We start from the raw sequence: 57,671 nt of genomic DNA, 5'->3' as shown, positions 1-57,671 counted from the left end.
CGGTCCGCAAGGAAGGCGAGAAGCGCTTCGTCTGGCTGGTGAACGAGGGGAAGGTCGTCCGCGCCGAGATCGAGGCGGAGGCCGTCTCCCCCGGCGTGGTCCGGGTCCTCGGCGGCCTCGACGGCGCCGCACAGGTGGTGGCCGACAACGGCGCCAACCTGAAGGACGGCATGGCCGTCCAGGTGCTCCAGTAACGGTACGAACGGATGGATCGCGGCGCCCTTCGGGTGCGCCGCAGGGCGCCGGCGGCGCAAGCGCGCGGCGAGTGTGAAGTTCGATGGATCCGATCAAAACCTTCATCACGCGGCCGGTCTTCACCACGATGCTCGTGGCGGCGTTCGTGGTGTTCGGCATGTTCGCCTATCCGCGCATCGGCGTGGACCAGTTCCCGGAGGTCGAATTCCCGGTGGTCACCGTGCTCACGGTGATGCCGGGCGCCGATCCGGCGACGATGGAGCAGGACGTCTCCGACCCCCTCGAGGAGTCGATCAACACCCTCTCCGGCCTCGAGACCCTGCGCTCGGTCAACGTGGAGTCGGTCTCGCAGGTCGTGGTGCAGTTCGACCTCGACAAGGATCCGGACATCGCCGCGCAGGAAGTGCGCGACAAGGTCCAGGCGACGCTCCGCGATCTCCCCCAGGAGATCGAGACGCCGGTGGTCGAGAAGTTCGACATCGGCGCGGCGCCGGTGATGACCTTCGCCCTCGCCGGCCCGGTGCCGGTGGAGGAGCTCACCCGCCTCGCCGACGACGTGGTGAAGCCCGCGCTGCAGCAGAAGGCCGGCGTCGGCGCGGTGGACATCGTCGGTGGCCGCGAGCGCCAGATCCAGATCGAGATCGATCCGGATCGCCTCCGGGGCTACGGCCTCGCCGCCAGCGACGTGGTCGCTGCGGTGCAGGCGCAGAGCATCGAGATCCCCGGCGGCCGCACCGCCGAGGCCGCACGCGAGCGGACCATCAAGCTCACCTCCGAGGCGAAGAGCGCCGACCAGATCCGCGAGCTGATCATCCCGGCGCCCACCCCTTCGCCGGTGCGCATCCGCGACGTGGCCAACGTGATCGACGGCCCCGAGGAGGCCCGCTCCGCCGCCCGCTTCATGGGGGAGTCCGCGGTGGCGCTGCAGGTGAAGAAGCAGTCCGGCGCCAACACCGTGGCGGTGGCTGACGAGCTCAAGTCGGCGCTGGCCAGCGTCCAGTCGCAGCTGCCCGAGGGTGCGGTGCTCTCCACCGTCTCCGACAACTCGCGCTTCATCCGCTCCTCGATCGAGGGCGTGCAGCACGACATGATCATCGGCGGCCTCCTCGCCGTCGTCATCGTGCTCCTCTTCCTGCGCAACGGCCGCTCCACCATCATCTCCGCGGTGGCGCTGCCGGTCTCGGTGATCGGCACCTTCGCGGTGATCGAGGCGCTCGGCTTCACCTTCAACATCATCACGATGCTGGCGCTCACCCTTTCGATCGGCCTCTTGATCGACGACGCCATCGTGGTGATCGAGAACGTCGTCCGTCACATGGAGGAGGGCAAGTCGCCCTTCCGCGCCGCCTGGGAAGGCACCAAGGAGATCGCCCTCGCGGTGCTCGCGGTGACGCTCTCCATCGTGGCGGTCTTCGTGCCCGTGGCCTTCATGGAAGGCATCATGGGCAAGTTCTTCTACCAGTTCGGCATCACCGTGGCGGTCTCGGTGATCATCTCCTTCTTCGTGTCGCTGACGCTGACGCCGATGCTCTCGGCCAAGCTCCTGCGCCACCACGGCGAGGGCGGGAAGATCAGCCAGGCGATCGAGCGGGTCCTGCGCTCGATCGAGTCCTTCTACAAGGTGACCCTGCGCTGGATGCTCACCCACCGCGCCGCGATGATGGGCCTCGCCTCGGTGGTCCTCGTGGGCACGGTGATGCTCGCCGGCATGCTCAAGGCGACCTTCATCCCCGAGCAGGATCGCGGCGAGTTCAAGGTCTCGGTGGAGCTGCCGGTGGGCTCGAATCTCGAGCTGACCCAGTCCCGGGTGCGCGACCTGGCGGCGCAGCTCGAGGCGGTGCCCGGCGTGGCGAACGTCTTCACCACCGTCGGCGCCGGCGCGCAGGAGGAGGTGCACAAGGGCGAGATCCTCGTGGCGCTCCAGCCCCTCGCCCAGCGCGGCTACAAGCAGCAGGAGCTGATGCGCTGGGCCCGCGAGAGCCTCGTGCGCAGCGCCGACACCACCATCGGCGTGCAGGAGATCGCCGCGGTGGGCGGCGGCCACACCCAGCAGGTGCAGCTCAACATCCGCAGCAACGACTACGAGGCCCTCGGCGCCGCGGCGGAGAAGCTGGGCGCCGTGATGAAGGCGAAGGAAGGCTTCGTCGACGTCGACTCCACCTACCGACCCGGCAAGCCGCAGATCGACGTGCAGCTCGACCGCGAGCGCGCCGCAGCGGTGGGCATCCCCGCGGCGAGCGTGGGCCAGACCCTGCGCGCCCTCCTCGGCGGCGACAAGGTCGGCGACATCCGGATGGGCAACGAGACCTACGACGTGGTGCTCAAGCTCCCCGAGGCGGTGCGCGCCGACGCCGGCAGCCTCGGCAGCCTCACCATGCGCTCGGCCACCGGCCAGCTGGTGGAGCTGCGCAGCATCGCCGACCTCGAGGAGAGCGCCGGCCCCTCGCAGATCGATCGCCAGGCCCGCATGCGCCAGGTCACCATGCTCGCCAACCTCGACGGCATGAGCCTCAGCGAGGCGATGACCTTCCTGCAGCACTACGCGGCCACGGAGCTTCCCCAGGGCGTGGTCGCCGACTTCGAGGGCAACGCCAAGCAGCTCGCCGACGCGGGCAAGGCCTTCGGCCTCGCGCTCCTCCTGGCCATCGTGCTGCTCTACATGATCCTCGCGGCGCAGTTCGAGAGCTTCATCGACCCCCTCACCATCATGATGTCGCTCCCCTTCGCGGTGATCGGCGCCATCGGCGGCCTGCTCATCGCCGGGCAGGAGATGTCGATGTTCGCCATGATCGGCATCATCATGCTGATGGGCCTGGTGGCGAAGAACGGCATTCTGCTCGTGGACTTCACCAACCAGCTCCGCCGCGAGGGCAAGTCGGTCTTCGACGCGCTGATGGAGGCAGGGCCTTTGCGGCTCCGCCCGATCCTGATGACCACCATCGCGATGATCGGCGGCATGGTCCCCGTGGCCATGGCCCGGGGCGACGGCGCCGAGACCCGCGTGCCGATGGCGATCGCGATCATCGGCGGCCTCGTAACCTCGACGGTGCTCACCCTCGGCATCGTGCCGGTGGTCTACTCGCTCTTCGAAGGGGCGAAGGCCCGGGTCGACCGCGTGCTCAAGCGCAAGCCCCGGCCCGTCGAGGCCCACGAGGACCTGGCCGCCTGAAGGCCAACGGGCAGCACCCGGGCCGGGGGGCCGGGTGCTGCCACTCGCATCTCATCCAGCCTGCATCCATGCGGTAGGCTGCGCCCCCGATGCGGTGGAGCGCAGTCCCCGGGGGGCCGCGCAAGGTTTCCACGAAAGAGCCCTGAGATGATTCCCGATCGGTCCAAGAACCACTCCCTGCGTCGGCCCCTTGCCCTCGCTACCGCTCTCGCTCTGCTCGCGCCTGGCTTCGCCGTGGCGCAGGAGGAGCAGCAGCCCGCACAGCAGCAGCCCGAGACGCGGCCGGTGCAGCCGGGCTCCAACGTGCAGGCGCCTGCAGAGGCGCCCGAGCTCATCATCGATCCCGACGAGGTGGTGCCACAGGCCGACGCGCCGGTGCTCACCCTCGAGGAGGCGGTGCGCCGCGCCGACCTGCCGGAGGGCGCCCTCGACCTCACGGTGCTCCGCGAGAACCTCGAGCGGGCGAACATCAACGTGCAGCGGGCCTGGGCCTCGCTCCTGCCGGTGGTGAACCTGGTGGGCAGCTACACCCGCAACTCGGTGGCGGCGGAGATCGCCTTCCCCAACTTCGCCGCGGGCCTCTCCGAGCAGCCGGCGGGCAGCGGGGTCTTCGTCCCCAACGAGTTCGTGCCGGTCGACATCCAGCCGGAGAACCAGTGGGGCGCGCAGCTCGAGGCGACGATGCCGCTGCTGGTGATGCCCGCCTACTACGGCATCGCCAACGCCCGGCAGGCCACCGAGCTGGTGGAGAACCAGATCACCTTCGCGCGCAACGAGCTCATCTTCGGGCTCACCCAGGCCTACTACGGCGCGGTGGCGGCGAAGCGGATCATCGAGGTCTCCGCCGCGCAGCTCGCCTCCGCCAGGGAGCAGGAGCGCGTGGCGCAGGCGCGCTTCGACGTCGGCGAGATCCCCAAGGTCGGCTACCTCCGCGCAGCGGTGCAGCGCTCGCGCTTCGAGCAGGACCTGGTCCGGGCACAGAACGCGTACGTCTCCGCGAAGCTCGCCATCGCCGCGCTCATCGGCGTGGAGGAGCCCTTCACCGTGGTGGCGCCGCCGGAGGTCGAGGTGCCCGCCGCGGGCTCCATCGACGAGTACGTGCGCGCCGGCCTGCAGCGCCGCAGGGACCTCGCCGCGCAGCGGGATGCGGTGGAGATCGCCGAGCGGGCGGTGAAGGCCGCCTACTGGCAGTTCGCCCCGGTGATCGCCGCCAACGGCGCCTACCGCTGGGCCAACGTCGGCGGCTTCACCGGCGAGACCGAGACCTGGGCGGTGACGGTGAGCGCCATCTTCACCATCTTCGACTGGAACCGCTACGCGGACGTCGACGAGGCGAAGAGCCAGCTCGCGCAGTCCCGGGCCGAGCGCGAGAACCTCTCGCGCACCGTGAGCCGGGAGGTGAAGACGGCGCTGCTGGAGCTCGAGAGCGCCCGCGCCAACCTCATCTCCGCCGAGGAGGCCTCGCGCCTCGCCAAGGAGAGCGCAACGCTCGTTCGTGCACAATACGAGGCGGGCGCCGCCACCTACCTCGACGTCATCGACGCCAACGCCACGGAATTCGCAGCGGACGTGAGCGTGGTCACCGAGCAGCTCAACGCCGCCGTCGCCGCCCTGCGGCTCTCCCGGTCGATGGGCACGTTCGGAGTGGAACGCTTCCCCTGATCTCCCGGGCAGGTGGCCGTTGCCGGGGTGGGCGCGGGGATCTATAGATCCCCGCGCTTTTCCAACCCGAGGACCGAAGGCCACCCATGGCGCAGATCAACCCGCACATCTTCCGCGAATACGACATCCGGGGTCTCGTCGACAAAGACCTCCACCCGGACAGCGTCTCCCTCATTGCCAGGGGCTTCGCCCGGATGATCAAGGACCGCGGCGGCAAGCGCGTGGTCCTGGGCCGGGATTGCCGGACCTCCTCCACGGTCTTCCGGGGCATCTTCTCGCGGGCCCTGAACGATTCCGGCATCGACGTGGTCGACATCGGCGTCGTCCCCACGCCGCTCACCTATTTCGCCGCCCACGTCCTCGAGGGGATCGACGGGCTGGTGATGATCACCGGCTCCCACAACCCGCCCGAGTACAACGGCTTCAAGATCGGCGTGGGCAAGACCACGCTCCACGGCAGCGAGATCCAGGCGCTGCGGCGGATCGTGGAGCAGGGCGACTTCCCCTCGGGCCACGGCATCACCGAGGAGCTCGACGTCGTCCCCCGCTACATCGAGCACGTCACGAGCACCCTGAAGATGGGGCCGCGCAAGCTCCGGGCGATCGTCGACGCCGGCAACGGCGTGGGCGGCGACGTGGCGCAGCGGCTCTACACCGCGCTCGGCGTCGACTTCACCGGCATGTACCTCGAGCCGGACGGCACCTTCCCCAACCACCACCCGGATCCGACGGTGGAGGAGAACGTCGCCGAGCTGAAGGCCAAGACCACCGCCGAGCGGGCGGACCTCGGCATCGCCTTCGACGGCGACGCGGATCGCATCGGCGTGGTCGACGACCAGGGGAGCATCCTCTGGGGCGATCAGCTGATGATCCTCTACAGCCGCGCGGTGCTGAAGGAGGAGCCGGGCACGGCCATCGTCGGCGAGGTGAAGTGCTCGCAGACGATGTACGACGACATCGAGAAGCACGGCGGCAAGCCCGTGATGTGGAAGGCGGGCCACTCGCTGATCAAGGCGAAGATGAAGGAGACGAAGGCCTCCCTCGCCGGCGAGATGAGCGGCCACATCTTCTTCCAGAACCGCTGGTTCGGCTTCGACGACGGCATCTACGCCGGCGCGCGCCTCCTCGAGATCCTCTCCCACGAGAAGCGGCCCCTCTCCGAGATGCTCGCCGATGTGCCGAAGACCTGGGCCTCGCCCGAGATCCGCCGGGACGCGGAGACCGAGGAGCGGAAGTTCGCGCTGGTGAAGATGGCCACCGAGCACTTCCGGTCGAAGGGCCACGAGGTGATCGACGTGGACGGCGTGCGCGTCGTCTTCCCCGACGGCTGGGGCCTGGTGCGTGCGTCCAACACGCAGCCGATCCTCGTGCTCCGCTACGAGGCGCAGACGCCCGAAAGGCTCGAGGAGATCCGCCAGCTCATCGAAGGAACGCTGACCGAGCTCGAGAAGAGGGTGGGCTGAAGATGAGCGCTGCCGCCATCGCCCTGGGTTGCGACCTGGGAGGCACCAACGTCCGCGTCGCCGTGGTCGAGGCGGACGGACACGTGCGCTCCTCGGTGAAGCGCAAGCTCACCGATCGTTCGCCGGAGGCGGTGGCGAAGGAGCTGGCCGAGGGGGCGCGCGACGTGCTCGCCAACGTGGGCGCGTCGCTCGAGCAGGTGGGCGGCATCGGCGTCGGCGTGGCGGGGCAATGCCTCGGCTCCACCGGCATGGTCCTGGTCGGCCCCAACCTCGGCTGGCGCAACGTCCCCTTCGGCGCGCTGGTGGAGCGCGAGCTGGGGCGGCGGGCGCGGATCGTCAACGACCTCTCCGCCGCGGCGTGGGGCGAGGCGGCGGTCGGCGGGGCGCGGGGCGCCCGCGACGTGATCCTCGTCTTCGTCGGCAGCGGCGTGGGCTCGGGGCTCATCCTGAACGGCGCGCTCTACGAGGGCGCCGGCGGCATCGCCGGCGAGTTCGGCCACGTGAAGGTGGTGGCCGGCGGCAGGCCCTGCGGCTGCGGCGAACTCGGCTGCCTCGAGGCCTACGTCGGCGGCCACAACATCACCCGGCGGATCAAGGAGCTCGAGGCCGGCGGCAAGGCGCAGGCGATCCTCAAGGCAGCGGGCGGCGATGCCACCCGCATCGGCGGCTCGGCGCTGGAGCTGGCGGCGGAGGAGGGCGACACGGAGGCGCAGCAGCTCCGCTCCGAGATCGCCCAGATGCTCGGCGTCCAGGTGGGCAACCTCGTCACCGTGCTCAACCCCTCGAGGCTGATCCTCGGCGGCGGCGTGCTCACCGGCATGCCCGGCATGAAGAGCGAGGCGATCGAGTGGATCCGCCGCAGCGCCCAGCCTGCCCACATGGCGCAGGCGACCATCCTCGACGCCGCGCTGGGCGACGACGCCGGCGTGATCGGCGCGGGGCTGCTGGGGCTGCTCGTCGCGAGCTGAAAAGGGTCTGAAGGCCGAACCGACAGCACCGCCCCGGCCTTTGACTACTTACAATATTCCTGTAATGTTCCTGCGAACCTTACAGGGGTGCTGTAATGAACCAGTTGCCGGGGAAGAACCCGTTCCGCCCAGGCGTCGGGACGCGGCCTCCCTACCTCGCCGGCAGGGACCTGCCGCTGCGCCGCTTCGACTCCATGCTGCGTGCAGCACCGGAGCAGCCGGCCAACATGCGTCTCACCGGCCTGCGCGGAGTCGGCAAGACCGTCCTTCTCCAGGAGTTCGCAGACCGGGCGACGCGCGCAGGTTGGGCCACCGGATCGCTGGAATTGGGGCCTGGCCACAATACCGATGACGGGATCACGCGCGCGGTCACCCAGGTCGCCGAGCAAGCACGCCACCGCATCTCGAAGATGGCCCGGCTTCGCGCCGTGGTCGGCGACGCGGTCCGAGCGGCGGGGACGTTTTCCGTGACGCTCAGCGACGTGACGCTCGCCATCGATCCCGCCTCCCGTGGAGCGGGGAGCGAGTCCATCGCGAAGATCCTGCTCGAACTGTGCGAGCTCGCGCTCGGCAAGGGGATGAGCGGAATCGTCCTCCTGCTCGACGAGGCGCAGGTCATCCGGGACGACCGGGATCGACATGGCGATCATCCGCTGTCGATTCTCATCGCATCGGTCGTGGCGTTGCAGCGGCAACTGCTGCCAATTGGGCTCGTTCTCTGCGGTCTGCCGACTCTCACCGGCAACCTGCTCAAAGCGCGGTCCTACACCGAGCGGATGTTTCGAGCGGAAGAGATCGGCTCGCTCGAGCGGATCGAGGCGTGCCGCGCACTCACCGAGCCTTTGAAGGACGGAGCGGTCGACATCACCCAGGAGGTGGTTGACCGCGTCGTCGACGAGGTCGAGGGCTACCCCTACTTCGTGCAGCTTTGGGGAGCTGAGCTGTGGGACGCGGCCCACCACGCATCGACCTCCCAGATCAACTCGGTGACGTTCGATGCCACGACCGATGAGGTCTACCGAAGGCTCGACCTCGAGTTCTACGAGCCCAGAATCTCGACGCTGACCCCAGCCGAGCAGGATCTTCTGCTGGCAACAGCTGCAGCGCCCACCTACCCGCCGCTCCTCGTCTCGGAGATCAACGAGGTCAGCGACAAGAGCGCCGGCAACATCAACGTCCTCCTGGGGCGGATGGTCGAGTCTGGCGTCATCTACCGGGTTCGGAAGGGGCAATACGACTATACGGCACCGAAGTTCCGCCAATACCTGCTGCGCCGCGCGAAGAAGGCGAACTGGCATCCCTCTCCCTGAGCGCAGCCTGGCACTGCGAAGGTCCGCGCGGATGGCAGGCGCGTCCGCGACATGCAGGGGCCGCCGGTCAGCCGCCGATCGTGTGCTCGACCACGACGGAGCCCTGGTCCGGGACGACGAAGGGCACGGTGTGGCAGGTCGTCTCCTGGGGGATATGCGGCCATTCGGTCGAGCGCGTCGCTCCCCAGCAGAAGGTCGCGCTGTAGGGCCCGGGCTCGATCCAGCGCTGCACGTCGCAGTAGGGGCCGTACCAGCAGCCGAGCTCCTCCCAACGGTGGCGCCACGTGGCCTGGCGCTCCTCACCCGGCTGGAGCTCGTAGGTATCGGGGACGACCTGGCCCTGGCTCATGCCGCTGCCGCACGCGGTGCATTGGTCGAGGTAGGCGTCGTCGAAGGCAGCCACGGGCTCTCCACCCTCGCCCGCTACACGTACCCAGCCGGTGAAGCGGTCGTTTGCCTCGTAGATGAAGACGGGAGTCCCTGCGCTCGAGGCGAGGCGCAGCTTGAAGACGACGTGCGCCGTGGGCGCCGGACGTTCTTCCATCACGACCGACGCCCGGTACGTGGGGCAGCCGGGGTGGAGCTCCGCTTGCTCGACATCGAGCGCACCGGTCGCAACGAACCGGCCGTCCCGCGAGGCGAGATCCAGATGCGCCGGTGGCGAGAGGTCGCCGCGGGGCGCGACGACGATCCGGCCCTCTTCGCAGCGGTAGGTCCCGGGGGAATCCGGAGCGACGTCCGGTCCTGCGAGGCAGAGGATGTCCAGTGCGCCATCCTGGAAGCGCAGCGTTCCAGCAAGGTCGGTTGGTACCGCGCCGCTCGGCGAAGCAAGGTCGATCGCCAGCTTCCCGCATGCGTCGGTCCCTGCGTTGCCTCCGGCGCCGCCATCTCCGCCGCCACCGCTGCCTCCCGCAGGTAGTGGAACGCGCCCGCCCGAACCGCCGGCTCCCCCAGCTCCGGCAGAACCTCCACCGGAGCCGGGACTGTCGAAGGGTGCCGGACGATCCGCGCCGCTACACGCCGCCAGGCAGGCGATCAGACCGAGCCGAAGGATTGCTGTCATGGCCACCCTTGTGTCAGCGACAGGCTGCGTCGATCACCTCGAGAACACGTGTCTCGCACAGCGATCGCGCAAACGCGCGGTTCACGTCGCCACGGCGAAGTCCTGTCAGTCGATCCGCACCTCGCGCTTCGCCCAGGCGATGCCGCCGCGGGCGTCGCGGACGACGCTGTAGAGAAAGACGCGGCGGTGGGCGGGGACGGGGTAGTCGGCGTCGTCGCCGGGGGCGGTCCACTCCTGCGCCTCGTCGAGGGCGCGGGTGCGGTCCTGCTCGAACTGGCCGCCGGTGGTGAACCAGGACCACAGCCACGCCTCGCGCTCCTCGCGGAGGAACTCCCCCTCGGCGTCGTAGCGGGTGTAGGGCTGGTAGACCGCCTCGTCGGTGAGGGGCTGGCCGTCGCCGCCCAGGGGCAGCGCCGGGAGCAGCTTCGCCTTCTTCGCCGGCGCGAAGCGCGCCTCGGCCTGCACGGGCTCCGCGAGCTCGGCGGGCAGCGGCGTGCCGTTGGCGGAGAAGCCCTCGATCACCGGGTTGACGTTCACCTCGTCGCCGTTGTCGGGGCCGCGGACCTGCACCCGCTTGATCGCGGTGATCCGCTCGCGGCTCTCCAGCAGCCGCCCGAGGTTGGCGCTGACGCGATCGGCGAAGGCGCAGGCGTCGGCAGGATCGGCGCCGTCGAGGAGCTCCGCGGGGGTGGCCACCACCGCGATGGCGATGGTGAGCACCTGCACGCCGTTGGTGCGCTGCGGGTGGCCAGCGGGCAGCGCCTCGAGATCGAAGTCCTCGGGGAGCACGTAGGTCGGCGCCGGGAAGGTGACGGGGGTGCCGCCGACGGTGGTCTCCACCGGCCTGCAGCCCAGCTCCTGATCACAACGCTCGAAGCCGGCGAAGCTGATCCCGCCGGTGATCCCCTGGCCGAATACGCCGGGGGGCGTGCCGCCGCCACCACCGCAGGCGCCGCCGCCCTGTTGGAGGAGCTCGGGCAGCTGCGTCGGATCGGCGTAGGTCTCCACCAGGCTGCAGATCCCCGCCTCGAGGCTGCCGGGCTCCGGGGTGCAGGCGAGGTAGACCACCACCGCCTCCCGGGCGGCGTCGTCGATCTGCAGGGGATCGGCGATAAGCGACGTGATCGTGGTGCGATCCGGCGCGCGCCCCTCGGGCTGCGGATCGAGGGGCGTGCCGTCCTCGCCGCGGGCAGGCGTCTCGATCTCCGGCGCGTCGGCGCGGATGGCGAGGAGCCGGAGCTTGTTCACGTAGGAGGGCGGATCGAATTGCTCGCCGCAGGCGGTAAGCAGCAGCGCTGCTGCGAGAAGGGTCGGAAGGCGCCGCATGTCAGTACTCCCACCGGATGCCGAAGGAGGGGAAGAGCGGGAGGCCCGGCTGGTTCTGGACCTCGGTGAAGTCGTAGTTGTAGTCCGTCCCCTCGCTGTTCTCGCGATTGAGGACGTTCTGCACGTCGAGGTAGGCGGTGAGCGTGGCGGTGTCGAAGGTCCACTTCTTGTCCACGCGCAGATCGAGCTGGAAGAAGTCGGGGAGCCGCTCGTCGGAGCTGCGGCCCCGCGGCAGGCTCCGGTAGTCGTCGGCGTCGACGTCGTAGAGGCCGCCGGCGGTCTGCCACTTCGGGCCGCCGGTGGTGTAGCGGGCGCGGAAGCCGAAGGAGAGGCCGTTCCAGATCTCCGGCAGCTCCAGCGAGCCGAGGGCCACCAGGTTGTGGGGCTGGTCGAATTGATCGGCGCCGTCGCTCCGGGAGTTGGCGCGGCCCTCCTCGTACTCCACGCGGGAAATCGAGTAGGCGATCCAACCGAAGAAGCGGCCGTCGGGATCGTAGCGGAGGAGCACCTCCGCGCCGTAGGAGCGGCCGGTGCCGTCGTTGGTGTAGCGCTCGGGGACGAGCTCGCCGCCGCGCTCGACCAGCCGGTCGGACTGCGCCACCGCGTCGAAGAGATCCTTGTAGTAGAGCTGCAGATCGGCGCTGACGGGACCTGCGATCCGGCGCTCGGCGCCGATCATGTACTGGATCGCGCCCTCCTCCTTCACGTCGGGATTGCCGAACTCCACCGTGGCGTACTGCGGCGTCGGCGCCTGGTGGTAGATGCCCACCGCGCCCTTGAGCACCGTCTGCTCGTCCAGGGTGAAGCGCGCGGCGAAGCGCGGATCGATCCACGCCGAGTCGATGAAGGAGTCGTAGTCGAAGCGGATGCCGGGGACGAGCTTCAGGGATTCGATCGGCTGCCAGATCGCCTCGGTCCAGAAGCCGGGGCCGACGTAGGTGATCTCCAGGTCGGCGGCGACGAGATCCTGCCGGAAGTCGGGCGGCGGGATCTGGCCGCGGGGCGTGGGGCGGGGCAGCTGGGTGCGGACCCGTTGCTCGCCGAAGGCGAGGTCGAGGCCGCCGCCGATGGAGAAGCTCTCCGAGACGTCGTGGAAGATCTCGGCGCGGGTGTTGGCGGTGGTCTGCTGGATCTGGAAGAAGAGCGGATCGAAGTTGAAGCCGAAGTCGTCGAAGCCCGGCGTGAACTGCAGCCGCGCCCTGGTGCTCTCGCTCATGCGGTGATCCCAGGTGAGACCGATCCGGACGAAGCGGGTCGAGGTGTCGAAGGCGCTGGAGTTCTCCACGCCGCCGCTGTCGACGCCGACCACGGCGAGGGCGTCGTCGGAGCCGTAGACGTCGAGGCGCAGGTTGTTGGCGTCGTCCGCCTCGTAGTTCAGCTTCGCCTGGTAGTCGTAGTAGCGGGGCGCAACCGCGAAGCCGATGTCGCCGAAGGCATCCGGCGAGGCGGCTGCCGCCGCGTTGATCACCGCGTCGACGTAGGAGCGGCGCGCCGCCACCGCGACGGTGAGGTTCTCGGCCACCGGCGTCTCCACCAGGGCGGTGGCGTCGAAGAGGTCGGCGTCGGCGACGAGGTGGAGTCGGTCGATCTGCGGCTTGCGGGTCTTGAGCTCGACGCGGCCGCCGATGGCGCGGCCGTAGCGGGCGCCGAAGTTGCCGGGCTCGAACTCCACCTCTTCGACGAGCTCGCTGGCGTAGACCGAGGTGAGGCCGCCGAAGTGGAAGATGAGCGGCACTTCGGTGCCGTCGATGTAGGTCTTGGTGTCGTTGGGGTTGCCGCCGCGGATGATGAGCAGGCCGCTGCCGTAGGGGGCGCGGGCGACACCGGGGAGGTTCTGCACCACCTTCACCGTGTCGCCGGAGGTGCCGGGAATGCGGGTGAGCTCGCCGGCGGAGATGGCGACGGTGGAGACCTCCTTCTTCTCCGCCTTGCCGATCACCACCTGCTCGAAGGGCGAGGTCGGCTTCGCCTGCACGTAGTAGACGACCTCGGTGACCTTGCCGTCCTCGATGGTCTCGGTGGTCTCGTACTTCTCGTGGCGCACGTCGACGACGACGACCTTCGCCTCGCCCAGCGGCACGCCCGCCGCCTCGAAGAAGCCGTCCTCGTCGGAGACCGCCACCACCGCGCCGTCGTTCACGTCGACGGTGGCGCCCACCAGCGGCGCCTTGCTGCCGCGCTGGAGGAGCCTGCCGCGGAGGTTGACCACCGCGGGCTCCTCGGCCTCGGCTTCGACCGTCTCCTCCTGCTTCGGGCGGAGCTGGAAGTCGTAGCGGTACTCGATGGTGACCGCCGCGGGCTTCTCGTCGATCTCGGCGGGCGAGAAGACGAATTGCTTCACCGCTGCCACCGCCGCCTCGTCGAAGCCGTTGCCGGCGGGCCCGATCACCCGGGCGTCGAGGACCTCGCCGGCCTCGCCGATGTCGATCTCGAGGAGCACCGAGCCGGTCATCCCGGCGGCCTCCGCGTCGGGCGGGTATTCGGCCTGCACGAATTGCTGCAGCTCGGGAGCGCGCGTCAGCACCTGCGCACCGGACCAGGCCGGGGCGAGGACGAGCGCGCAGAGCAGCGCCGTGCGCAGTTTGAGCATCTTCACGAAACACCCCTTAGAAAGCGCGCGATCCGCGCTCAATCCTGCAGGAAGAAGGTCAGCGTGTAGCTGATCTCGGTGGCTACGTTGCGGCCGTCCGCCATCGCCGGGCTGAAGCGCGCCTTCCTCATCGCGGCGACGGCGCGCTCGTCGAGGCCGTAGCCGAGGCCCTTCACCACGCGCACGCTGGTCACGCGACCCTCCTCGTCGATCTTCACGCGGAGGATCAGCTTGCCCTCGACCCGTTCCTTCCGGGCCTCCTCGGAGTAACCGGGATCGGGCACCCGCGGGTTGCCCGGCAGCTTGCTCACTCGTGACGACGGCACGAACGGCGCCTGCTTCGTCTCCTCCGCGCGATAGGGCCGCACCTCGTTCGGATCGGCAGCCTTGTCGTCCGCCTTGCCGTAGAGCGTGTTGCCCACGCCCACCGCGAAGTCGCCTCCCTGCGTCGTCGAGGAGAGCGAGATGCCGATCTTGATCGGCGCGGGCTTCGCGTCCGGCGGCGGCGGCTCCGCTGGCGGCGGCGTGTTGGGCGGCGGCGGAGGCGGCGGATCCACCTTCGCCACCTGCGGCGGCGGTTTCGGCGCGGGCTTCGGGGGCGGCTCCGGTTCGGGTTCCGGTTCCGGCTCGGGTTCGGGCTCCGGCGGCGGGGGAGGCGGCGGTGGTTCCTTCTCCACCAGCACGAACTCCACCGTCTCGTCCTTCTTCTCGGGCGGCGGCTCCTGTGCGAGCAGGGCGAAGAGCCCCAGGTGCACGCCGACCGAGACCGCCAGCGCGGCGGGGATCACCCAGCCGCTGCGGTTCTGCTCGGGCGCGTTCACGATCGGCTCCTCAGGGCGCCGCAGCAGCTGCCGCGTCCTTCTCGATGTTGATCGCGAACTTCACCAGCCCCTCGGTCTTCACCAGATCGATGAGCTCCACCACCTGGCCGTGCGAGAGGCTCTTGTCCGCGCTGATGATCGCCCGCGCGTCCTTGTCCTCCGCCACCGCGGTGCGGACCGCTGCCCGCGCCTTGTCGAAGCTCGACTCCTCGCCGTCGACGTAGAGCTTGCCCTGCTTGTCGAGGACGAAGGTGAGGGTGGTGCCCACCGCCTGGCCGCCGGAGGCTGCCTTGGGCAGGTCGACGTTGATGGTCTCCTTCACGATGTACGTGGCGGTGACCATGAAGATGATGAGCAGCACGAGGGTGATGTCGACGAGCGGGGTGACGTTGATCCCGCTGATCATCTCCTCGTCGTTGTCCTGCGCTCCGCCCGCCATGGCTCACGCCTCCTCGCGCTTCAGGTAGGCCACCACGGCGTGGCCGCAGGCGTTGGTGCGGGCGACGATCGTCTTGAGCCAGCGGTTGTAGCCGTTGAAGGCGACCACCGCCGGGATGGCGACGAAGATGCCCACCGCGGTGGCGACGAGCGCCTCCGAGATGCCCGCCATCACCACCGACGAGCCTGCGCCGGCGCCACCTTCCGCGGTGCCAACCGCCAGATCGGCGAAGGCCTTGATGATGCCGATCACCGTGCCGAAGAGGCCGACGAAGGGGGCGTTGTTGCCGAGGGTGCCGAGGAAGGCGAGGAAGCGCTCGTAGGGAGGCCGGTAGCGGACGATGGTGCCGGCGATGACCTCCTCCACCGACTCGGGGCCGTTGGGGGCCGCCTCGATCGCCGCCCGGATCACGTTGGCCTCGAGGCCGTGCTTGCCCTCGAGGAGCGACCGGGCCTGGTCGAATTTGCCCGCCGCCAGCATCGGCAGCAGCTCCGCTGCCTCGGGGGCGCTGTTCTTCCGGAAGAAGATCAGGCGCTCGACCACCACGGCGATGGAGATCACCGAAAGTGCAACCAGAAGCCACAGCACCCACTCGGCGCCGACATAGGTGAAGACGTTGAACAGCTCGTGGGTCAGCATGTGACCTCCTTTGCGACCGCGGACTCTGACATGAGGTTCCTCTCGCTTTCCAGCGGGGCCGTGCCGTTCGCGCTACGGGGAGACGACCCGATGCGCGAGCGCTTACAGCGTTCCGCGAGAGGAACACCGGGACTTTCCTCAAGTGTCACCTTGCTGCATCGAAACACGACGACCTAGATTGCCGCGTTTCGCTTCGGCGGGAGGAACGCAAGTGGGAAAGCTGGTGGAGAGGCTCGCGGCGCCGGAGAACCGGCGGGCGGTGGTGCAGGACGGGGTGCGGTTGGTCCAGGCGGAAGTCGAGAAGAAGGGCGGCCTCTCCGGGCTGGCTCTCAAGGGCGCCTTCGCCGTGATCCAGAAGGTGAAGAGCGACTTCGTCCCCCACGTGCTCGACAAGCTGATCCCGGCCTTCGCCGAGAAGCTCGAGCCCTTCTACGAAGAGCGGGAGCGCGAGGCCCCCGGGCAGCCGATGGAGAAGTTCCTCTCCACGCGGGCGCCGGCGGTGGCGAACGCGCTCCTCACCATCACGGACGGCCGGATCGCCAAAGCGGAGAAGGGGCCGGTCAAGGCCACCTACGAGAAGCTCCGCCCGGCGGCGCAGCGCAACGTCGAGGACGCGGTGCCGGGCATTGGCCGCCTCGTCGACAAGCATGTAGGCTGAGTTTCATCGCACGCGAAGTTGTGACCGTCGCATCGTCGGTCGTTTCAAATGTAGGACGAACGATGCATCGCAGGATGTGTCGGGAAGGCGGATCCCTTGGGATCAACTAGCGCTTTCCTTGACACGTCAGATTTCACCCAAATACATTGGCGCAGGTTTCTGGCCCCGAATACCCAGGAGGGACGTATGGCCACCCGCAAGCCCGCAGCGAAGAAGACTGCCGTGAAGAAGCCGGCCGCTGCCAAGAAGACGAAGAGCACCGCCGCTCGTGCAAAGACCGCAGCAGCGAAGAAGCCCGCAGCCCGCGCTGCCGGCAAGAAGGCCACCGCTGCGAAGCCCGCAGCGAAGACCACCGCTGCCCGGGGCCGGACCGCCACCCCGAAGGCCGCCGGCGCCAAGAAGGCTGCCAAGGCCGCCACCAGGACCGTGAAGGCCGCCGCCAAGAAGGTTGTCGCCAAGAAGCCGGCCACCACCAGGGCCGCCGCCGCGAAGAAGGCCACCGCCAGGAAGCCGGCCGCCGCCAAGAAGACCGTGGCGAAGAAGGCCGTCGCCCGGAAGCCGGCAGCCGCGAAGAAGCCTGTCGCGAAGAAGGCCGTCGCGAAGAAGACCGTCGCGAAGAAGACCGTGGCCAAGAAGCCGGTCGCCGCCAAGAAGACCGTCGCCAAGGCGCCCCGCGCCGCGGCGAAGAAGACGGTGAAGACCGCCGCCGCCCCCAGGACCGCCCGCAAGCCCCGCGCCAAGAAGGTCGAGGCTGCTCCGGTCGTCGAGACGGCCCCCGAGTCCAAGGCGGAGTAATTCCCTCCTTCGGTTCGCACCAGGGCGGCAGCTTCCCGAAAGGGCGGATGCCGCCCTTCGTGTTCCTGCGCAACGCCGGTCCCACGCATCGGGTAGGCTTGCTGCCATGTCGCTCTCCGCCGAAGAGATCGCCGATGTGGTCGCCGAGCTGCAGCCGCTGGTCGGCGGCACCATCCAGAAGATCTACGCGCCGACGCCGCGCACGGTGATCCTCGAGCTCCGGATCCCCGGGGCCACCCACCAGCTCCTCCTCGCGGCGGACCCCGACGAGACCCGGCTCCACCTCGCCACCTCCCGCCCTGCCTCGCCGCCTGCGCCACTGCCGATCCAGAACCTCCTCCGCGCCCACGTCCTCCCCTCGCGGATCGCTGCGCTCGAGCAGCTCGCAGGCGAACGCATCGTTCGGATCCGCCTCGACACGCAGCAGGGCCCGCGGGTCCTGGTGGCGGAGCTCACCGGACGGCACGGCAACCTCCTGCTCCTGAACGACGGAGGCCGCGTCCTCGGGCTGGCGGCGCCGAGCCCGTCGACGACCCGCGCCATCCTGCCCGGCCACCTCTACGCGCCGCCGCCACCGCCGCCAGCAGGCACCAGGCCGCAGCGCGAGCGGCGCCGCTTCGCCGCCGATCCTGCCCGCGGCCCCTTCTCGATCTCCGAGGGGATCGAGGCGGTCTACGCGCCGAAGTCGCGGGAGCGGCTCCTCGCCGACAGGCGGCGCGACGCAGCCCGCGGCATCGCGGCCGCCCGCAAGCGGATCGAGTCGGCGCTGGGCAAGCTCGAGGACGAAGCCTCCCGGGCCGCGAAGGCGGAGGATCTGCGCCGCTATGGCGATCTGCTCAAGACAATGGTGAACCGCGTCCCCCGCGGCGCCTCGTCGGTGCGGGTCACCGAATACAGCGAGGCCGGCGTCGAGGAGGTGCTGGTCCCGCTTCGCCCCGAGCTCTCGGCGAAGGCCAACCTCGATCGCTACTACAAGGACTACCGCCGCATGCGCACCGCGCAGGAGCGGATCGGCGAGCGCCGTGCGCAGCTCGGTGAGCAGCGCGAGCGCCTGCAGGATCTGGCGGTGCGGCTCAACGCGGCGGACACCGAGGCGCTGATCGACGAGATCGCCAGGCAGGCGGCGGCGCTCGGCGCCAGGCCGCGGAAGCAGGGGGCGAAGCTCCGCGACGAGGCCCGGCCGCCCTACCGCGCCTTCGTCTCCGCCACCGGCAGGCCGATCTGGGTGGGCCGCGGCTCGAAGGAGAACGACCAGCTCACCTTCAAGGTGGCGAAGGGGAACGACCTCTGGCTCCACGTGCGGGGATTGCCGGGCGCCCACGTGGTGGTGCCGCTGGCCCGCGGCGCCGAAGCAGACCCCGACACCCTCCTCGATGCCTGCGCCCTCGCGACCCACTACAGCGGCGCGAAGGGGGAGGCGGTGGCGGAGGTGGCCCACACCCAGGCGCGCCACGTCCGCAAGCCGAAGGGGAGCGGTCCCGGCGCGGTGCTCTACGTGCAGGAGAAGGTGACGCCCTACCGCCACGACGACGGGCGGATCGCGCGGCTTCTCTCCCAGCAGGCGGAGTAGCCGCCGCAAAATCGTCGATGCGCCAACGTAACCAAAGGGGCGCTCCGTCGTCCTCCCCGCGAATCCGCCGCATCCAGCTGCCGCGATGCCCGTGCATCGGTGGCATGGGTGCGTTCGGGGATGGGGGAGCCGCCGATGCCAGACCGCCGCTTGCTCGCACTCGTCGTGCTGGGCGCGACCGCTTGCGCCGACCGATACCAGCCGGCCGCTGCGGATCTCGAGCCGCCGCAGGTCCTCGCCACCGAGCCCGCCGCAGGGAGCGGCGACGCGGGGCGCCTGCCGGAGGTCCGGATCACCTTCTCCGAGCCGATCGACCCCGCGTCGATCACCGCCGCCTCCTTCCGCCTCCTCGGTCCCGACGGTCCCGTCGCCGGTGAGCGGCGGGTGGAGGGAGCCGAGGTCGTCTTCACCCCATCGACGGTGCTGCGCGAGGGCGCCAGCTACCGGGTGGTGATCGGCAGGCAGGTCCGCGACCTCGCCGGCGTCCCGCTCGCCGGCAGCGGCGGGGTGGAGAGCGATTTCTCCTATCTCTTCGGCACCGCGGCGGTGCCGCCCACCGTGGTCTCGATCGAGCCGGCGGACGGCGCCGACGGCGTGGCCTACGACCCGGCTGCTCCCGTGGTGGTCCGCTTCTCCGAGCCGATGGACCCCGCCACGGTCGACGTCCGCACCTTCACAGTGCGGGACGAGGCGCTGCTGGTCGAGGGGCGGATCGCCTGCGACGAGAGCTGCACCGCCCTGACCTTCACCCCGAAGGCGCCGTGGCGGGAGGGCCGGGTGCACCGGGTGGAGATCGCCGCTGCAGCAGCCGACGTCTCGGGGATCCCGATGGCGGCGTCGGTCGCCGCCAGCTTCACCACCGCCGCCGACGCGCCGCTCCTTTCGCCGGTGCAGCCGCTGCAGGATGCGACCGGCGTGGGGGTCGCCGGGCTCGACGTGGTGGTGCAGGCCGACGAGCGGCTCGAGCCGGGGAGCGTCGGTGCCTGGAACGTCGCAGTCGAGCCCCCCGCCGATTTCCGCGTCGACTGGAACGAGGCGACGCGGCAGATCGTGGTGGCCTTCGCCGAGGAGCTCGTCTCCAACGTCACCTACCGGATCACCTTCGGCACGGGGATCGCGGACGACGACGGGCACCGGATGGCGGCGCCCTTCGTCCTCGCCTTCACCACCGCAGGGACGCCGGACAACAACCCGCCCGGACCCATCGTCGATCTCGGCGCCACGAGCAGCAGGCGCGCGCGCCTCACGCTGCGGTTCACCGCACCGGGGGACGACACCGAGGGTGGGGTGGCCAAAGGCGTCGCTGCCGGCTACGAGCTGCGCCGTTCCCTCTCGCCCATCGCCGACTTCGGCGCCTTCGACCGCGCCGAGGCGATCGGCCCCGTCCTCGTGCCGCAGGCTGCAGGCGCCACGGAGAGCGTGGAGCTCGAGGTCGGTCTCGAGGAGCCCTTCCACTACGCGGTGGTCGCCGTCGACGACGGCGGCAACTCGATCCTCTCCGGCGATCGGCTCGCCTCCGCCTCGCTGCAGGCCACGGTCGCCAGGGGTACGCCCGCCGATCGCCTCGGCGCCGCGCTCGTCGTCGCAGATCTCGACGGCGACGGCGCGATGGAGCTGGTCGCAGGCGCCCCGGGTGCGGACGAGGTGCGGATCTACGCTGCTGCAGGTGACCTCGCGCAGCCGCTCGCCGTGCTCACGGGCCCCGCAGGTGCGGGCTTCGGCAGCAGCCTCGCTGCAGGGGATCTCGACGGCGACGGCGCCGCGGAGCTCCTCGTCGGCGGGCCCCTGCACGACGGCGAGCGCGGCGGCGCCTGGCTCTTCCGCGGCGGCCCGCTCGCGAACGGCGACGCCACCGCAGCAGCGGCGGCGATCGCGGGCACCGTGATCCGGGACCGGCTCGGCACCGCGGTGGCGATCGGCGATGCCACCGGCGACGGCGTCGCCGACGCGATCGTCGGCGCGCCCGGCGATGGCACGCTCAACGAGGGCGCGGTCTTCGTGATGCCCGCAGGTGTGGACGGCTTCGCCGATCCGCAGATCCGCCGCGGCGGCCTGCCCGGCGATCGCTACGGCGCGGCGCTGGCCGTCGGGGATCTCGATGGAGACGGCAGGGCCGACCTCGCGGTGGGCGCCCCGGGCGCGGATCCGGCGGGCTCCATCGACGCGGGGCAGGTGGTGATCCACGGGGCCGGCGGTGACGTCGTCCTCGCCGGCGCACAGGCCCGGAGCCTCTTCGGCGCTGCCCTCGCCGTCGGCGACGCGAACGGCGACGGCACAACCGACCTCCTCGTCGGCGCACCCTTCCACGACGCCGACGCAGCGGCAGATGCAGGTGCGGCGCAGCTCTTCGCCGGGCCGCTCGGCGCAGGCGCGCAGCCGGCGTTCGCCGCCACCGGCCAGGAGGCGGACGAACACTTCGGCCATGCGGTGGTGATCACCGGCCCGCTCCTCGACGGCACGGTGGGCGGTCTCGCCATCGGCGCACCGGCGGGCCGCAACCGCGGCGGCGTGATCCACGGCGCCGTCCACCTGATCCACGCCGGCGCGGACGGCAGCTTCACCGCCAACGGCGTGCGCTACGGCCCCGAGGCCTTCGACGACTTCGGCGCCGCCGTGGCAGCCGCGGGGGATCTCGACGGCGACGGCTTGCACGACTTCGCCGCGTCGACCCCCCACGCAGACGGCGCAGGCAGCGCCGCCGGCGCCATCCATCTCCTCCGCTGACGGAATGACGGGAGGCAACGTGTTCCGTGCGCTCTTTCTCGTGGCCCTGATCGCCCTGCCCGCAGCAGCGGGTGCGGCGGAGAAGCCCTTCGCCGTCGGGCTCAAGGCCGACCTGCTCCTGCCGGTCTCGGACGTCTCCGCCACCGGCGCCCTCGCGCTGGAGATGCGCTACCGCCTGCCCTTCCACGAGCGGCGGCTCGCAGTCGGCGCCGACGTGGGCTGGTACCAGATGGGCGGCGTCGGGGATCAGGTCGACCCGCAGCTCGGCGTCTACCAATTCGATTGGCGGCTCCACACGCTGCCGATCCACCTCGGCCTCGAATACATGCCGCCGCTGCCGGAGCTTCTCCCGGGTCTGCGGCCCTTCGCCGAGGCCGGCTTCGCGATGTCGTTCCTCTGGTCGAGCGCCAACTACGTGCGCGGGGACGGCTCGCGCTTCATCGAGGAGAACCCCGGGGAGGGCCTCGCGACCGGCCTCTACCTCGGTGCCGGCGGCGCGTGGCGCCTGGGTCCCGGCGATCTCGTGGGCCAGTTCCGCTGGGTCCGCCTGGTCACCGACATGGAGATGCCCTGGCGCAACGGCGACGGCGGCGACGTGGGGGGAAGCAATGTCTACGCGGGATACCGCCTGCTCTTCTGAATTCACGACCGGCGCCTTCCGCGCCGGAGGGGAAGCGATGCGCTCGATCGGATCGATCCTTGCCGCCCTGGCGGTGCTGCTCGCCTTCACGGCCTGCTCCGATCAGGAGTTCACCGTCAATCTCGATCAGCCGCTGCGGGTGCTCGCCCTCGAGCCCGGCGGCGAGGCCACAGGCGTGCACATCGATGCAGCGCTGCAGGTGAGCTTCAGCGAGGCGGTGAAGCCCGGCTCGGTGAACGCCGGCACGGTCTACCTCGAGGCTCTCGATCCGGCAGGCGCCGGCACGAAGGTGGACGCGGCGATCGCCTACGACGCCGCCACCTTCACCGCCACGCTCCAGCCTGCGGCGCCCCTCGCCTATTCGGTGCGCCACCGCCTGGTGGTGACCACCGGGATCGAGCGCGTGCGCGTCCCGGCAGCTTCCCTGCCGCAGCGGGTCGAGGTGGTCTTCACCACCGAGCACCCGCCCGCCTTCCGGCTGGTGGGGCTGCTGCCCGGGGCCGGGACCAACGCCGCCGCCATCGACGCGCCGATCGTCGCCACCTTCAGCGAGCCGATCGACGAAGCCACCGTCACGGCGGAGAGCTTCCGGGTCGAGGACGCCGACAGCGGCAGCGCCATCGCGGGCGACCTCGCCTCAGACGGCGCGGTGGTCACCTTCGTGCCGGCGGCGCCCTTCGGCTACTCGCGGGAGGTGCGGGTCATCCTCGGCACCGCGCTCGCATCCACCCGCGCCACCGACGACGGCGGCCACCTCGAGCACGACCTCACGCTCACCTTCGGCACCGTCGATCCGGCACCCCTCGCGGTGATCAGCGCCGATCCCGGCGACGGCACCGACGACTTCGCCCGCGATCGCACCTTCAGCGTGCGCTTCTCCGAGCCGCTCGATCCGGCCTCCGCCACCGCGCAGACGGTGCGCTTCGAGGACGTGACCGATCCCGCGGCGCCGGTGGCGCTGCAGCCCGAGGATCCGGCCAACTACCTCACCTTCTCCGAGGGCAACGCCCGGATCACCTTCGATCCCGCAGTCGAGCTGGGCTTCACCCGCCTCGTCCGCGTCACCCTCGCAGGCTCGATCGAGCCCGCAGCGCCGGCGCTCCGCTCGGCCCGCGCCACCGACGACGGCGGCAGCCTCCCGGCGCCGATCACCTGGGAGGTGAAGACGATCGATCCGCCGCAGCTGCGCATCATCAACGCCATCCCCGGCGCGGGCAGCGTCGGCGCGCCGATCGAGGGCGCCGTCGCCATCACCTTCTCCGAGCCGATCGTCGACTTCACCGCCGATCCGGTCGGGAGCGCGCTGGTCGAGAACGTCGCCGATCCCCTTGTGCCGGTGGCGGTGGACGGTGTCTGGACCCTCTCCGGCGACGGGCAGACCGCCACCTTCGACCCCTTCGTCGACCTGGCCTATGCCACCACCTACCGGGTGACGCTCACCGAGCGGATCCGCTCGCAGCGCGCCACCGACGAGGGCGGCTTCCTCCTCGGCACCACCGACTGGACCTTCACCACCGAGCCGCCGCCGGCCTTGGGCCTGGTGGCCCACGTGCCCTCGGCCGATTCCGGCGGCATCGCCCGCCTCACCACCGCGGGCACGCCGCAGCCGATCGTCCTCACCTTCGGCGAGCCGGTGGATCCCACCACCGTCGCCGACAACGTCGTCGTCTCCGACCACTTCGGCGACGCGGTGGCGGGCAGCGTCACCGTCGACGGCGCCCACGTCACCTTCGAGCCGGCGCTGGCCTTCGCCTACTCGGCGCAGTACCGCGTCACCTTGCTCCCGGCGATCACCTCGGTCCGCGGCGGCCCGATGGAGAACGGCTTCGTCTTCGTCTTCGACACCCTCGACCCGCCGCCGTTGCAGGTGGTGGCCACGCTGCCCTCCGGCGGCGCCGCGGGGATCGAGCGGACGCAGCCCGTCGTCCTCACCTTCAGCGAGGGCATCGATCAGGCCCTCGTCGCCTCGAGCATCGAGGTCTTCGACGTGACCTCCGGCGCCACCATCGCCGGCACCTTCGACTTCGGCGGGATCGGCGACGAGAGCGGCAACCTCGATCTCGCCGGCGTCGACGTCACCGCCACCTTCCGGCCCACCGCCCCCGACGCAGCCTGGCCCGACGTGCTCTGGCCCTACAGCCGCCGCATCGGCGTGCGCATCGCCGCCACCCTCGGCTCCGATCGCGCCACCGACGGCAGCGCCAATCCCACCGGCCACCGGGGCGGCTGGCTCGAGGGCGGCCACGAGATCGACTTCCGCCTGATCGATCCGCCGGCGCTCCTCGTGGGCGACCGCATGCCCGGCGCAGGCGACGTGCAGGTGGCCAGGGGCCAGCCCCTCGTCCTCACCCTGACCGAGGGCGTGGAGCAGGCCTCGGTGGTCCTCTACGACGGCACCAACGGCGCCGCCGCCACCTTGCGCGTCACCGACGCCGACACCGGCCTGCCCATCGCCGGCACCCTCGCCTTCAACGCCGCCGACGAGGCGGTGCATGCGGAGGGGCGCGGCGCCGACACGCAGCTCACCTTCACGCCGGACGGCGGCCTGTGGGGCTGGTCGCAGGACGTGCAGGTGCAGCTCTCCACCGCCATCCGCTCCGACCGCGCCACGCTCTACGAGGGTGTGGAGCACGGCCACCTCGCCGACCCGACGCTCACCTGGAGCTTCCACGCGGAGGATCCGCCGGAGCTGCTCATCGTGAGCACCGACCCCGGCGCCTCCGAGATGAACGTCGCCCCCGACGCGGCCGTCGTGGTCACCTTCAACGAGGTCCTCGATCCGGCCTCCGTCCACGCCGCCAGCTTCCTCGTCGAGGAGGTCACCGGCGGCGGCGCGACGCCGGTGGCGGGCAGCTTCTCCTTCGACGGCGGCGGCGCCTCGGTGATCTTCACGCCGGCGGTGGAGCTGCCCCTCGCCTCCCGGATCCGGGTGACCCTGACCACCGCGATCTGCTCGGCGATCGCCACCTCGGACCGCGGCTGCCTCGCGCAGGACGTGAGTTGGCACTTCGACGTGGTGCCCGTGCCCCGGCTGCAGGTGGTCTCCACGGCCCCCGGCGATGGCGCGCAGCTGGTGCCGATCACCACCGGCCTGTCGATCACCTTCAACCTCGACGTGCTCCAGAACAGCATCGATCCCGCCGTGAACGCAGGCGTGGTCCGGATCGAGGACGTCACCGATCCCGCCAACCCCCGGCCGGTCGACATCACGCTCGTCTCCTACGACGGGCAGGACAAGACCGGCTGGTTCGCCATCTCCGATCCGCTCGGCCCCAACGCCGGGCAGCTCGCGCCGCTCACGCCCTACCGGGTGACGGTGCGTGGCGGCGCCACCGGGGTGCTCACCGGCGCAGGCGGCGAGCTCCTCCTCGACTACGTCTTCGACTTCGCCACCGGCTCGAACAACCTGGTCTTCGGCACCAGGCCCGCTGCCGGCGCCGCGGACGTCGACATCGGCACGCCGATCTGCGCCATCTTCAACGCGTCGGTGATCGAGTCGACGGTCGACTCCACCTCCTTCGCCCTCACCTTCGTCGACGCCTTCGGCAGGACGCAGGCGGTGCCGGTGGCTGGCTTCGACTTCAACGTGGTCGACCCGATCACCTTCGCCCTGATCGACGCCAATCCCGCCACCGACACGGCGAACGAGGTCTGCTTCCTCCCGGACGCAGGCGCCTGGGATTGCCACGAGGACCTGCGCACGCTCCTCTACGAGCAGGGTTACAGCGTCACCCTGGTGAGCACGATCCAGACGAGCGCCGGCCCGCTGGTCGGCGGCCACACCTGGTCGTTCACCACCGGCGCCCCGCCGCTGATCGAGGCGGTCACCGCCGCCAACGACGTGGTCACCGTCGCTTCCCTCGCCGGGGCGATCGAGGTGCCGATCGACGCCAGCTTCGCCATCACCTTCGCCGCGCCGATGAACCCCGCCACGATCCACGGCGCGTCGGTGATGCTCCACGCCCTGCCCGGCGACGTGCAGGTGCCTGCCACCGTGACCCTCGCCGCCGACGGCCGCACCGCGCTGCTCACGCCCGACGCGCTGCTCGGCTACGCGGCGACCTGGGAGTTGCGCGCCCATGGCGGCATGACCGGTCCCACCGATCTCGATGGCAACTACCTGGAGAGCGACGTCTCCTGGCGCTTCAGCACCTCGCCTGCGACGCAGCTGCTGGTCTCGGTGCCGCAGGGTGGTTCCAACGCAGTCAATTCGATCGTGGTGGCGGAGCTCTCCCGCGCCATCCACCCGCCCAGCCTCTCGCCGGCGACGCTCTTCGTCACCGCGGGCGGCAACCGGGTGCCTGGCCTCACCGCGCCCCGCGAGGACTACCGCGGCGTCGCCTTCATCCCCTCGGTGGAGCTCCTCGGCAATACCACCCACGAGATCCACGTCACCACCGGCCTCCGCGACCACCGCGGCAACCCGATGCCCGCGGCGAGCCCGCTGCCGCTGGGTGGCATCGCCGGCGACGCCTTCGTCGGCAGCTTCTCCACCTCCAACGGCAACGATCCCAACAGCCCCTCGCTCTCCTCCTCGACGCCGGGCAACGGCGGCGTGCTGGCAGGTGGCGGCAGGGCGATCGTCCTCAATTTCTCCGAGGCGATGAACATGGCGTCGTTCACCGCGGGCAGCGACGCCGCGAACGCCTCGGCGCACCTGGTGGACGATCTGGGCAACCGGATCACCGCCTCGTTCCGGGCGCTCTCCTCGACCTCGGTCGAGATGCAGCCGGACAGCTTCCTGCGCAACGGCAGGAGCTACACCGTCACCCTCGACCGGGAGATCTCGGACGCGGCCCGCAACTCGCTGAACGCCACCGCCTTCTCCTTCACGGTGGAGGGGATCGCGCCAGCGTCGAGCGGGATGGTGCCGGCGAACGGCGCTGTCGGCGTCCTCGGCGACGCGGTGCTCGCCGCGAGCTTCTCCGAGCAGATGGATCCCGACTCGATCAACGCCGCCACCTTCACGCTCACCTGCGACGGCGCTCCCGTCGCCGGCGTGATCACCGTGGCAGCGGACGGCAGGAGCGCGGCCTTCGACCCAGCGGCGCCGCTGCTCGCCGCTGCCTCCTGCACGGCGCGGCTCGACGGCCCCACCGACGCCGCAGGCAACGCCCTGCCGATCGCCACCTCCACCTTCACGGTGGTGAGCGGCCCGGTGGCGGTGGCCCTCTCGCCGGCGACCGGCAGCACCGTCGCCGTCGGCACGTCGCTGGTGGCGGACTTCGGCAGGGCGATCGATCCCGCGACCCTCGTCCCCTCGAGCACCACCGGCGCCGGCACCGTCCGGCTGGTGGATACCGCTGCCGGCAGCGAGGTCTTCGGCTGCATGGAGATCGACCCCGCGGACCCGAGCGTGGTGACCTTCCACCCGGTGGAGGCGCTCACCGCCGGCGCCACGTACGAGCTGCAGGTGACGGCTGGGGTGACGGATTGGGCTGGCAACGCCAGCGACGTCGTCTCGACGATCTTCACGATCGCTCCCTGACCGGCGCCTCGTAGCGAACAAAGCGAAGGCCCGCCGGGTTGCGCCCGTGCGGGCCTTCGCTTTTCGTGCGCCGGCGGAACGTTCCGGCACGGACCGTGGGCCAGCGCGGCACGCTGGGGTGTGGCGCTCCGTTGCACGGCCGCGCGCGTCTTGACGGTCGAGGGCGCGCTGTTTCAGGCTGGGGATCCAATCTGCCGCGAGCGCGCAGCCAGGTTGACGGCGAAGTCGAAGCAGCAGCGGGATGTGGGTAGCAGCGTCGTAGCGCGCGCGGACCTGTCAGGCCACGGGAGTCCTCCGCATGAAGCTGTCCATTTCGGCCCTGGCCTTCACGGCAGCGCTCGCCCTCGTCGGCACGCCGTACGTTGCCGCCGCACAGTCGCCGACCAGCACCGGTGTCGTCGTCGAGCACGACGAAGGCGGGAGCCGCTGGGGCGCGATGGTGATCGCCGACACCATGCTCGGCTTCGGCAGCTTCGTCACGAGCGACTACTCGGACGACCCCTACGTTGCAGAGGTGCTCTCGCTGCGGCCGTCCTACCGGATCGAGGAGATCCCCGGCGGCGCCTCCCTGATCCTGCGGCAGGACCTGAGCTACGAGTTCACCGATCCCGGCAACGTCGAGGGGCGCAGCTTCGACTGGGCGGATACCTGGCTCTGGCTCATCGCGCCCAACCTCTGGCAGGAGGAGGCCACCGGCATCCGCTTCGGCGGCGAGGCCCGGGCGACGCTGCCGATCTCCAGCGCGTCGCAATGGATCGGCAAGATCACCGGCACCACCCTGGGGCTGCGGCTCACCAGGCCTGCGGGCGATTTCATCCCGCAGCTCCGCTTCCTCGCCACCAAGCACTTCTACACGGACCGGGCGCCCGCCCACGGCGACGAGGACTTCGAGGATGCGGAGACGCCCTCGACCGCCTGCCCGTCGGGTGAGGACTACTGCAGGGGCGGCGCATACTTCACCAACTGGTCGATCGCCGCGTACGGCTCGCTCACCTATCTGATCAGCGAGAAGTGGAGCACCACGCTCGTGGGGCAGCTCTCCACCGGCTGGCGCTTCGAGGCGCCCGACGACGCGTTCACCTCGCAGGCGGTCGACACCACCGGGGAGCGGGTGGTGCAGACCGGCGCGCAGCGCTCGGCGGACATCGTCACCACAGCCATCGACGTCTCCTACCAGCACAACGCGCGACTGGCCTTCTCCGGCGGGATCACCACCACGCAGCCGCTGCTCAGCGCCGACAACCAGTCCGTCCGCTTCCTTCTCGCCGACGTGGACACCCCGGCGAACAACTACTCGGGCTTCTATTTCGACGTGATCGCGACTTTCTGAATCGGCAGGGACCAAAGCCCGCGCGAGAGCGCGCGGGGGCCGGAGGGGCAATGAAGTTCTCGTGGACGAGACGGCTCCTCCCCATGCTCGGCGCAGTGACGTTGGCTGCGTGCGCGGATGGGGCGGGGGACATCAACCGGGTGCAGCCCAATTACCAGGAGAAGAGCCAATTCCAGGGGGATTGGTACTTCCGCCAGACGGCGATCGACGTCCCCTACGAAGCCGGCTGGATCTTCGAGGGCCTGGCGAGCGACATCGAGAAGATCCACTGGGAGATCCAGGAATCGGCCCTCGTCGCCTATCGCAAGAACCACCTCGTGCCAGGCGCCGAGCAGCCCGGCGACACCGAGGATCCCGAGTTCGTTCCGGTTGCCGCCTGGGCGATCACCAGCCACTTCGACATCGTCCGTGACTACAACCCGGCCACCGGCGAGCAGACCAACGTCATCGTCGAGAACACCACCGATCGTCCCTGGTACCAGCGCGACTACATCCGCGTCGACTGGTCGAAGAACATCCTTCCCAGCGCCATGGGCCTCGACACCTACATCACCACGGCGTTCGTGACCGGCGCCGACTACTACGTGCAGGAGCACGAATACGACAACCCGGACCGCTTCGAGCTCGGCGAGGCGTACATCGGCGTGGTGGGCAAATACCACGTCGAGCCGGACTACCGGTCCTGCTACGCCATGTTCAACGACATGTGGGGAACGGGCAGCGGCTACAACTGCGGCGCCGCCACGATCAAGGTGCGCTCCTCCTTCGTGAAGGTCGACCCCGACAAGCCCGCCTACGAGCCGCTGAACTATCCCGACATGGTGCCGCTCGTCGGCACCACCGACGTCAACGGCGACGGCAAGGTGGACGGCGACGACGCGGTGAAGAAGACGGTCTCGATCTGCTCGGGCGTCACCGTGCAGAACAACCAGGGCAGCTGCACCAGCTACACCGAGATCGCCTGCAACCAGGACGTGATCGACGCCCTCAACCGCGATCCCTTCTACGAGCAGTTCGGCTACACCTACGACGACTGCCGCCCTGCCGGCGAGGAGATGTTCGGCAAGTTCGGGTATTTCCGCACCGAGCGGATCACCTACGACCGGCAGTGGGGCCACACCGAGTCGGGCCGCCTCAACTTCGCCAACCGCTGGAACATCTGGAAGACGAGTTACGACGCGAACGGCCAGCCGATCCCCTACGCGCAGCGGGAGGTGAAGCCCATCGTCTACTACCTCAACCCCGACTTCCCCGAGGACCTCTACGGCGCCGCGGACGAGATCGGCAGGCAGTGGAACGAGGCGTTCCAGCGCACGGTGGCGGCGCTGCAGGGCAAGGAGATCACCGAGGTTTCCGACGTCTTCGTGGTGAAGCGCAACAGCTGCTCCCCGGAGAACCTGCGCGCCTTCGTGGCGGGCAACCGGGACGCGGCGAAGATCGCCGACGACGTGATCGGGGGCATGGGGCGGCTCGACTTCGAGAACCAGGAGCGCCTCTGCGCCGCCCTCGAGGCGAAGCTCGGCTTCACCTGGCAGAAGAACGGCGATCTTCGCTACTCCTTCATCTACTGGGTCGACCGCCCGCAGCTCGCGGGTCCCCTCGGCTTCGGTCCCTCCTACGCCGACCCCGACACCGGCGAGCTGCTGAACGGCACCGCCTACGTCTACGGCGCGGGCGTCGACACCTACGCCAACTCGGCCACCGAGATCGTCGAGCTCCTCGCCGGCAGGATCACCGAGGACGAGGTGATGGACGGCGACAACATGCGCCGCTTCGTCGCCGCCAACCTCGAGCGCTCGCGCGAGGCCCGGGAGCAGCACTTCCCGCAGGAGTTCTTCGATCGGATGAACGAGAAGGCGGCGATCTTCGACCGGATGCCGCAGGGCCGGCTCGTGCCGATTCCCGCGGACCACTACGACGCGCGACTCGACAGGATCAAGGGCACCTCCTGGGAGCGCGAGATCTTCATGGACGACGACCTGCTCGCTGCCTACGTGCCGGGCTGGCGGCCGGGGATGGAGCTCTCGGAGGAGGAGCTCTCGAAATACTCCCCCGCCAGCCTCTTCTCGAAGAAGGCGAAGGATCAGCGGGAGGCGCGCATCGCCCGTTTCACCTCGAAGCATTGCGCGCTGATGGCCGATTTCGTCGACGCCTCGATCATCGGCCTCGCCATGGAGTACGACGCTGCCGGCAAGACCCGCGACGAGATCTACCGGGATCTGCGCGAGAAGATCTTCGTCGGCGTGATGCTCCACGAGGTCGGCCACACCGTGGGCCTGCGCCACAACTTCAACGGCAGCACCGATGCCCTCAACTACGACGACGATTATTGGCGCTACGCCACCCTGCCCAGCGATCCGGCGCAGGCGCGGAGCCTGGTCGACGCGGAGGAGGTGGCGCGGATCGATGCCTGCCTCGCCAAGGCGCAGGAGTGGAGCATCGGCGTCTCGACCCTCGAATGCCTCCGTGGCAGCGAGCTCAAGCAGGCGTCGATCATGGACTACGGCGCCAAGTTCAACTCCGACTTCCTCGGCCTCGGCAAATACGACAAGGCGGCGATCGCCTTCGGCTACGGCCAGCTGGTGGAGGTCTTCGAGGACGACGTCGAGGTCCCGCCCTTCCTCGCCTCGACGCTCTTCCTCAACGACTACACGAAGATCCCCGAGATCCTCGGCACAACCGAGAACATCGCTCGCCGCAAGCTCGCGCCGTGGAGCGAGCTGGTCCGCAGCGAGGCGGACGCGATGCGCCACCGGGCGCAGAACCTGCCGGTCTTCGATTCGCAGCTGCGCTGCACCGCCAACTGCGACTACGCGCAGTCGCGGGAAGTGCCCTACAAATTCTGCTCGGACGAATTCGCCGCGTGGAGCCTCGACTGCAAGCGCTGGGACGAGGGCGCGAACCAGCAGGAGATCGTGCAGAGCGCGATCGACAGCTTCCGGAACTACTATCCGTTCTGGGCGTTCAAGCGCGACCGCTTCAACTGGAATCCGAACGGCTACCTGAACCGGATCTCGAGCCGGGTCTTCGACCACTACACGGTGGCCTTCCAGTACTACTTCTTCTATGGCGCCTACTACGGCAACACCGACTTCGGAAGGGACCTCGCCGCTGCGGCGGTGAACGGCCTCAACCACCTCGCCGAGGTGATCCAGACGCCCGAGCCGGGCCGGCACGTCTACTGCCCCTCCAACAACACCTACCAGCCGGCGTACTACGGCTCGGAGGATCCCCAGGGCAGGCCTTGCGGCAACTCGATCAAGCGCCCGGTGGACGTGCCCTTCGGCGAGGGCCGGCCGTTCTGGCTCGAGTTCACCGACGACTACCACTACACCTTCAAGCGGATCGGCGCGTACTACGAGAAGATGATCGCGCTGGGAGCGCTCGCCGATTCGCAGGCGCGCTTCTACCGGGTCGACTCCGCCGACTCGAGCAACTACAGCATCAACTACTACCGGATCTTCAAGGACGAGATGCTCGGCCTGATGGGCGGCATCATCCTCGACGACCACAAGCGCTTCGGCGGCAAGGTGAGGGATCTCGGCGGCAACAAGCTCGCCTACGAGCCGGCGAAGGTGATCGATCCGGCGACGTGGGGCCTGCCCCGCACCGGGAGCGACGAGACGCCGGTCCTGGTGCCGCGGATGACCTACCAGTTGCGGTGGTACGCCGCGCTCTACGGCATGGCCTTCCTGAACTCCACCGTCGACAACACGATGGACTTCCGGAACTACTTCAAGGTCTCGCTCAAGGGCTCGCAGGACGACATCGACTTCGGCCCCATCGACTACGGGGATCCGGACGTCTATGTCGAGGTCACCGATCCCAACACGCACTACACCTACCGCGCCGCCAACACGGTAGACGGCAACGGTTTCGGCTACGAGCTGGTGAAGGCGGCGAAGGCCCGCCACGACGAGGCGTGGGTGCCGGCGAAGATCGCGCTGGACGAGGCGGCGAACGCGCTCCAGGCGGCGCCGGACGACGACGAGCTCCGCGGCGCGTACTACGACGCGCTCAACGAGTTCCGCTACGAAGAGCAGATGCTCAACGACAAGCTGGAGTTCATCAACGACTTCCGGCTCTTCCAGAGCGTCTTCGAATACGGCGGTTGATGGGATAGCTTCGGGCTCTCCGGAGGCATCGCATGGTTCGCTTCTCGTTCGCCCTCGCCTCGATCGTCTTGCTGGCCATGCCGGTGCTGGCGGAGGAGCGCGAGACGGCGGAAGCGAAGCAGGCTCTTCCGGAGAGCGCTGCCCCCGCAGCAGAAGAGGCCCGGGTCGGGACGCCGTCCGCGACGTCCCGTTCCCGGGCCGAGAAGGAGGACGCGCAGCTGGGCCCCGCCGCGATCGCGAAGCTGCGGCGGGATTGCTACGGGGGCAGGAAGAAGGCGGCGAGCCCGCTCGCCAGGGAGTTCCGCCTCCACCAGGCGCAGCAGGCGCTGCAGTCCCGGGATCCGGTCCGGGCCCGGGATTCCTGGCGCCGGCTCCTCCAGGGCGGCGTCGAAGAGGCGAACGCGGTCCCCGGCCTGATCAAGGCCCTGGAAGCGACCGGGCAGGCTGGCGACGGCCAGGCTGCCAGCTCGTGTGCGGAGCTACTCCACAGCCTCCCGCGGGCCCGATCGAAGGATCGATAGCGGCGCCTCTTGAGCGGCTCCGACCGATCCGCTTACGATTCGCCGCGTCCATGGCTTCTCCAACCGGTCGTCAGCTAGCACCAACGCTCGCGAATCGCGCGACGAGAGCCCGGCGGCCCTCTGCAGCAGCCATCCAGGCAGCGCCCGAGCGCGGCGCGGCACGCAATGCCGCGCGCTCGGCTGCCAGGGAGGCGCTCGATGCAGAGCGCCTCCGGCTGCTCGACGGCGCCTCGCAGCTCGCCGACAGGCTCTCCCTCCTCCTCGCGGAGCGGGTGCGTCTCACCGTGACCGACAACACCTCGACGATGGTGTCGTTCCGGCGCACGCGGGGGCAGGTCGCCTTCCGGGTCCACCAGATGTTCCTCGAGGCGCCGCCGGTCGTGGTGGATGCCCTCGCCGACTACGCCGCCCGCGGGAAGCGATCCGCCGGCTCGGTGATCGACGCCTTCGTGCGGGCGAACGAGGATCTGGTCCGGCGTAGCCGGGTCGAGCGGCAGGTCCGCAGCCTCGATCCCATCGGCGCGGTCCACGACCTCCAGGCGATCTTCGACGAGCTCAACCACCGCTGGTTCGGCGGGCGGATCGACGCGCGGATCGGCTGGGGCCGCGAGGCGCCGGGCCGCAGGCGCCGCTCGATCAAGATGGGCACCTACTTCCACGACGCGCGGGTGATCAAGATCCACCCCTCGCTCGACCGGGAGGTGGTCCCCGAATTCTTCGTGGCCTTCGTGGTCTTCCACGAGATGCTCCACCAGGCCGAGCCCCCGAAGATGATCGGCGGCAGGCGCGTCTCCCACACCCCGGAGTTCCGCCGGTTGGAGCGGGCCTACCCCGACTACGGGAAGGCGATCGCCTGGGAGCGGGAGCACCTCACGCTGCTGCTCGGCGACAGGCTGCCGCCCCGCAACAAGGTGATCTTCGACCCCGACGACCCGCTCGCCTGAACGGCTGCTCGCCGGCCTGCCCCCCTGGCGGGCCGTCGGCGTGCAGCAGGGGCCGGGTCACGACCGGTCGAATAATCTCCGGCACTTCTCGGTCTCCTTGTCGCCGCGCTCTCCCGGGCGCGGCAGCCAGGGCGGTGTGGTAGGAGTGCCGGGTGTCCGTGGTCGTCGGTCTGCGACAGCTCGTCTTGGTCGCTCTCTGCGTGGGGGCCTTCGCCGGCTGTGCCCACGTGGAGCCGGGCCGCGAGGTGCTCGAAGAGATGGAGTTCGAGGGGAACGCGACCCTCTCGGACGCGGAGATCGAGGAGCGCCTCGCCCTGAGCGAGACGCCGATCTGGCCCTGGGCCGACCCCCGCTACTACGACGCCGGCACCCTGACCGGGGATCGCCGCCGCCTCCTTCGCTACTACCAGGCCAACGGCTTCTACGAGGCGCGGGTGAAGAGCCGGGTGCGCCGCGGCGACGGCGAGGCCCGCGTCACCTTCGTGGTGGAGGAGGGGCCCGCCTCCCTCGTCGAGAGGGTCGAGGTCCAGGGGCTGGAGGATCTGCCGCAGCCGGTGAGGCAGGCGGTGCTCGCCAGGCCGCTGCCGCTGCGTAAGGGCGCGCGGATCACCGAGGCGGCCTGGGACGCCACCCGCAGGGAACTCGCGCAGCGGCTCCGCGACCAGGGCTACGGCGACGTCGAGGTCGCCGGATCGGTGCAGGTCGACGTCGACGCCCGCAAGGCCGCCGCCGTGGCGCAGGTCGAGCCGGGGCAGCGCCTCGCCTTCGGCAGGACGGTGATCACCGGCGGCGTGGAGATCCCCCGCAAGACGATCCTCGAGTCGGTGCGCCGCGACATCCCCGAGGGGAGCCGCTATTCCGACGCGCGCCTCGCCGAGGCGGAGGCGAACCTCCTCTCGATGGGCGTCTTCGGCGCGGTGCGGGTGAGCCGCGGGCCGACCAACCCCGAGAACGGCACCGTGCCGGTGATGGTGGCGGTGCGCGAGGCGCCCTTCCAGACGGTGCGGGCCGGTGTCGGCGCCGGCATCGACGGCAGCGGCGTGACCATGCGCGCCACCGGGGACTACGCGCACCGCAACTTCCTCGGCGGGCTGCGCACGCTGCGCTTCGAGAACGAGATCGGCTACGCGCTCCTCACCGGCGAGGCGGCGGAGATCGTGGAGCAGGGCGTGGTGGGTGAGAGCGCCCTCGACTTCACCCAGCCCGATCTGATCCGGCGCCTCGACGCCAACCTGCGCCTCGAATACGAGCACGACCTCGAATTCGCCTACACCTTCGACGCGGTGAAGGGCCGCGTCGGTTTCCCGATCCGCCTGCACCGCTCGCTCACCTTCACGCCGAGCTACAACGTGCAGCGCTTCTGGCTGGAGCAGAACGAGGGCGTGGAGAGCTCCGGCGAGAGCGGCAATTGCCAGCTGGAGCAGGGCGATTGTGTGCTCGCCTACGTGGAGGAGCGCCTCGCCTGGGATCGCCGCGACAACCCGATCGAGACCACCTCCGGCTGGTATACGGCGCTCTCGGTGCAGCAGGGGCGCAGCTGGCTCGGCAGCGAGTCGAATTACGATCGGGTGCTGGGCGAGGTGCGCTGGTACCAGCCGATGCCGTGGGATTGGGTGCTGGCGCTCAAGGTCGAAGGCGGTCTGCTCTTCCCGCACGAGCTGGAGCCCGGCGTCCGCGAGTCCTCGCCGATCATGGAGCGCTTCTACGCCGGCGGGCAGAACTCGGTGCGCGCCTTCGCCAACCAGCGCCTCTCGCCGGTGGCGCGGAGCACGAGCGCTGCCCAGGACACGGTGCCGATCGGCGGCGACGCGCTCCTCGAGGGATCGGCGGAGCTCCGCGTGCCGCTGGTCGGCGACCTCGGCATGGCGCTCTTCGTCGACGCGGGCAACGTGGCCCGCGACGCCTTCACCGACGCCGGCGAGCTCCTGCGCCCCAACGTCGGCGTCGGCGCCGGCATCCGCTACAAGACGCCGTTCGGTCCCGTGCGCCTCGACGTGGGCTGGCTGGCGGTGAAGAACCTGCCCTGCCTCGTGGAGGACGGCGCCTGCAGCGACGTCGCCGTCGAGGAGGATCCCTTCGCGATCCACTTCTCGATCGGGGAGGCGTTCTGATGCGGCGCCGGCTGCTGATCGGAGCGGCGCTCCTCCTCGTGGGCGTGCCGTTGCTCCTCCTCGGGGCGGCGGCGCTGATCTTCTCCACCGACGGGGGCCAACGCTGGCTCGCCGCGCGGGTGGTGGCGCAGGTCAACCCGCGGATCGCCGGGCGCGTGGCCCTCGAGCGGGCAGCGCTGGGCCTCGACGGCGTCCGCCTCGAGGGCGTGCGGATCTGGGCGCCCGGGGCGGCCGAGCCGGCGGTGGAGGCGGGCTCGCTCTACGTGGCGCCGGCGATCACGGCGGCGCTGCTCCAGGGGCGGGTGCGGATCCACGACGCGCTCCTCGAGGAGGCGCGGGTGCTGGTGGAGTCGCCTGCGGACGGCGGGCTCCCCGGGATCGCCAGGGCCTTCCAGCCCCGCGACCCAGCGCCGCCTGCTCGCGATGCGGGTGACGAAGGCGGCGGCGGCTGGGAGATCCTCGTCGACCGGATCGCGATCGAGCGGAGCGCGCTGGTGGTCCGCACCGTTGGCGCACCGCCGCAGGTCGATCTCGACGGGCTCTCCCTCGAGCTGCGGGGCCGCGTCGATGCGGACGGCGTCCGGGCCGATGGCTCGCTAACGGCGCGGCTGCACGCGCCGGTCCAGGGGCCCGCCGCGGTGGAGATCGGCGCCACCCTCGGAGGCGGCTACCGGTCGCTGCAGGTGCGGCGCCTCGAGGGGCGGATCGGCGGATCGACCATCGCCTTCCACGGCAACGCCGCCCTCGATTCGCTCGCGGCGGAGATCCCCTCGCTGCAGATGCGCCTGCTGCCCGCCGACGTGCCGGGCCTGGTGGCGGGCTGGTCGCCGACGGTGCCGCTGCGCCTCGAAGGCAGCGCGCGCTTCGCGAGCGGCACCCTGGCCACGAAGCTCGAGGTGGTGCAGGAGGCGCCCGGTGCGCCGGCGCCGCCGCCCGACGACGCTATCGCCCGAGCCGACGCGAAAGATGCCTTGCCCGCGTCCGATCGGCCCGTTGCCGGTGATCCCGATGCGCCACCGGCGCCACGCCACCTGCGGATCGACGCGGAGCTCCAGCCCGTCGCCGGCACCTGGCGCCTCGATCTGCGCGGCGCCGCCCTCGATCCCCACGGCTTCGACGCCCGCGCGCCTGCAGGTGCGATCGATCTCGGCCTCGCCCTCGAGGGCGCCGGCCTCGACCAGGCAGACGGCACCATCGAGCTGCCGGCGGTGGAGCTCGGCGGGGGGCGCGCCGGGCCGATCCGGATCGCCGGCAGCTTCCGCGAGGAGCGCCTCGAGTTCCGCTCCCTCTCCGCGACCCTCGCCGGCGGCAGCCTCGAGGCCAGCGGCTGGAGCGGCGCGGAGCGGGCCGATCTCCGCTTCGATCTCGACGCGCGCAACGCCCGCCAGCTGCTCCGCGAGGTGGAGCGCATCGCCGCAGGTGCAGGCGCGGAGCTGCCCGCGCTGCCGGCGATCACCGGCGCCGCCCGGATCGACGGCAGGGTGCAAGGGCCCTTCGCGGCGCCTGCGGTTGTCGCCCGGATCCGATCCCCCGATCTCACCGTCGCCGGAAGCCGCCTCGTCGGCCTCGACGGCGACGTCGACCTCGCCGGCCCGCCGACGAAGCCCAGCGGCAAGGTCTCGCTGCGCCTCGAGCGGGCGGCGCTCGGCTCCACCCGGATCGACGCCGTCACCGCGGATCTCCACCTCGGCGGCACCCGGCTCCGCGGCACCGTGGACGGCAGGACCGTCGCCGGGCGGATCCGCGCCGACCTCGACGTGGAGGGGCGACGGGCTTGGCAGGAGCTGGCGGTGGGCCGCCTCGACCTGCGCTGGCCCCGTGCGGCCTGGAGCCTCGCATCGCCGGCCCGCCTGGTGCTCGCCGACGGCATCACGGTGGAGGGGCTCGCGCTGCGCAGCGATCACGGCGCCCGGATCGACGGCAGCGGCAGCCTCCGCGCCAGCGGCGCCCTCGCCCTCGATCTGCGGGCCGCCGGCGTCGATCTCGGGCGGCTTCCCCCTGCGCTCGCGCCGGCGGAGCTCGGCCTCGCCGGCACCGCCTCGCTCAGCGCGAAACTCGGCGGAACCGTGGGGCGGCCGAAGGGCGAGGTGCAGCTCGCCCTGGCGGACGGCGCCCTCGGCGGCGTGGAGGGGATCGCGCTCGACACCTGGCTCCTCCTCGACGGAAAGACGGTCGAGGCGAAGCTGCGGGGCGGCCACGGCGGCGCGCAGCTCGAGGCGACGGCGACCGCCGCCTGGCCGATCGCGCCCCGGGGCCGCTTCGGCTTAGACGGCCGACTCACCGGCCTCGATCTCGCCGAGCTGGTGAGGCTGCTGGCATTGGACGAGGCCCTCGCCGGCAGCGTCGCCGCCGAGCTGTCGCTCGAGGGCAGCCTCGACGATCCGCGGGGCACGGTGGAGATCCGGGGCAGTGCGCTCGCCGCCCGTGGGGTCGAGCTCACCGCAGCCCGGATCGGCGCCGTCCTCGGCGAGGAGATTCGGATCGAGGCCGACGCTGCAGGCGGGGCGGGCACGGTGGAAGGCGCCGTCACCTTCGCCCTCTCGCCAGCAGCGCTCCGCCGCCATCCCGAGGCCCTCCTCGCCGCGCCGCTGCAGGGCCGGGTGCAGGCGAAGGGGCTGGAGCTCGCGCGGCTCGCAGCAGCTGGTGGCGCCGATCCCCTGGCCCTGCGGGGCAGCGTCGACGTCGACGCGGCGCTCACCGGATCGATCCGCGCGCCCCGCGGCACCGCCACGCTGCAGCTCGTCGACGCCTGGAACGGCGAGGTCGGCCCCCTCGACGCAACGCTCGTGCTCGCGGCGCAGGATGGCGGCACCGAGCTGCGCGTCGATTCGAAGATCCTCGGCAAGCGTTTCCTCGCGGGATCCCTCGGCGTCGCCGCAGCGCTGGAGCAGCTCGGCGATCCCGAGGCGCTGCGGCACACGGCGCTCCGCGGCGAGGTCGCTGCCCGCTCGCTGGAGCTGGCGGCGGCGGCCTGGGCCTTCGGCTTCCGGGGCGAGACCGCCGGCACCGTGGAGGGCACCCTCCGCCTCGCCGGGACCACCGGCGCGCCGCGGATCGATCTCGATGCGCAGGTGGCGGATCTCGCCCTCGGCGGCGTCGCCTTCGGCGAGGTGGCCCTCGACGCTTCCTACGAAGGGCGCAAACTCGGGGCAGCCGTCGCATTGCGCGGCGCCTCCGGCGGGGAGGCGTCGCTCCGCGGCGCCTGGCCCGTCGATCTCGCGATCCCCGCCGTCGCCGGCGGCAGCCTCGCCGCCCTGGCGGAGGCGCCGCTCGATCTCGCCTTCAAGGCCACCGCCCTCGACCTGGCCTTCCTCGAGGGGCTCTCGCCCGATCTGCGGCAGGCGGAAGGAAAGCTCGACGGCACGGTGCAGGTCGTCGGCAAGCTCCCGCTTCCCACGTTCGAGGGCGCGCTCGCGCTGCGCGACGGGCGCTTCGGCTACACCGGCTACGGCGACGTCCGCGAGATCGCCCTCGAAGTCGAGCTGCGGCCCGAGGTGATCCGCCTCCGCCGGATGAGCGCCGAGGCAGGCGGGACCATCACCGCCAGCGGCGCCGCGACCCGTGGCGGGCCGGGCGAGCCCTACGCGATCGATCTGCAGCTCGACTCGAAGCGCTTCGCCCTCACCACCGACGATCTCGTCCGGGGCTGGCTCGACGCGCGGGCGCAGGTGACCGGCAGCGCGGGCCTCGAGGGTGTCGACGCCCGCCTGGCGATCGAGCGCGCGGCGATCGAGCTCGCCGACACGCCGAGCAAGGCGGTGCAGTCGCTCGATCCCCATCCGGACTTCGTCGTCGTGCGCGGCGGGATGGCGCCGCTCCGCGCGATTCACAAAAGGGTGAAGGCTGTGCGCCGGCGCGACGACGGCGGTTATCCGATCGCGCTGGCGATCGCCTCGGAGCGGCCCGTCCGGATCGAGGGCACCGACGTGCAGCTCACCGCCGGCGCCGATCTCTCCATCGTGGTCCTCGACGGGAGCCCACAATTCGCCGGCACCATCTCGGTGGAGAAGGGGCACGTGATGGTGATGAGCCGGCGCTTCGAGTTCGCCAGGGGCCGCGTCTACTACACCGGCGCGGAGGCCCCCGGCGATCCCAGGCTCGACGTGGTGGTGCGCCACGAATCGCAGCATGCGCTGGTCACGGTCACCGTCGGCGGCACGGTCCAGAAGCCCACCACCAACCTGCGCTCCAACCCGCCCTACAGCGAGGCGCAGATCGCCGAGCTCCTCGCCACGGGGCGTCTCCAGGGCAGGGTGGGCGCAGCGGGAGCCGCCGGCGCCGGTGGCGCTGCCTCGGCGCTGGGCGCGGTGCTGACCACGCAGCTGAAGAAGGGGATCGCGGCGAAGCTTCCCCTCGACGTGATCTCCTTCCAGGCCGGCGACGACGAGACCCTCGTCGACGGCAGCAGGCTGGAGGCGGGGAGCTACCTCTCCGACCGGCTCTACCTCGGCTACGCCCGTCGCTTCGAAGTCACGAGCGGCCCCGAGGAGGACGAGAAGAACCTCAACGAGGTGCGCCTCGAATACCAGCTCGCGCCCCGCTGGACCCTCGAGATGACCTACGGTGACGCCAACGTCGGCGGCGCCGACCTGGTCTGGAGCCGGGACTTCTGACAGGCGCTGCGCACAGGAACGAAGAACGCCGCCGGGGGCCATCCGGCGGCGCTTCGTCTTCCTGCGCTCGCTACCGCTCCGCCTCGATCCGCGGCGGGAGCGGCGGGGGCAGATCGTGGAGATCGTCCCGCGGCTCGTCGCGCTGCTGCACCGGCTGGCGCACGGTGTTGGCCGGCCGGTCGAAGAGCTCCTCGAGCACCGAGGTATTGCCGTCCGCCCTGGCGATCCGGTAGCGCTCGAGCTTGTTGTAGAGGCTGCGCCTGCTGATCCCGAGGATCTTGGCGGTGCGGTTCTTGTTCCAGCGGTAGGCCTCGAGGGTCTTGGCGATCACCGCCCGCTCGATGTCCTTCATCCTGGTGCCGATCGGGATCCGCAGGCTCCCCTCGTCGTCGCGATCCCTGTGGAGCATCCGGGGCAGGAGCTCAGGCCGCAGGTGCCCATCGGTGCAGAGGATCACCGACTGCTCGATCACGTTCCGCAGCTCGCGCACGTTGCCGGGCCACGGATAGCGCATCAGCAGATCGATCGTCTCCTCGGGCACCATCGGCACCGGCTTCTTGTAGCGGGTGGCGAATTGCTCGAGGAAGTTCTCGGTGAGGAGCGGGATGTCGTCGCGGCGCTCGCGCAGCGGCGGCAGGTCGATGGGGAAGATGTTGAGGCGGTAGTAGAGGTCCTCGCGGAAGCGGCCCTCGGAGACGAGCTCGGCGAGATCGCGGTTGCTCGCTGCCACCACCCGAACGTTCGCGGTGCGCTCCTCGCCGCCGCCGACCCGGGTGAAGCGGAAGCTCTCGAGGACGCGGAGGAGCCCGACCTGGGTGCGGGCGTCCATGGTGTTGATCTCGTCGAGGAAGATCGTGCCACCCTGCGCCTGCTCAAATTTGCCGGGCTTTTGCTCCACCGCGCCGGTGAAGGAACCGCGCTCGTGGCCGAAGAGCTCGCTCGCCACCAGCTCCTGCGGGATCGCGCCGGTGTGCACCGGGACGAAGGGGCCCCGGGCCCGCGCGGAGCGCTTGTGGATCGAGCGCGCGCAGAGCTCCTTGCCGGTGCCGCTCTCCCCCCGGATGAGCACCGTCGTATCGGTTCCTGCAGCGAGCTGGATCTTCTCGAAGACCGCCCGCATCCGCGGCGAGCGGGAGACCATCCCGTCGAATTCGATGGTCCGCTCCCGCCCCTCGGTGAGCAGGCGGTTGGGCACGTAGAGCGGCCGCCCCTCGAGGATCCGGGCCACCTGCGTCTTCAGCTTGCGGGGATCGACCGGCTTCTGGAGATAGTCGACGGCACCGGCCTTGAGGGCGGTGACCGCGGACTGCAGCGAGGCGTGGCCGGTGACCATCAGCACCACCGCCTGCGGCAGGTTCTCCTTCACCATGGCGGTGAGCTCGATGCCGCTCTTGCCGGGCATCACCAGGTCGGTGATAACCAGGTGGTAGCTCTCCCGGTGGAGCAGCTCCTCCGCCTCCTCGGCGCTGCCGGCAGCGTGCACCTCGTAGCCTTCACCGCGAAGCATGTCGACCACCGCTTCGAGCGCGGCGGCGTCGTCGTCTACAGCGAGAATCTTGTAGTCGACCAAGGTTGGCCCCCTTTCTTTCCCCTTGTGGGAAAAGGCCTGCCAACGATAAGCACCGCCGTTCACCCGCCAAGTGCAGCAGGGGTACGGCGGGGCAGGGCTGCACGGTCCAGCGGGGGCGCGGAGCGCGGCGTGCGCATGGAAGAGGCACTGGTCGAGCTGGTCCGGGAGACCGGGCCCTACGCGCTGGTCGCGCTCTTCGGCGCTTCGCTGATCGAGTACGTCTTTCCGCCGTTTCCCGGGGATTCCATCGTGATCCTCGGGGCTTTCTACGCGACGCACGGCGAGCTGCCGCTGGCGGCGGTCTTCCTGGCGGTGACGCTGGGCAGCGTCGTCGGCTCGGCGATCGACTACGCCATCGGCAGGCGCCTGGGGTCGGCGGCAGAGCGTCGGGTACCGGAAAGTCCCCGCCGCTTTCGCTGGGCGGGGCTCGATCGACTCCACCGGGTCGAGGCCGCCTACCGCAGGCACGGCGACCTCTACATCCTCATCAACCGCTTCCTCCCGGGTGTGCGCGGCTTCTTCTTCGTCGCCGCGGGAATGGCGGGCATGCCCTTTCGCCGGGTGATCCTCCTCGGCGCCCTCTCGGCAGCGCTCTGGAACGCGCTCCTCCTCGCCGCCGGCTGGGCGGTGGGGGAGAACCTCGACCGGCTGGTGGCCCTCTTCCGCACCTACAGCTTCGTGGCCTGGGGCGGGCTCTTCCTGGTGGCGACGGGGCTGCTGGTGCGATGGGTGCTGGGGCGCAAAAAGAGCGGGAAGCGCCCTTCTTCCCAGTAGATCGGCCCTCTGGTAGCCTGCGCGCAATCACCCGGACCCACACCGGTGCCCGCCGTGGAGGCTCTCATGCGCACGTCCATCGCCCTGGCCCTCGCCCTTCTCGCCGCCCCGGCGGTCGGCGGCGCCGAGAGCCTCGCGGTCACCGAGGCTGCAGCCATCTCGCCCGGCATCGAGAAGTCGGACGTGGCGAAGGTGCGCGCCCTCTTCGAGCAGGCCCTCCGGGAGACCGGGATCGAGGTCGCCGGCAGGGGAACGAAGGGCAGGAACGCCGAGTTCGTCGCCTCCCTCACCCTGGCGAAGGAGGGGACCGACGTGATCCTCACCGCGCAGGTGAGCCGCCTCCGCATCGACCTCTGGGCAGCGCGCTCCGAGGTAAGGGTGCAGGAGGCCACCGAGGCTGCGGTCGCTGCCGCCGTGCAGGATCTCGCCGGCCAGGTCACGCTGGCGGTGCAGACCGCCCCGGCCCGCAACACCACCCAGCCCAGCGCGAGGCCGCCGGCCCGCAAGCTCGAGCGGAAGCTGGCGGTGCCGGCGGTGGGCAAGAAGGGCGCCGCCGCCACGCCCGCCTCCGCCGCTGCTGCCGAGCCGGTCCCCGTCGCCGAGTAGCCCCGGCCCCACCACGGTCACCTGCCCAACCCTCGCCCCTCACCCCGGGGTGGCGGGAGCGCCGCCGCTCGCCTACTCCTCGCAAGCGGAGGTGACTCTCGTGGCCGAAGGCAATCGTCCCACCAACCGATTGGCGAACGAGGCTTCGCCCTACCTGCGCCAGCACATGCACAACCCCGTGGATTGGTATCCCTGGGGTGACGAGGCGCTGGAGAAGGCCCGGCGGGAGGAGAAGCCGATCCTCCTCTCGGTGGGCTACGCCGCGTGCCATTGGTGCCACGTGATGGAGAAGGACGCGTTCGAGGTGGAGGCGGTGGCGGCGGAGATGAACCGCCACTTCGTCTCGATCAAGGTCGATCGCGAGGAGCGGCCCGACATCGACGCCCTCTACCAGGGCGTGGTCCAGCTCATGGGCCGCGGCGGCGGCTGGCCCCTCACCGTCTTCCTCACGCCGGAGGGCAGGCCCTTCTTCGGCGGCACCTACTTCCCGCCGGAGGATCGCTACGGCCTGCCCGGCTTCTCGCGCCTCCTCGGCGCATTGGCGGAGGCGTGGCGGACGCGCCGCGCCGAGGTGGAGCAGAGCGCCGCCTCCTTCGCCGAGGGGCTGGGGAAGATCGCCGCCGTCGGCATCGGCGCCAGCGAGGGGGAGATCGGCGCTGCCGATCTCGTCGAGGCCGGCGCGCGGCTGGTACAGGAGCTCGACCAGGCGAACGGCGGCTTCTTCGGCGCGCCGAAATTCCCCCACCCGCTGGAGCTGGCTTTTCTGCTCCGGCTCGCCGGCCGCGGGATCGAGGGGCTCGGCGCCACCGACCGCGCCACCACCGAGCGGGCCCTGCGGCTCTCCCTGGATCACATGGCGCAGCGGGGCCTCTACGACCAGCTCGGCGGCGGCTTCCACCGCTACAGCGTCGACGAGGCGTGGGCGGTGCCCCACTTCGAGAAGATGCTCTACGACAACGCGCTGCTCGTGCGCCTCTACGCCGAGGCGGCGGTGGCCTTCGGCAGCGGCGCGTACGAGCGGGTCGCCCATGAGACCGCGGGCTGGCTCGCCCGGGAGATGACCGATCCCGGCGGCGGCCTCTACGCCTCGCAGGATGCGGACAGCGAGGGGGTGGAGGGGAAGTTCTTCGTCTGGACGCCGGCGGAGATCCGCGCGGCGCTCGGCGACGACCTCGGCGAGCTGGCGGCGGCGCATTTCGGCGTGACGCCTGCCGGCAATTTCGATCACGGGACGACGGTGCTCCACGTGGCGAAGCCGGCGGATGCGCTCGCATCGGAGCGGGGCCTGCCGGTGGAGGACGTGCGGGCGCGGCTCGCTGCGGCGAAGGAGCAGCTCCTCGAGGTGCGCATGGCGCGGATCCGCCCGGGCACCGACGACAAGGTCCTCGCCGGCTGGAACGGCCTCGCCATCGGCGGCCTCGCTGCGGCGGGCAGGCTCCTCGGTGCGCCGGCGATGATCGAACAGGCGCGGCGGGCGGCCTCCTTCGTCCTCGGCACGCTGGTGGTGGAGGGCAGGCTGCAGCGGGTCTACCGCCTCGGGCAGGTGAAGCAGCCCGCCTTCCTCGACGACCACGCCTGGCTCTGCGAGGGATTGGTCGAGCTCTTCGAGAGCACCGGCGAGGGGCAGTGGCTCGACGCGGCGCGGGGGCTGGCGGGGGAGATGATCGACAGGTACTGGGACGAGGCGCGGGGGATCTTCTTCCTCGACCCAGCGGACGGCCCGGGCCTCCTCCACCGGGTGCCGGCGGTCCACGACAACGCCACGCCCTCCGGTGGATCCAGCGCGATCCACGCTTTCCTTCGCATCCACGCCCTCACCGGCGACGAGCGGGTGGGGGCGGTGGCCTCGCGCTACCTCCGGCTCCAGCGGGACGAGATGGGGCGCAACCCCTTCGCCTTCGGCCACCTCCTGGCCGCGGCCTGGCTGCAGGTCCGGGGGATCGTCGAGGTGGCGGTGCTGGGGCCCGCAGGCCCCGAGCGCGAGGGGCTCCTCGCTGCGGCGCGCCGTGGTTACCGTCCGGAGATCCTCGCCTTCGCCGCGGAGCAGGGGGTGGGGGAGATGGTTGCCGGGCGCGGTGCCCTGGGCGGCAAGGCGGCTGCGTACGTCTGCCGAAACTTCGCGTGCGAGCGGGCGCGGACGGGTGCCGACGAGCTGGCGCAGGCGCTGGAGGAAGCATGAGAGGGACGATCGCGGCGGTGCTGGCTGCAGGGGCGGCGCTCTTCGCCACGGGCTGCGCCGACGACTGCGAGGTGGCGTGCGGCAAGCTGCAATTCTGCGAGCTGCTGCCGGACCTCACCCTCAACGAATGCGTCGATCGCTGCGAAGATCGGGAGGGCACGACGGGGGAGCTGCCGCAGCTCTGCGCCGACTGTCTCGACCAGGCCTCGTGCGGGGTGATCGCCAGCCAGGCTTGCGCGGAGCCGTGTGCGCCGGTGATCGGTGCAGGTGGCGCTGGGGGAACGGGCGGGGCAGGTGGAGCGGGTGGTGCAGGCGGTGCCGGTGGCGCTGGTGGTTCCGGTGGCGCTGGTGGCTCCGGCGGCGCCGGTGGTGCTGCAGGCGGTGGCTGAGCCCGGCGCTTCGATTCGCGTTCCGCCCTGACGAGAAGAGGCCGGTGGGGTATGGAACGCCGGCACGACCGAAGGTCCGTCGTCCGAGGCTTCCATGGAAACGCACCCGCTCCTCTCCCTCGCAGGCCTCTTCGGCCTCGGCATCCTCCACGGCCTCGGGCCGGATCACCTCGCCGCCCTCGGCACCCTCGCCAGCCGCGACGGCAGGCTCCGCGACGCGGTCGCCGTCGCCGCACGCTTCGGCGCGGGGCACGCCGGCCTCCTCGCGGTGGGGGCGATCCTCGCCACCGCCTTCGGCTTCCTCGTCCCCGAGGCCTTCGAGCGCACCGCCGAGATCTTCGGCGGCTCGGTGGTGGCCCTCCTCGGCTTCGCCGCCCTGGCCGATGCCCTCGGCTTCAAGGTCCACACCCACCGCCACGAGCACGACGGCGAGGAGCACGAGCACGTGCACGTCCACGTGGGGCCGCGGCACCGCGCGCGCACCCACGCGCTCCACGGCCACGGCGCCACCCTGGTCGGCGCGCTGCTCGCCGTCTCCGGCCTCCGGGGCCTGCTCCTCCTCCTGCCCGCCGCAGCCACCGGCTCACCCCTGCTGGTGGGGCTCGCGGTCCTGGCCTTCGGCTTCGGCGTGGTGATCTCGATGATCGGCGCCGCGCTCCTCGGCGGCGCCGTGGCCCTCGCCGGCAGGGGCGCCGGGCTGCACGTCGATCCCCGCTGGACCCGCGGCATCGTCGGCGGCGCCTCGGCGTGCGTCGGCTGCGCGTGGATCGTCCTCGCCTGGTAGCGAAGCCGTGCAGGAACGAGAAGAGGCCTCCCACTTCGCGTGAGAGGCCTCTTTCTGCGTCAGCCTTCCGATCGCGCGATCAGAAGTAGAGCCACATCCCGACGGTGGGGACGATCTCGAGGTCGAAGCGGGTGTCGCCGCCGAGCTGGAGATCGAGGAGCGACGTGTAGAAGGCGATCGAGAGCGGATCGGCCACGCGGGCCTCGACGCCCGGGCCCGCCCAGAGGCGCACGCCCAGCTCCTGATCGTCCGGGCCGTCGTCGTCGCGGGGGATGAACTGGAGGCCGCCGCGGAAGAAGAAGGCGGTGGGGCCGCTCTGGATCAGGTTGAACTGGCCACCCACACCCACCGAGTAGCGCGCCGCCGGATCGTCCTGGTCGTCGGCGACCGTCACCAGGCTGAAGCCCAGGGTGCCGATGAGGGCGAGGCGGTTGTCGAAGGCGTAGCGGAGGTTGAAGCCGGTGGAGGGCGTGGCGCCGTTGTCCGAGGTGGCAGCGAGGAACTGCGCGTTGATCACGTCGGCGGGCAGGATCTCCGCGCCCACGCTGAACTCGCCGGGCTGGAGGACGGAGGGGCCGCGGGCCTGGGTCTGGGCTGCAGCTGCGGTGGGGAGGGCAAGGAGAGCTGCGGCGAAAAGAAGCGACTGGATGCGCATCGTGAAGACTCCGCGGCGCTGGGGCCGCCAACTTCGTTACACACCGGAACGAGTAACTCCGCGGCTTGCTATCCCAGCATTCTCCAAAAAGTCAACGTTCCGGCCACGCCTGCGCTGTCGGCACACGGAAGCGCCCGTGCGCACGTGGAAGGGCGCCTCCTACATGGAAAACGAGCGTCTACAAGGCCCCATCGGTGGCCATTGGGCGGTTGGGTGCGCTCCCCGGCTGCGTTAGTGTCCCCCCGCACCTGACACGAAAGGCACCAGCGATGGCAGAGCGGATCAAGGCGGTACTCATCGGCGGCACGGGTTACGGAGGCGCGGAGATCCTGCGGCGCCTGCTCTTCCACCCGCACGTCGAGGTGATCCGCGTCACCGCCGCCGACAACATCGGCAAGGCGGTGGGCGAGGTGCACTTCAACCTCGCCGGCCTCACCGACCTGCGCTTCGAGCAGATGGCGCCGAAGGAAGCGGCTGCAGGGGCCGACGTGGTCTTCCTCGCCATGCCCCACAAGACCACCGCGAAGGTGGCGATGGAGCTCTTCGATCTGCCGGTGCGGATCGTCGACCTCTCCGGCGATTTCCGGCTCCGCAGCCTCGCCGAGTACAAGCAGTTCTACGGCGTCGATCATCCGGCGCCGGAGCGCCTCGGCACCTTCGCCTACGGCATGCCCGAGCTCAACCGCGCGGCGATCGCGAAGGCGCGCTACGTCGCCTCGCCCGGCTGCTTCGCCACCACCATCGCGCTGGGCCTCGCGCCGCTGGCGAAGGCGGGGCTGCTCCGCGGGCCGATCCGCACGGTGGCGGCCACCGGTTCCTCCGGCTCCGGCGCCAACCCGACCATCACCACCCACCACCCGCTCCGCGCCGCCAACCTGCGCACCTACAAGCCGCTGCAGCACCAGCACAACCCGGAGATCCTGCAGACGCTGCGGGACGCAGGCGCCGGCGACGCGCAGCTCGAGTTCATCCCGGTGTCGGCGCCGCTGCCGCGGGGCATCTTCGCCACCTCCTTCGTCGACGTGCCCGAGTCGGTGAGCGCCGAGCAGCTCCAGAAGGCGTGGCACCAGCTCTACGACGGCGAGCATTTCATCCGCGTCGTCGAAGGCGGCAGGCAGCCCGAGGTGGTGGCGGTGGCTGGCTCCAACTACGTCGAGGTGGGCTTCTCGATCTCCGAGCCCTTCGGCGGGCGTCGCTCGGTGGTCTGCTTCTCCGCCCTCGACAACCTGGTGAAGGGCGGCGCCGGCCAGGCGATCCAGGCCTTCAACGCGATGATGGGCTGGGACGAGAGCCTCACCCTGCGCGAGCCGGGGCTGTGGCCGTGAGCTTCGCCGCGGAGAAGGGCCGCTGGTACGTGGTGAAGATCGGCGGCGAGTTGATCGCGCCGGGCAAGCTGGCTGGTCTAGCCGAGGCGATCCGCGCCTTCCACGACGCGGGTGTGAAGGTGGCGATCGTGCACGGCGGCGGGCCGCAGGCCACCGAGCTCACCAGGCGGATCGGCCTCGAGCCCCGGCAGATCGCCGGTCGCCGCGTCACCGACGAGCAGGTGCTGCGGGTGATGAAGCAGGCCCTCGCCGGCGAGGTGAACGTCGATCTCGCCGCGCTGCTGCGGGCGGAGGGCGTGCGTGTCCTCGGCCTGCACGGCGTCTCCGGCGGCCTCGTCGACGGGGTGAAGCGGCCGCCCCGCGTCATCGCGGGCGGGCCGTCGGAGCCGGTGGATCTCGGCTACGTCGGCGACGTCACCGGCGTGAACGTGGAGCTGCTCGAGCACCTCGCCGCAGGGGGCTGGGTGCCTGCGATCGCCTCGATCGCCGGCGACGCGCAGGGCGGGGTCTGGAACATCAACGCCGATACGGTGGCGACGCGGATCGCCGCGGAGCTCGGGGCGGCCCGGCTCCTCCTCGTCTCGGGTGTGCCCGGCGTGCTACGGGATCCGAAGGATCCCTCCACCCGGATCGGGCGCCTCACCCCGGCGGAGACCGAAGGCCTCATCGACCAGGGCGTCATCTCCGGCGGGATGATCCCCAAGGTGCTCGAGGCAATCCGCGGGCTGGACGCGGGGATCGAGGCGGTGCACGTCTGCGGCGCAGCGCCGGGGCAGGTCCTCGCCGAAGTCCGCGCGCCGGGCAGCGCCGGTACCGTCTTCCTACAGGGCTGAAGTCTCACGCTCGGAGGGCCGCCCGCCCGGGGCTCGCGCCAGGGGCGAGGCGGCACCACCTTCGCCTCCTGTGCGTGCTCGCGCGGGAGGATTCCATGCGGAAAGCGATCGTGCTCCTCGCCGGGCTCGCGCTCGGATCGTGCGGCGACGACGACGTCGAGTGCGAGGCCGATTCCTGCACCGACGGCTTCTTCCTCACCTTGGGGGGCAGCAGCGCCGAGTCGGGGATCTGGACGGTGCGCGTGAACGTCGGCGGCGAGGAGGTGACCTGCGTCACCGAGCTCCCGCGGCAGGACGGCGAGGACGACACCGCCGCCGAGTGCAGCAACCCGGCGGTGACGCTGAGCCCGGGGCCCGGCAACAGCCTGGGGACGCTCTTCGTCTTCGGTACCGCCGAGACGATCTCCATCGTGGTCGAGCGGGACGGCGCGGAGATCGCCCGGGAGGTCTTCCGGCCGGACTACGAGGCGATCCGGGCTGCGGAGGATTGCCCGGTCGCCTGCAGGCAGGCGGAAGCCACGCTGCAGCTTCCGCCTACCTTTCCCTGATCAGATCTGGACGCCGACGAAGAAGCCGGGCCACATCCGCACGGTGGCCTCGTCGTTCGACTCCACCGTCGCCGCCTCGCCGAAGAGGCCGAAGCCGCCGCGATCCGTCTCCGCCACGGAGACGTTCACGCTGGGGCCGGCGACCAGCGCGAAGCGCTCAGCGATCTGCCAGCCGGCGCCGAGGCGCAGGGTGGAGACGAGGTGATTCTCGCCCGCCTCCGTCGACCAATCGCTGCCGTAGTGGACCTGCCGGGCGAGGAGCTCCAGGTTGAGGAAGGAGAGCGCCGGATTGCCCACCGGGACATGGCCGCCGAAGCCGAGGCCCGCGGTCCAGCGCTGATCGCCCTCGCTGGTCTCCCTGCCGCCGACGCCTGCGGTGAAGATGCCGTAGAAATGCCGCGCGCCGATCTTGAGGCCGAGGTTGCCGGCGCTGGTCTCGTCGGCCCAGAGGTCGAGGTTGAAGCGGCCATTGCGCACCACGCTGAGCACGCCGAGAGGCGCGTCGACCTCGTCCGCGTAGTTGACGACGCCGATCTGGGTGCCGTTCACGGTGCCAGATGCGACGTTGATCACGCCGATCTGCGCGCCGTCGACGTTGCCGCCGACGTTGATCACGCCGATCTGCGCCCCCTCGAGCTCCCGGGCCCAGGAGAAGCCGCCGCCGAGCTGCAGGCCGCTGAACGAGGCCCGCGACCAGTTGGCCACGCCTGCCTGGAGCCCCATCGACGCGCCGGTGAGCACGTTGGCGGGACCGAGCTGCGCACCGACGAGGCCACCGTCCACCACGTTGGCGCCGGCGGTGGCCTGGAACCCGCTCGCATCTCCGGCGACCCAGTTGACGCCGCTCGAGCCCTGCACGCCGCGCAGGCCGCCCCGGGCCACGTTCAAGCCCGAGGTGAGCTGCGCGCCGGCGACGGCGCCCTCCGCCCAGTTGGCGCCGGCGGAGGCCTGGAAGCCGCGCACGTCGCCGCCGGCGAAGTTGGCGCCGACGGCAGCCTGGCCCAGGGAGACGTCTTCGCCCGCACCGTTGTAGCCGACCGAGGCCTGCACGCCGTCGAGGGAGCCGCCGGTGTGGTTGAAGCCCACGGCGAACTGCGCGCCGCTGGTGTCGCCGCCCACGAGGTTTCCGCCGATCGCGAGCATCGCGCCGGAGGCCCGCTCGGTGTGCCAGTTGAGGCCGAAGCCGACGTCGACGCCGTCGAGGCGCGCCGTGCGGCTGCCGACGAGGTTGAAGCCGATGCCGGTGGTCACCCGATCCTCGGGAACGCCGTAGGGCAGCGTGCTGGAGCCGGGCACCAGGCCGAGGACGAAGGGGGCGCGCACGTACTCCGACTCGTCGACGGCGTCGTCGCCGCGCACGCGGTTGCGCTCGCCTTCGACCGAGCGGAGCTGCGCCCGGGCCAGCGTCGAGCGCTTGCCCTCGGCGAGGACGACGTTCGCCTCGGAGAGGCTGCCGCGATCCTCGACGGTGACCACGTAGGCACCGGGGGCGAGGCCGAGCTCCACCGGCGTGGCGGGCGCCTTGCGCAGCTCCACCACCAGCGCGCCGGCAGCGTCGCGGACGTAGATGCGGCCGTGGATCGACTCCTCGACCACGAGCCCCGCTGCGGTCGAGCGCAGGTCGGTCATCACCAGATCGCCGGTGCCCACCAGCTGCATCTCGTAGGCGGGATGCTGCGCGCCGCTGCTCGTCTTCTCGGTACGCGCCAGCGTCTCGGCGAAGGCGAACTGGTAGGCCTCGGTCAGGGTCACCTTGCCGTCGCGGGTGCTGTCCGCTGCGCCGCGCAGACCGGAGACGAGGAAGTGGGTGAAGAAGGAGGCGCCGATCCGATCCGACTCCTGCGCCGCCTCGTCGGCGGACGAGGAGGTGAGATAGGCGTGGCCCTTCACCTTGCTCGCGGCGTCGACGAGGAAGGGGGCGCGGCGCACGCCGCCCTTGCGGCGGGTGAGGGCGCCGGAGGAGCAGGAGTCGAGGATCGCCACCCGCACGTCGGCGGGGAGCGACTCGAGGGCCTGGCGCAGCTCGCCGTAGGTGAAGTGCTCCTCGCCGAGGAGCAGCCCCTCCTCATCGGAGTGACCGGAGTAGTAGACGAAGAGCTCCACCCGCGTGTCGCCAGCGCGGGCTGCTGCGAGGCGGTGCTGCATCTCGGCGAGGCCCGCCTGCATGCCGGCTCTGTCGGGATCGACGAGGAGGAGGCGATCGGCAGGGGCCACGCCGCCGAGCTCCTCGAGGACGCGGGCCACCGCAGCCGCGTCGCTCGCGGCGTAGCGGAGCTCGGTGCGCGCGGCGCCGCCGTCGTTCGCGCCTGCCACCAGGGCGAAGCGGCGGATGGTGCCGCCGCTCGCGTCGGCGAGCGCGGGCAGGAGCAGCGCGAGGGAGAGGGCGAGGAAGCGCAGCATCACGGCACCTTCTTGACGAGGAACGAGGTCTGGCGGAGCGAGGGCGGCAGGGGCAGCTCACCGCTCTCGGGGGCTGCGCTCTTCGCCAGCCACGCGGCTGCGTCGACGACCTGCTCGACGGAGAAGGGCGCTGCTGCGGAGACGAGGAAGAAGCGCTCGAAGGCCGGTGCGTCGTCGAGCTCGTAGGACGCGGGCAGCGCGACGGCGCCGTCGGGATCGAGCGCAGCGGCGGTGGTGCCGTTCGCGGGGAGGTGGCGGGTCACGTTGCCGTTGCCGTCCACCGAGACGACCACGCCGTACGCGGCGCCGCCGGCCTGGTAGCTGAGCTGGAGCAGATCCCGCGCCCGGGCCTCGCTCCCCTCGGCCACGCGCTCGGGTTCGCCGGCGCGCTGGCGGTGGACGAGGAGCTTCGGCCCGTCGCCCTTGAGGCGGATGACCTCCGGGGGCAGCTGCTCGCCGGGGACGTCCGGCGTGGTGTCCTGGAGAAAGAGCACGAGGAAGATAGCCACCGCCGGCGCCGCCAGGGTGAGGGCGAAGGGCGAGAAGCGCCGCTTCTTCGGGGCCTGGCCCTCCGCCCGGTGGCGGATCGCCGCAGCCAGCCGCGGCGCCGGGTGGGCGGCGAGGATCGCCTCGTTCGAGGCGCGGATCGCCGCGAGGCGCTGCGGCCCGTCGGGCTCTGCAGCGACACGGCGCTGGATCTCCGCCGCCTCGGAGTCCGGCAGATCGCCGGCGACGAGGCGCTCGAGCAGCCAGTCGGGGGTTCGGTTCCGCTCCATCGCTAGACCTCCTGCAGCGCGGCGACGTTCGCCTTGAGCGTGCGCAGCCGCTTGCGGACGCCGGAGACGGAGAGGCCCACCTCGCGGGCCACCTCCTCCAGCGTCATCCCGTCCACCAGGTGCATCACCGCGATCGCCTGCGTCGACTCGAGCTCCCTGCCGAAGATCCGGCCGAGGACCGAGCGGGCGAGGGAGCGCGACTCCGCATCGTCCGCGCAGGCGATCTGCTGCAGCGTCTCCTCTTCCGGATCCTCGGGCCGGCGGCCGGCGCCGCGGATCCGGTTGAGGCAGACGTTGGTCGCCATGCGCAACAGGAGCGAGGAGGGCGCGCCGTCGTCGAGGCGGGCCTCGTTGCGGAGCAGCAGGACGAAGACGTCCTGCATCGCGTCGAGGGCCTGGTCCTCGTCGCGCAGGAGCTTCCTGCACCGGCGCAGGACCAGCGGGCCGAATTGGGTGTAGAGCGCCTGCACGTCGACGGCCACGAAGCAATCTCCTCGCTTACGCCGTAGAGGAACACCGGTCGGTCTGGGAGGTGTCACCCGCTCCCCCGGAAAACGGGCGCCGTCTCCTCTAACGTTTGTTGGAGAATGATGCAAGCTACCGGAATCACAGGGGCTTCACTGGAGGAAGAGCCACCCCGGTGGGGCTGGGCGCGCGGCCGGACCGCCCCTACCTGCACTCCGGCAGGTAGACGAACTCGAACGTCGCGTCCGGCGGCGGCGCCAGCTCCGGCTCGAACTCCACCACCGCGGTCTCGGGACGCACGGTGTAGCGGAGCCGATCGCCGTCCAGCTGCGGGACGTGCTCCCCCTCGACGAAGAGCGCGAAGCCGTCGCCCGCTTCGTCGACGGCGCCGTCGGCGTCGCGATCGAAGGGGGTGGAGGGGAGGTGGAAGCGCGTGGCGAAGGGCCAGTCGGGCTGCTTCGTCACCAGCTGCCCCGCGAGCGGCTCGCCGCAGAGGGGGTGGACGCTGCCGCCCAGGGCGCGCACCAGGGTGGCGATCCGATGCGACCTGGGGACTTCGGCGCAATCCGGGCCTGCGAGCAGGGCGGTGAAGGCGAGGTTGCGCTCCTGCTGCAGGGCGGTGAAGCGCGCCACCCAGGTCTCGATCGCGCCCGTCGAAGCGTCGTCGCGATCGGCGACGAAGACGATCTGCAGCGGCACCTCCTCCCGCCGCAGCGCCAGGTTGCCGTCATCCGGCTCGGGATGGGCGGGGTCGTCCTCCACGCCGGTGAGGAAACCCACGGCGCGCTCCGCAGCGGCGAAGGCCTCGTTCGCCGCGGTCGAGCAGGCGGCCACCTGCAGCCGGGGGGCGAGCGCACCCGCCTGCAGGAGCTGGCGGTCGAGCATCCGCTCGGCGCTGCCGTCCACGGGTAGGAGCCTGCCGTCGGCACCCGAGGTGGCGCAGCCTGCGGTGGCGCTCCGGCTGGTGGTGGTGACGCCGGCCCGGAGATCGGTGGTGGCGATCGCGCCGGTGAGCGCCGCGGCATGGGCGGCGAGGCGCTCGTGGTGGAGCGCCATCCCGGCACCGTCGTCGACGAGGTAGAGGCGATCCGCCGCAGGGAGCAGCCCCTGCCGCTCGGCCCAGCGCTCCGGCGCGCGGGGGGCGCCGGCGCCCTCGAGGCGGATCGTCTGCGGGGATCCCGCGTCCTCGGCGAGGCTGAGCGCCGCCTCGGTGCGGATCGCGTGCCGCGGCGTGTGCTGCAGGCCGATCCGCAGCTGGCCCCGGGGCTCGATCCGGAAGGGAAGCACCGGCCGGCTCGTCACCCGGAAGTCGAGGCTCTCGAGGCCCACCGCCACCAGCTGGACCGGGTGATCGCAGCGGCTGCGCAGGTGGGGCAGGAATTCGCTGCTCCAGCAGCCCTCGTCGACGGTGCCGAAGGGGATCGACGCCGGCGCCTCGATGCAGCGCTCGACCACCTCGGCGGAGAGCGCGACGGTCCGGGCGGTGTCGCCGCGGAGGTGCAGGGTCGAGCGCAGGCTGCCGACGGCCCGGGGTTCGAGGACCACCGGGACCGCGATCGATTCACCGGGCTGCAACTCGATCTGCTGCTCGGTCCGGAAGGATCCGTCGCCCTCGATCGCGAGGGCGGCGCTGCAGGCGTAGGCGCTCTCGTTGCGGATCGCGAGGCGCCGGACGTGGAGCGCGGCTACGCCCGTGGTTCCGAAGGAGAGCCCGGTCGCCTCGGGGACGAGGGTGCAGGCGCCGTCCGGGGGAGCGAGGCCGCGGCCCGCGACGCGGAGCCACCTCGTCTCCGCCCCGAGGGTGAGGGGCGCGATCGCCTCATAGGCGCCGGCGCGCTGCGGCGCGAAGTGGATCTCCATCGTGCGCGAAGCCTGCGGCGGGATCTCGCCAGGTGCCGCGGGGGCGGCGGAGAAGGGTGCCGCCAGGGGCGGCGCTTCGAACGCCACCGGCATGCCGCCCCGGTTGCGGAAGGTGAGGGTGCGGCTCGCCTGCTTGCCTGCAGCGACCGGCTCGAAGGCGAGGAGGAAGTCGGCGCTGCCGGTGGGATCGGGCTCCAGCGCCGGCTCGATCGTGACGCTCCCTGCGGTGAGCGGCTCGCCACCGCTGCACGCGGCGAGGGCGAGGATCAGGGGGAGCAGGGCGCGAGGGAACTGCATCCGCGCAGATCTACCACGTGCCGCATGCCTGCCGCAGGTGGCGAACCAGCCGGCGTCGCCACCTGCGGCGCGGGCCGCGCCCGGCTCACGGCGAGCATGGGGGGTGGTAGGTGATGGCGATCGCCGCGCCCTCCGGCGGCACGTGCAGCGGCAGGAAGTCGACTGCGTTCACGTCGCGCACGTACGCCCACTGCCTGTCGCCATCCTCGTTGGTCGGGGCGACGACGACCCCGTTCACGTGGACCTCGAGCTCGTCCTCGAACGAGAGGTCGCGATTGAGGTCCGCTGGCAGGCTGGTCAGGTAGAAGCGCGAGGAGGGGCCGAAGGTGTAGGGCAAGATCCGCTCGTAGACCCGCATCCAGCCCTCCGGATCGCAGAGATATCGCCGGAAGCGTCGGCGGTGGCGGAGAGGAAGACGATCCGGAGGTGCACGTCGTCGCGCAGGAGGCCGGCGTTGCCGTCGTCCGCCTCGGCGAGATCGGAGAGTGCTCGCCAGGCAGTCGCCAACCCCTCGTTCGGCTCGGTGCTGCAGGTGGGGACGTCGAGGAGATCGGCGAGCTCGGTCACGCTCGATGTGCGGGTGGCCAGCCACCGCGGGCCACTGCCGTCGAAGGGGACGAGGCGTCCGTCCGCGCCGGAGCCAGGGCAGCCCGCGGTGGCGAGGCGGGAGGTGGTGGTCACGCCCTACCTGCCGTCGCTCCCCTGCACCTGCTCGAAGGTGGCGAGGTCCTTCGCCCAGAGCGCGAGGGCGGTGCGGTGGGGCCGCATCGCGGCGCTGTCGTCGACGACGAACAGCGTGTCGATCCCCGGCCGCTCGAATTGCTGGAAGTGGTCGGTCACCGGCGCCGTGGACGCGCCTCCGACTCCCACGAGATCGGAGGTGTGCGCCGTCCCGTTCGCCTCGGTGAGGAAGAGATCGGCGCGGGTTGCGCCGAGCTGCCAGGGGGCGAAGCCGATGGTGACGGCGACGGCCTCCCCCGGCGGCAGCTCGAAGCCGGGAAGCGGCGGATGCTGTTCGATCGCGAAGGCGCCCAACGGATCTGCACGTCGATCGCA

41 protein-coding genes (2 of these 41 only partly in view) are annotated in these 57,671 nt (G+C 71.0%); 26 read left to right on the top strand and 15 right to left on the bottom strand.

Annotated features, from left to right (window positions below; translation table 11 throughout):
• The 6 genes from ACESMR_RS12545 to ACESMR_RS12520 all read left to right on the top strand — a co-directional run.
• Nucleotides 1–194 carry the 3' end of an efflux RND transporter periplasmic adaptor subunit gene (locus ACESMR_RS12545; RefSeq protein WP_373047417.1) on the top strand. 913 nt of this gene lie to the left of the window's left edge, so only the last 194 of its 1,107 coding nucleotides appear in the window; the start codon falls outside the window, past its left edge; its stop codon occupies nt 192–194.
• Between the two features lie 83 nt (nt 195–277).
• Nucleotides 278–3,364 carry an efflux RND transporter permease subunit gene (locus ACESMR_RS12540; RefSeq protein WP_373047416.1) on the top strand — a complete coding sequence of 1,029 codons (3,087 nt, stop codon included), beginning with the start codon at nt 278–280 and terminating at the stop codon, nt 3,362–3,364.
• A 147-nt stretch (nt 3,365–3,511) separates the two neighbouring features.
• On the top strand, nt 3,512–5,026 hold the full coding sequence (locus ACESMR_RS12535; RefSeq protein WP_373047415.1) for a TolC family protein: 1,515 nt from the start codon (nt 3,512–3,514) through the stop codon (nt 5,024–5,026).
• Between the two features lie 95 nt (nt 5,027–5,121).
• The gene (locus ACESMR_RS12530) at nt 5,122–6,489 is read left to right on the top strand and encodes a phosphomannomutase/phosphoglucomutase (protein WP_373047642.1); all 1,368 of its coding nucleotides are present in this window, start codon (nt 5,122–5,124) and stop codon (nt 6,487–6,489) included.
• A 2-nt stretch (nt 6,490–6,491) separates the two neighbouring features.
• Nucleotides 6,492–7,457 carry an ROK family protein gene (locus ACESMR_RS12525; RefSeq protein ID WP_373047414.1) on the top strand — a complete coding sequence of 322 codons (966 nt, stop codon included), beginning with the start codon at nt 6,492–6,494 and terminating at the stop codon, nt 7,455–7,457.
• 95 nt (nt 7,458–7,552) lie between these two features.
• Nucleotides 7,553–8,767 carry an ATP-binding protein gene (locus ACESMR_RS12520; protein ID WP_373047413.1) on the top strand — a complete coding sequence of 405 codons (1,215 nt, stop codon included), beginning with the start codon at nt 7,553–7,555 and terminating at the stop codon, nt 8,765–8,767.
• A gap of 67 nt (nt 8,768–8,834) precedes the next feature.
• Here the strand turns inward: ACESMR_RS12520 and ACESMR_RS12515 are convergent, their stop codons facing one another.
• The 6 genes from ACESMR_RS12515 to ACESMR_RS12490 all read right to left on the bottom strand — a co-directional run bounded on the left by ACESMR_RS12515 (nt 8,835) and on the right by ACESMR_RS12490 (nt 15,645).
• Entirely contained in the window at nt 8,835–9,311 is a 477-nt protein-coding gene (locus ACESMR_RS12515) for a hypothetical protein (protein ID WP_373047412.1), read from the bottom strand.
• 624 nt (nt 9,312–9,935) lie between these two features.
• Nucleotides 9,936–11,156: a hypothetical protein gene (locus ACESMR_RS12510; protein WP_373047411.1), complete on the bottom strand. Its 1,221-nt coding sequence runs from the start codon at nt 11,154–11,156 to the stop codon at nt 9,936–9,938.
• A 1-nt stretch (nt 11,157) separates the two neighbouring features.
• Nucleotides 11,158–13,746: a TonB family protein gene (locus ACESMR_RS12505; RefSeq protein ID WP_373047641.1), complete on the bottom strand. Its 2,589-nt coding sequence runs from the start codon at nt 13,744–13,746 to the stop codon at nt 11,158–11,160.
• A 38-nt stretch (nt 13,747–13,784) separates the two neighbouring features.
• Nucleotides 13,785–14,567: an energy transducer TonB gene (locus ACESMR_RS12500; RefSeq protein ID WP_373047410.1), complete on the bottom strand. Its 783-nt coding sequence runs from the start codon at nt 14,565–14,567 to the stop codon at nt 13,785–13,787.
• Between the two features lie 10 nt (nt 14,568–14,577).
• Complete coding sequence (locus tag ACESMR_RS12495; protein ID WP_373047409.1) at nt 14,578–15,006, bottom strand: ExbD/TolR family protein; 429 nt, start codon at nt 15,004–15,006, stop codon at nt 14,578–14,580.
• A gap of 3 nt (nt 15,007–15,009) precedes the next feature.
• The gene (locus ACESMR_RS12490; protein ID WP_373047408.1) at nt 15,010–15,645 is read right to left on the bottom strand and encodes a MotA/TolQ/ExbB proton channel family protein; all 636 of its coding nucleotides are present in this window, start codon (nt 15,643–15,645) and stop codon (nt 15,010–15,012) included.
• A 211-nt stretch (nt 15,646–15,856) separates the two neighbouring features.
• Between ACESMR_RS12490 and ACESMR_RS12485 the strand changes: the two genes are divergently transcribed.
• The 12 genes from ACESMR_RS12485 to ACESMR_RS12430 all read left to right on the top strand — a co-directional run bounded on the left by ACESMR_RS12485 (nt 15,857) and on the right by ACESMR_RS12430 (nt 41,154).
• On the top strand, nt 15,857–16,303 hold the full coding sequence (locus ACESMR_RS12485; RefSeq protein WP_373047407.1) for a DUF6918 family protein: 447 nt from the start codon (nt 15,857–15,859) through the stop codon (nt 16,301–16,303).
• Between the two features lie 186 nt (nt 16,304–16,489).
• Nucleotides 16,490–17,098 (top strand): hypothetical protein, encoded by a 609-nt coding sequence (locus tag ACESMR_RS12480; protein WP_373047406.1) that lies wholly within the window; start codon nt 16,490–16,492, stop codon nt 17,096–17,098.
• 106 nt (nt 17,099–17,204) lie between these two features.
• Nucleotides 17,205–18,668 (top strand): NFACT family protein, encoded by a 1,464-nt coding sequence (locus ACESMR_RS12475; protein WP_373047405.1) that lies wholly within the window; start codon nt 17,205–17,207, stop codon nt 18,666–18,668.
• 135 nt (nt 18,669–18,803) lie between these two features.
• Nucleotides 18,804–21,392: an Ig-like domain-containing protein gene (locus ACESMR_RS12470; protein ID WP_373047404.1), complete on the top strand. Its 2,589-nt coding sequence runs from the start codon at nt 18,804–18,806 to the stop codon at nt 21,390–21,392.
• A 19-nt stretch (nt 21,393–21,411) separates the two neighbouring features.
• Complete coding sequence (locus tag ACESMR_RS12465) at nt 21,412–22,032, top strand: hypothetical protein (RefSeq protein ID WP_373047403.1); 621 nt, start codon at nt 21,412–21,414, stop codon at nt 22,030–22,032.
• Nucleotides 22,033–22,069: 37 nt separating this feature from the next.
• Entirely contained in the window at nt 22,070–27,520 is a 5,451-nt protein-coding gene (locus ACESMR_RS12460) for an Ig-like domain-containing protein (protein WP_373047402.1), read from the top strand.
• Between the two features lie 298 nt (nt 27,521–27,818).
• Nucleotides 27,819–28,850, top strand: coding sequence for a hypothetical protein (locus ACESMR_RS12455; protein ID WP_373047401.1), 1,032 nt, complete (start codon nt 27,819–27,821; stop codon nt 28,848–28,850).
• A 50-nt stretch (nt 28,851–28,900) separates the two neighbouring features.
• On the top strand, nt 28,901–32,965 hold the full coding sequence (locus ACESMR_RS12450) for a zinc-dependent metalloprotease (protein WP_373047400.1): 4,065 nt from the start codon (nt 28,901–28,903) through the stop codon (nt 32,963–32,965).
• A gap of 32 nt (nt 32,966–32,997) precedes the next feature.
• Entirely contained in the window at nt 32,998–33,486 is a 489-nt protein-coding gene (locus ACESMR_RS12445) for a hypothetical protein (protein WP_373047399.1), read from the top strand.
• Between the two features lie 50 nt (nt 33,487–33,536).
• Nucleotides 33,537–34,430, top strand: a complete 894-nt coding sequence (locus ACESMR_RS12440) for a hypothetical protein (protein WP_373047398.1) — start codon at nt 33,537–33,539, stop codon at nt 34,428–34,430.
• Between the two features lie 152 nt (nt 34,431–34,582).
• Complete coding sequence (locus tag ACESMR_RS12435; RefSeq protein ID WP_373047397.1) at nt 34,583–36,541, top strand: autotransporter assembly complex protein TamA; 1,959 nt, start codon at nt 34,583–34,585, stop codon at nt 36,539–36,541.
• Nucleotides 36,541–41,154 carry a translocation/assembly module TamB domain-containing protein gene (locus ACESMR_RS12430; RefSeq protein WP_373047396.1) on the top strand — a complete coding sequence of 1,538 codons (4,614 nt, stop codon included), beginning with the start codon at nt 36,541–36,543 and terminating at the stop codon, nt 41,152–41,154. The genes ACESMR_RS12435 and ACESMR_RS12430 overlap by 1 nt, the downstream gene beginning before the upstream one ends.
• A gap of 70 nt (nt 41,155–41,224) precedes the next feature.
• Here ACESMR_RS12430 and ACESMR_RS12425 read toward each other — a convergent pair whose 3' ends face one another.
• Nucleotides 41,225–42,724: a sigma-54-dependent transcriptional regulator gene (locus tag ACESMR_RS12425; RefSeq protein ID WP_373047395.1), complete on the bottom strand. Its 1,500-nt coding sequence runs from the start codon at nt 42,722–42,724 to the stop codon at nt 41,225–41,227.
• Nucleotides 42,725–42,859: 135 nt separating this feature from the next.
• Between ACESMR_RS12425 and ACESMR_RS12420 the strand changes: the two genes are divergently transcribed.
• The 5 genes from ACESMR_RS12420 to ACESMR_RS12400 all read left to right on the top strand — a co-directional run bounded on the left by ACESMR_RS12420 (nt 42,860) and on the right by ACESMR_RS12400 (nt 47,456).
• Entirely contained in the window at nt 42,860–43,498 is a 639-nt protein-coding gene (locus tag ACESMR_RS12420; protein WP_373047394.1) for a DedA family protein, read from the top strand.
• Nucleotides 43,499–43,564: 66 nt separating this feature from the next.
• On the top strand, nt 43,565–44,104 hold the full coding sequence (locus tag ACESMR_RS12415; RefSeq protein ID WP_373047393.1) for a hypothetical protein: 540 nt from the start codon (nt 43,565–43,567) through the stop codon (nt 44,102–44,104).
• 100 nt (nt 44,105–44,204) lie between these two features.
• Nucleotides 44,205–46,283, top strand: coding sequence for a thioredoxin domain-containing protein (locus ACESMR_RS12410; protein WP_373047392.1), 2,079 nt, complete (start codon nt 44,205–44,207; stop codon nt 46,281–46,283).
• Entirely contained in the window at nt 46,280–46,672 is a 393-nt protein-coding gene (locus tag ACESMR_RS12405) for a hypothetical protein (RefSeq protein ID WP_373047391.1), read from the top strand. Before ACESMR_RS12410 ends, ACESMR_RS12405 begins: the two co-directional genes overlap by 4 nt.
• 94 nt (nt 46,673–46,766) lie before the next feature.
• Nucleotides 46,767–47,456, top strand: coding sequence for a hypothetical protein (locus tag ACESMR_RS12400; protein WP_373047390.1), 690 nt, complete (start codon nt 46,767–46,769; stop codon nt 47,454–47,456).
• 79 nt (nt 47,457–47,535) lie between these two features.
• Here the strand turns inward: ACESMR_RS12400 and ACESMR_RS12395 are convergent, their stop codons facing one another.
• A complete protein-coding gene (locus ACESMR_RS12395; RefSeq protein ID WP_373047389.1) occupies nt 47,536–48,111 on the bottom strand; it encodes an outer membrane beta-barrel protein in 576 nt (191 codons plus the stop codon).
• 269 nt (nt 48,112–48,380) lie between these two features.
• On the opposite strand from ACESMR_RS12395, the gene argC reads away from it, so the two are divergent.
• The 3 genes from argC (at nt 48,381) to ACESMR_RS12380 (ending at nt 50,817) form a co-directional block, all read left to right on the top strand.
• Nucleotides 48,381–49,436, top strand: coding sequence for an N-acetyl-gamma-glutamyl-phosphate reductase (gene argC / locus ACESMR_RS12390; RefSeq protein WP_373047388.1), 1,056 nt, complete (start codon nt 48,381–48,383; stop codon nt 49,434–49,436).
• On the top strand, nt 49,433–50,269 hold the full coding sequence (gene argB, locus ACESMR_RS12385; RefSeq protein ID WP_373047387.1) for an acetylglutamate kinase: 837 nt from the start codon (nt 49,433–49,435) through the stop codon (nt 50,267–50,269). Before argC ends, argB begins: the two co-directional genes overlap by 4 nt.
• 95 nt (nt 50,270–50,364) lie before the next feature.
• A complete protein-coding gene (locus ACESMR_RS12380; RefSeq protein WP_373047386.1) occupies nt 50,365–50,817 on the top strand; it encodes a hypothetical protein in 453 nt (150 codons plus the stop codon).
• Here the strand turns inward: ACESMR_RS12380 and ACESMR_RS12375 are convergent, their stop codons facing one another.
• From ACESMR_RS12375 to ACESMR_RS12345, 7 genes are all read right to left on the bottom strand, one after another.
• Nucleotides 50,818–53,217: a caspase family protein gene (locus ACESMR_RS12375; RefSeq protein WP_373047385.1), complete on the bottom strand. Its 2,400-nt coding sequence runs from the start codon at nt 53,215–53,217 to the stop codon at nt 50,818–50,820.
• Complete coding sequence (locus ACESMR_RS12370; RefSeq protein ID WP_373047384.1) at nt 53,217–53,993, bottom strand: ActD-like protein; 777 nt, start codon at nt 53,991–53,993, stop codon at nt 53,217–53,219. The genes ACESMR_RS12375 and ACESMR_RS12370 overlap by 1 nt, the downstream gene beginning before the upstream one ends.
• Before the next feature lie 2 nt (nt 53,994–53,995).
• Nucleotides 53,996–54,475 carry an RNA polymerase sigma factor gene (locus tag ACESMR_RS12365; RefSeq protein ID WP_373047383.1) on the bottom strand — a complete coding sequence of 160 codons (480 nt, stop codon included), beginning with the start codon at nt 54,473–54,475 and terminating at the stop codon, nt 53,996–53,998.
• Between the two features lie 187 nt (nt 54,476–54,662).
• Nucleotides 54,663–56,615, bottom strand: coding sequence for a choice-of-anchor D domain-containing protein (locus tag ACESMR_RS12360; RefSeq protein WP_373047382.1), 1,953 nt, complete (start codon nt 56,613–56,615; stop codon nt 54,663–54,665).
• Nucleotides 56,616–56,700: 85 nt separating this feature from the next.
• On the bottom strand, nt 56,701–56,973 hold the full coding sequence (locus ACESMR_RS12355) for a hypothetical protein (protein WP_373047381.1): 273 nt from the start codon (nt 56,971–56,973) through the stop codon (nt 56,701–56,703).
• Between the two features lie 326 nt (nt 56,974–57,299).
• Nucleotides 57,300–57,455: a hypothetical protein gene (locus tag ACESMR_RS12350; protein WP_373047380.1), complete on the bottom strand. Its 156-nt coding sequence runs from the start codon at nt 57,453–57,455 to the stop codon at nt 57,300–57,302.
• A protein-coding gene (locus ACESMR_RS12345) for a choice-of-anchor D domain-containing protein (protein ID WP_373047379.1) crosses the window boundary here: on the bottom strand, nt 57,452–57,671 show its 3' portion. It continues 599 nt past the right edge of the window; the window shows 220 of its 819 coding nt (coding positions 600–819); the start codon falls outside the window, past its right edge — the gene reads right to left on this strand; the stop codon is at nt 57,452–57,454. The genes ACESMR_RS12350 and ACESMR_RS12345 overlap by 4 nt, the downstream gene beginning before the upstream one ends.

The sequence above is a fragment of the Vulgatibacter sp. genome, assembly GCF_041687135.1.
Taxonomy (GTDB): Bacteria; Myxococcota; Myxococcia; order Myxococcales; family Vulgatibacteraceae; genus JAWLCN01.
The sequence above is the reverse complement of the archived record's forward strand: the minus strand, read 5'-3'. Positions and strand labels throughout refer to the sequence as shown.

Bases quoted from the DNA above. Each gene is read 5' to 3' on its own strand.
- ACESMR_RS12540 (WP_373047416.1), top strand. From the start codon at position 278: ATGGATCCGATCAAAACCTTCATCACGCGGCCGGTCTTCACCACGATG.
- ACESMR_RS12535 (WP_373047415.1), top strand. From the start codon at position 3,512: ATGATTCCCGATCGGTCCAAGAACCACTCCCTGCGTCGGCCCCTTGCC.
- ACESMR_RS12525 (WP_373047414.1), top strand. From the start codon at position 6,492: ATGAGCGCTGCCGCCATCGCCCTGGGTTGCGACCTGGGAGGCACCAAC.
- ACESMR_RS12520 (WP_373047413.1), top strand. From the start codon at position 7,553: ATGAACCAGTTGCCGGGGAAGAACCCGTTCCGCCCAGGCGTCGGGACG.
- ACESMR_RS12515 (WP_373047412.1), bottom strand. From the start codon at position 9,311: ATGGAAGAACGTCCGGCGCCCACGGCGCACGTCGTCTTCAAGCTGCGC.
- ACESMR_RS12510 (WP_373047411.1), bottom strand. From the start codon at position 11,156: ATGCGGCGCCTTCCGACCCTTCTCGCAGCAGCGCTGCTGCTTACCGCC.
- ACESMR_RS12505 (WP_373047641.1), bottom strand. From the start codon at position 13,746: ATGCTCAAACTGCGCACGGCGCTGCTCTGCGCGCTCGTCCTCGCCCCG.
- ACESMR_RS12495 (WP_373047409.1), bottom strand. From the start codon at position 15,006: ATGGCGGGCGGAGCGCAGGACAACGACGAGGAGATGATCAGCGGGATC.
- ACESMR_RS12490 (WP_373047408.1), bottom strand. From the start codon at position 15,645: ATGCTGACCCACGAGCTGTTCAACGTCTTCACCTATGTCGGCGCCGAG.
- ACESMR_RS12480 (WP_373047406.1), top strand. From the start codon at position 16,490: ATGGCCACCCGCAAGCCCGCAGCGAAGAAGACTGCCGTGAAGAAGCCG.
- ACESMR_RS12475 (WP_373047405.1), top strand. From the start codon at position 17,205: ATGTCGCTCTCCGCCGAAGAGATCGCCGATGTGGTCGCCGAGCTGCAG.
- ACESMR_RS12470 (WP_373047404.1), top strand. From the start codon at position 18,804: ATGCCAGACCGCCGCTTGCTCGCACTCGTCGTGCTGGGCGCGACCGCT.
- ACESMR_RS12460 (WP_373047402.1), top strand. From the start codon at position 22,070: ATGCGCTCGATCGGATCGATCCTTGCCGCCCTGGCGGTGCTGCTCGCC.
- ACESMR_RS12455 (WP_373047401.1), top strand. From the start codon at position 27,819: ATGAAGCTGTCCATTTCGGCCCTGGCCTTCACGGCAGCGCTCGCCCTC.
- ACESMR_RS12450 (WP_373047400.1), top strand. From the start codon at position 28,901: ATGAAGTTCTCGTGGACGAGACGGCTCCTCCCCATGCTCGGCGCAGTG.
- ACESMR_RS12445 (WP_373047399.1), top strand. From the start codon at position 32,998: ATGGTTCGCTTCTCGTTCGCCCTCGCCTCGATCGTCTTGCTGGCCATG.
- ACESMR_RS12440 (WP_373047398.1), top strand. From the start codon at position 33,537: ATGGCTTCTCCAACCGGTCGTCAGCTAGCACCAACGCTCGCGAATCGC.
- ACESMR_RS12430 (WP_373047396.1), top strand. From the start codon at position 36,541: ATGCGGCGCCGGCTGCTGATCGGAGCGGCGCTCCTCCTCGTGGGCGTG.
- ACESMR_RS12420 (WP_373047394.1), top strand. From the start codon at position 42,860: ATGGAAGAGGCACTGGTCGAGCTGGTCCGGGAGACCGGGCCCTACGCG.
- ACESMR_RS12415 (WP_373047393.1), top strand. From the start codon at position 43,565: ATGCGCACGTCCATCGCCCTGGCCCTCGCCCTTCTCGCCGCCCCGGCG.
- ACESMR_RS12405 (WP_373047391.1), top strand. From the start codon at position 46,280: ATGAGAGGGACGATCGCGGCGGTGCTGGCTGCAGGGGCGGCGCTCTTC.
- ACESMR_RS12400 (WP_373047390.1), top strand. From the start codon at position 46,767: ATGGAAACGCACCCGCTCCTCTCCCTCGCAGGCCTCTTCGGCCTCGGC.
- ACESMR_RS12395 (WP_373047389.1), bottom strand. From the start codon at position 48,111: ATGCGCATCCAGTCGCTTCTTTTCGCCGCAGCTCTCCTTGCCCTCCCC.
- argC (WP_373047388.1), top strand. From the start codon at position 48,381: ATGGCAGAGCGGATCAAGGCGGTACTCATCGGCGGCACGGGTTACGGA.
- ACESMR_RS12380 (WP_373047386.1), top strand. From the start codon at position 50,365: ATGCGGAAAGCGATCGTGCTCCTCGCCGGGCTCGCGCTCGGATCGTGC.
- ACESMR_RS12375 (WP_373047385.1), bottom strand. From the start codon at position 53,217: ATGCTGCGCTTCCTCGCCCTCTCCCTCGCGCTGCTCCTGCCCGCGCTC.
- ACESMR_RS12370 (WP_373047384.1), bottom strand. From the start codon at position 53,993: ATGGAGCGGAACCGAACCCCCGACTGGCTGCTCGAGCGCCTCGTCGCC.
- ACESMR_RS12360 (WP_373047382.1), bottom strand. From the start codon at position 56,615: ATGCAGTTCCCTCGCGCCCTGCTCCCCCTGATCCTCGCCCTCGCCGCG.
- ACESMR_RS12355 (WP_373047381.1), bottom strand. From the start codon at position 56,973: ATGCGGGTCTACGAGCGGATCTTGCCCTACACCTTCGGCCCCTCCTCG.